This window comes from Paenibacillus terrigena DSM 21567 (assembly GCF_000374845.1).
Taxonomy (GTDB): domain Bacteria; phylum Bacillota; class Bacilli; order Paenibacillales; family Paenibacillaceae; genus Paenibacillus_K; species Paenibacillus_K terrigena.
Window position 1 is genome coordinate 1 of sequence record NZ_KB895433.1, and the last position, 56569, is coordinate 56569.

A 56569-nucleotide genomic window follows, 5' to 3' on the forward strand; every position below is an offset into this window, starting at 1 on the left:
CCTACGTGTTACTCACCCGTCCGCCGCTAAGTTATCCCCGAAGGAATAACTCCGCTCGACTTGCATGTATTAGGCACGCCGCCAGCGTTCGTCCTGAGCCAGGATCAAACTCTCCAATAAAGTGTTTGACTTGCTCATAAACTTGCTAGCGAGATCATTACTGATCTCATTTATTGCTTTAATTCACTCGTTGTTCAGTTTTCAAAGATCAATCTTTTCATGAAAGCATTCTATCGAAAACTCTCATTTTTTGTCGTCCGTTGTTTCAGCGGCGACTTTTATAATATATCACATTCAGCTATCGTTTGGCAAGCTTTTTTTTGAAGTTTTTTTCGAACGTTCATTATTTTGCTTGCCCCGACTGACCTTACGTCAAAAGCGGAACGAGAAATAATATATCACGAATTGCAATTAGGCGTCAACACTTTTTTGTATTTATTTTTTATTGTTTTTTAGGGACAGGAAATTGTCGATTGCGCACGTATCTAGATAGTTCTTTTGGTGAAGCAAAACGTGCATACATGCGGAAGACTGTCTTGTATCGATTCGCTATTGCATGACGGATTTCATATTCCAATCTGGAATCACTCAGATCAAGAAGCATTTCATCTAATTCTTTTCGTAGCACATAGTCCAGCTCTTTGCATTCCTTATCGTTGAACAACAAACCTAACATAATCTGTAGTGCCTCCTTCAAATATGCCTCGATCTTTAGCGCGTATGGTTTTTGTCATTCCTCTATTCGGAATTTAACTCCGCTTTAATGTTATGCTCATAATTTGGAAATTTTATGATCATTTCCCAAAAAGGAATTTCTGCAGCGGTAGGTCATAACTTCCATGTACGAGCATACATTTTAGTAAACAAGCAAGGACACGTCCTATATGAGGAAAGGAGACTGCCAAACGATGAATTTCTATGTGTTTAATGGCAAAAAGATTAAAAGGTATTTCTTTTTATTCGTCGCTTTAGTATTTGCAGTTGGGGTAGTATATGTAGAGAGTGATAATATTACGGTGTTCTCTGAGGGTGCCCCTTCAGCAGTCTACAATGTTCCTACAGAGAAAAAACTTATTGCCCTCACCTTCGATATCAGCTGGGGAGATAAGCGTACTGCGCCAATCTTAGATATTTTGCAGCAAAAAGGATTGCAAAAAGCAACCTTCTTCCTCTCCTCCCCTTGGAGCAAAACACATACGGATCTTGTAAAGAAAATTGCGGACTCCGGCTATGAGATCGGCAGCCATGGTCATAAGCACGTGAATTACAGCACCTTAAGTGATGAGGATATTTCAAAACAAATTAAAACAGCACACAGCATTCTCTCCGATTTAACCGGAAAATCACCAACGCTAATCCGGATGCCCAACGGTGATTTTGACAAAAGAGTGCTTCGCATTGCGGATAGCCTTAACTACAAAGTCATACAATGGGATACGGACTCCTTGGATTGGAAGAATCCTGGCGTTGATGAAATTGTTAATCGTGTCGTAACGAAAGCTCATCCTGGAGACATCGTTCTAATGCACGCAAGTGACTCCTGTAAAGAAACGCATTTAGCTCTCCCGATCATCATCGACCAGCTCCGTGCGAAAGGTTATGAGTTTGTCACTGTATCAGAGCTGCTAAATCAAACCGAAATTAAGAGCAACCCTGTACGGGATCAGAATACGGTCAACAATACAAATCTCGATCCAGCCGTCAATATGTAATTAAGTCTAAGCGCCTTCTTCCTATGCATGGGACGAGGGCGTTTTTTCTGTGTACTTCGGCGCGATTTATCCAAATACATACATAATAAATCCCTCCTATTCAGGCATACTACAATTGTAAAGTCTACGGAAGGAGAAATTCCGAATGCAAAAATTCAAACAAATACGCGGGTTAGCCATCGTCCTTATTCTCACCCTAACCCTAACCGCCTGTATGTCCGAACAGCAGACATCTTCTGCACAACCTGATTATAAAGAAATGAAAGCCATGGTCGTCGATATTCTAAAGACGGAAGAAGCCCAAAAAGCGATTCAACAATCCAGCGGATCTAGCGGCAGCACGCAAATGCAAATGTTAAGCAGCCCAGTAGGCAAAGAACAGATTCGAACAGCAGTAAAAGATACATTAACTTCCCCAGAATATAATAAGGAACTAGAGAAGATAATGAAGGATCCTAAATTTGCAGGAGAATTCGCGAGCGCGATTAACAAGGACAATAAAAAAATACACAAAGAGCTCATCAAAGATCCCGTGTACCAGCAATCGGTCGCAGATATACTCAAGTCTCCTGATCTATCCAAAATGTATCTTGATCTCACGAAAACACCAGAATTTCGGAAGCAAGTCATGACCATCGTCAAAGACTCTATGTCAAGTCCACTGTTCAAAATGCAAATCATGGAGCTCCTTACCAAAGTTGTTCAAGAAGAGCTACAGCCGAAGCAGCAAGAACAAGGGAAGAAGAAAGGCGGCGGTGGTGGCGGTGGTCAAGGCGGCGGCGAAGGTGGTGGAGGCGAAGGTGGCGGTGGTGGAAGCGGTGGGCAGTAAGCTTTTGCCTACATATAACTCAAAAGGTTGAGCATCAGCTCAACCTTTTTCATTTTTCTGTATAATTTGCTTCGCAATATCATCGTAGATCCGGCCCGTCTCTGTATTGGCACGATAAACTGAAGGCGAGAAGTCAGGCTCTGACGGATGATTATCCGGCGCTCCCAGCGGAATCTGTGCGAGCAAGTCACAATTTAAGGATTCTGCAAGTCGCGCACCGCCTCCACGCCCGAATATGTAATCCTTATGTCCGCAATCTCCACATGCATAGTAGGACATATTCTCAACTACACCTATAATCTCATGCTTCGTATGGATAGCCATTGTACCAGCTCTAGCCGCAACAAATGCCGCTGTCGCATGTGGTGTCGTTACAATAATTTCTTGGCTCTGCGGTAACATTTGGTGGACATCCAGCGCAATATCTCCGGTCCCTGGTGGCAAATCTAAGAGCATATAATCAAGTTCGCCCCAGTTCACTTCTTGGAAAAAGTTGCGCAGCATTTTGCCGAGCATCGGACCGCGCCATACAATCGGACTGTTATCTTCTACGAAGAACCCCATGGAAATAACTTTAACGCCAAATCGTTCAATTGGAATGATACGTTCATTCACAATTTCAGGTCGTTCTTCAATGCCCATCATATCGGGTACACTGAACCCATAGATATCAGCATCGATAATACCTACTCTACGTCCTTCCCGTGCAAGTGCTGCCGCAATATTCACTGTGACTGTTGATTTACCTACGCCGCCCTTGCCACTCGCGATCGCAATAAACTTGGTACTGGATTCTGGGTGCAGGAGTGGATGGCTCTCCATACCGGCTCCATGACCTTTTGGCGGCTCCTGCTGCCCTGATTGGCTTCTACTCCCTGCTGCCTCAGCTTTTTCATGCTCTGACATAACTCTGAACCGTACATGGATATCCTGTATACCTGCTTCGGTTAATTTCTCACGAATCTGACGTTCTAATTGAAATCGATGCTGCTCCTGCTCCGACGAAGTGACGACCGTTAAGGATACTTTGTTTTCTTTCGCCATAATATCCCGGACATATTGATGTTCGACGATATTATGACCTGTTATAGGGTCAACGATATCTCGTAATGCTTCAAGCACTTGTTCTTTAGCCCCCATGATGCCAGCACCTCTACTTTATGGAATGGTTAACTACTCAGCTTGATTATAGCATAAATCTTCCTAAGGTTTGCCAATCTGTTCACCTGAGATATACCGAAGTATCCCTGTGTAGATGGAAGCAGATACTCTGCGTTGATACTTCTCGTCTGCGAGCAATTGCGACTCTTGCGGATGCGATAGGAATCCCACTTCCACGAGGGCTGTTGGAATCTGCAGCGCCTTCAATAAATATACATTCGTCGTGACAATCTTGGCGACACGATCTGTATTCTCCAGATTTCGCTTCATCTCCGTCTGAATAAATTTGGCAAGCCGCTCGTTCTCTGGATTATTGGAGGTAAAGAAGGTTTGCGCTCCACTCCATCGATTCGACGGGAAGCTATTCATATGAATACTAATGAGAAGATCAACCTTCTGCTTCTCAATAATCTCCACACGACGATGCAGATCCTCAGTTTTTCGCTTACGAAGCTTGGTTGTCCCTTCTTGTGCCAGATCGTAATCACCTTCGCGCGTCAATACAACAACCGCACCGGCCTGCTGCAGGAAGTCTCTTAAATAGAGAGCGATCGTTAAATTTATATCTTTCTCGATGACACCTTGCTTGCTTACAGCTCCCCCATCAGGGCCTCCATGTCCTGCATCAATCGCAATCACTTTACCGGATAAAGGTAGTGTCCAGTAAGTCCATGTTTTCGTTGAAGGCACTTCATATGTAAAAATAACGGTTAACAGGACGAGCAAGCACGCCGCGATAATCCATTTTTTGAAATCGCGAAGTTGAATCAGGATCACAGTCTTCTTACGATGCCCACTTCTTTTCCCCATAAAAAAACCACCTCCGTTCCCATACAGACTCCTAATCATCTATATGGGACGAGGTGGACAAATATACCGTTTAAGTTGTTACTTGCTCAGCCATGCCTTCAATTAATATTTTGGCGACAACCGGTCTCGAGAATTCAGGTGGAGGACAAATGCCGTCACGCAGCAAAGCGCGTACCTTCGTCCCTGATAACGTTAAGTGATCTTCTTTGGGATGTGGACAAGTTTTGCTGGAAGCCATATTGCCACATGTCGTACAGAAGAAACTATGCTCGAAGAACAATAAAGTTATCCCCAGCTCTTCTGAAGTGAAATTGCTGAATATCTCTTGTGCTTCATACGTTCCATAGTAGTCCCCAACGCCCGCATGATCACGGCCGACAATAAAGTGTGTACATCCGAAGTTCTTGCGTACCATCGCATGGAAAATCGCTTCTCTCGGTCCTGCATAGCGCATCGCAGCTGGGAATACACCGAGGAAAGTTCGATCCTGTGGATAATAATTCTCGAGAAGGGCTACATAGCTCTTCATCCGTACATTTGCCGGAACATCATCGGACTTCGTCTCACCAACAAGTGGGTTCAAGAATAATGCATCCACAATTTCCATTGCGCTCTTCTGGATATATTCATGTGCACGATGTACAGGATTACGAGTCTGGAAGCCTACAACGGTTCTCCAGTTCTTCTCAGCGAAGATTTGACGCGTCTCAGCCGGATCGTAATAGAATTCCCGAAACTTCTCAGGTTGTGGTCGGTTGAGTACTGTGATATCCCCGCCTACATAGATATTCGAGCGCTCAAGCAGCTTCTGCACACCAGGATGCGCCGTGTCATCTGTCTTGAATACTTGCTTCGCTTCATAAGCGTGATCCACAGTATAAACACTATCAATGTGGATAATCCCATATATCACATCATTCAGCTCACCTACGAGCGCGACTTGTTCACCTGTGGATAATAATTCAGCTTGTACGGGATCCACAGATAGCGTAATCGGGATACTCCACACCGTTCCATCTGCGAGACGCATCCGGTCTACGACAGAGCGATAATTCTCTTCGTTCATAAACCCTGACAAGGGTGAAAAAGCACCTACACCGATTAGATCTAAATCCGAAATGGTCCACGTATTGATACGTATGGATTGCAAGGATGCTGCTTGAGCTAGCAAATGTTCCCGTTCTTCACCATTTACGACACGGTTGATCAATTTGCCGCCATGTGGTTGAATAGTTGTCATTAACGCTGTCCTCCTCGATTCTTAGCCCTTATTTATGCAAACCGCATTCAGTCTTCTCATTCCCTGACCAACGTCCTGCACGTGGATCTTCACCTGGCATGACTTGGCGCGTACAGTAGGAGCAGCCAATGCTCGGATAATGTTGATCATGCAAAGGATTATAGATCACATCGTTCGCACGAATGTAATTCCATACGTCTTCTGACGTCCAATGCGCTATCGGGTTAAATTTAATGAGTCCAAATTTATAATCATATTCGATTTTCTTCGCGTTCGCCCGCGTCGGTGCCTGATCACGGCGGATCCCTGTAACCCAAGCGTCATACTTGCCCAAAATCTCCGTTAACGGCTCCACTTTACGGATGTTACAGCATTCATTCGGAGCAGATTTCCACAATTCTTCGCCATACTTCTCAGCTTGCTCTACAGGTGTCAATTTCGGGAATGCACGAACAAATTCGAGGTTATAACGTTCGGCTAATCGATCTCTTGTTGCATAGGTCTCAGGGAAATGAAAATCGGTATCCAGGTAAAATATGTCCGTCTTCGGACTGATTCGCTGCAGCATATCAACAAGTACGACATCTTCCGCACCAAAACTGCAAGCAAACGTCATGTTAGGGAATGTCGTAACCGCCCATTCTATGATCGCCTCAGGACTTGCACTTTCAAGCTCGACTGCTTTCTGTTCAACCAATGCTTCTTTCTCAAATAAGTTCATACGTATACTCCCTCTTTACACTAAATTTCAATTCCGAGTAAACATCTATGAATATAATAATTATATTATAAATCTTGCCAGTTAAATGTCAATCCTTTTCCTTTGATAATACTGGGCTATTTAGCATATCTATTCGATTGTGAATAAAGTGTGCATAGACGAAATAGGAGTCATTCTCAGGATGTGGATAAAAGTCGACGAGGTGTATGGAAGATGACGAATTGTGGATAAATGCAAAAAACACCTTTCCTGCCGAAGCAAGAAAGGTGTTCGATGAATAATATTAACGTTTGGAGAATTGTGGCGCGCGACGAGCTGCTTTAAGACCGTATTTTTTACGCTCTTTCATACGAGGGTCACGAGTCAAGAATCCTGCTTTTTTAAGCGATGGACGGAACTCAGGGTCTGCTTTAAGCAATGCACGGGAGATACCGTGACGAATTGCTCCTGCTTGACCAGACATACCGCCACCATGAGCGATAACAAGAACATCGTACTTTGACAATGTTTCTGTTAGGTTCAAAGGTTGTTTTACGATCAATTTCAATGTTTCCAAACCGAAATATTCGTTGATATCACGTTTATTGATTAGGATACGTCCTTCACCCGGTACAAGGCGAACACGAGCTACCGAATGTTTACGACGACCTGTACCATAGTATTGTACTTGTGCCATGAAACTGTCCTCCTTTTTTATTAACCGCGAAGTTCGTAAACTTCTGGTTTTTGTGCTGCGTGTGGATGTTCGGAACCTGCATATACTTTCAATTTAAGCTTCATTGCGTTACCAAGACGGTTCTTAGGAAGCATGCCGTGAATAGCTTGTTCCAAAACGCGCTCTGGGAACTTTTTGATCATATCTTGAGCAGGAGTTACTTTCAAACCGCCGGAGTAAAGGGAGTGACTGTAGTAGTTCTTGTCTGTCATTTTTTTACCCGTTAGAACGATTTTCTCTGCATTGATGATAACTACAAAATCTCCTGTATCTACATGTGGAGTAAATTGTGGTTTGTGTTTACCGCGAATCAGGCTAGCAGCTTCAGTCGCAAGACGACCAAGCGTTTTACCTTCAGCGTCAATGATGTACCATTTACGCTCAACTTCATTTGGCTTCGCCATATATGTGCTACGCATTGAATAGATCCTCCTTATATTGTGGAAAAGCAAATTTCCGATTTATATTCGTTCATTATTATCGTTGTTATATCTGTTTTTTCAAAAGTAATCTTAAATGGGGCTGTGGGAAAGCCATTAAGAAAACACAAGCTTTATCTTACAATATTCAGGCCTAAAAAGCAAGCTATTTTTCCAGGTTTATGTCACTCAAATCATAACCGACTTCCCAGAGCGTCAAGCCGTGTGAAACAGCCGTAGGCCCCGCAGCTGCGCGATCCATCTGAGCGATGATTCCGGGTATATCCTCACTCTTAAATTTGCCTTGTCCAACTCGAAGCAAAGTTCCCATCATGATCCGCACCATGTGCTGAAGAAATCCATTCCCCGTCACATAGGTGTGAATGATACCTTGATCTCTTGTACCTGGAATCGCTGAACTAACATCGTGTTCCATCCACGCTTTATAAATCGTGCGAACATGACTGTCCTTCGTCGATTTACGGGAGGCAAACGAAGTGTAGTCGAACGTTCCTACCATATGCGTTAACGCTTTACGCATTTCTTCGATGTCTAGTTTCGTAGGATGATGAAATTCATAAGATCGGTTGAAGACATCAGGAAAAGCATTTGCGTTAATCGTATAGCGGTACGTCTTCCAATGCGCGCTGTAGCGCGAATGGAACGACATAGGCACTTCTTGAGCGGACCGAATAACGATATCGTTCGGGAGCCGTGTATTGAGGGCAAGACACCATCGTTCAATGGGGATTGCCGATTGCGTCTCGAAATTAATGACCTGCGCCCGTGCATGTACACCAGCGTCTGTACGGCCTGAAGAGATGATCTTCACCGTCTCGCCAGTTAGCGCTCGGATCGAGGCTTCAATATGATCTTGTATGGTATTCTCCCCCGGCTGCGTCTGGAAGCCGTGGTAGCGAGTTCCGTCATAGCTGACGACCATAAAAAGATTGCGCATGCGGATCCCCTCCCGATGATGTGATGTCTAGCTTCGAAGCATTGAGGTTTATCTAAGAAGTTATTCTTCGAAGCTTTGAACGCTACCATAGGTAGTCGTTCCCCCTCAAAGGTTTTAAGCGTTCCCGTACGTATTCAAAGCGTGTCCTGTAAACCTAAGCCGGTGCCGCAAGGCATTCGGTTTAGGTTTGCAGGACAGAACGCGATCCCCCACCCCAAGCCGCCATCGAAGCACCAGAAGTACCACGTATGAGCGACAGTTAGACGGGTGTCCAGAGGGCAGAGCCCTTTGGGGTCCACCTTCCTGAGGAGGAAGGGGGATTTAGGGGGATGGTCGAAAAAGACCTTTATGCACATAGAGGACAGGAGTCCCCAATGTGCAAAAGAAAAAAGGGCTTGTTCAGAATCCGAGGATTCTGTCCACCCTTTCTCATAAGGTCAATTAAGCGCGATCCACTAATTCTAAGTAAACCATAGGAGCTGAGTCTCCACGACGAGGCCCCAGTTTTAGAATACGCGTGTATCCACCTGGACGCTCCGAGTAACGAGTGGCTAATTCCGAGAACAATTTTTGAATTGCATCTTGCTCACCGTTAATCGTTTCGCGACGAACATAAGCTGCTACTTGACGACGCGCGTGAAGATCACCTTGCTTCGCTTTCGTAATCAGCTTTTCAGCGATCGAACGAACTTCTTTCGCTTTTGCTTCAGTCGTTTGAATGCGCTCATATAAGAACAAGTCAGTAACCAAGTCACGGAACAATGCCTTACGTGCGCTAGAGTTACGACCTAACTTTTGGTATGCCATATTTTTCCCCTCCTTGCTGCAGTTAAGATTAGTCTTCCATCCGTAAACCCAAACCTAGCTCTTCGAGTTTCTCTTGAACTTCTTCCAAAGATTTGCGTCCGAGGTTACGGACTTTCATCATATCTTCTTCCGTTTTCGTGATCAACTCTTGAACGGTATTGATACCAGCGCGTTTCAAGCAGTTATAAGAACGAACGGAAAGATCGAGTTCCTCGATAGTCATCTCTAGAACTTTCTCTTTCTTATCTTCTTCTTTTTCAACCATGATTTCCGCATCTTTCGCTTCGTCCGTCAATCCTACGAAGAGCATCAAATGCTCTGTTAAGATTTTCGCACCAAGGCTCACTGCTTCTTCAGGTCGAATACTACCGTCAGTCCACACTTCGAGGGTCAGTTTGTCATAATTCGTTACTTGCCCGACACGAGTGTTCTCAATCGTGTAGTTCACACGTGAAATTGGCGTGTAGATCGAATCCACTGGAATCACACCAATTGGTTGATCCTCAGATTTATTCTTATCTGCTTGCACATAACCGCGTCCACGATTTGCAAAGATACGCATATGCAAACGTGAACCAGGCGATAGTGTTGCAATGTGAAGATCTGGATTCAAGATTTCAACATCGCTATCAGCGCGAATGTCTCCAGCTGTAACCGGACCTTCACCTTCCGCATCAATCTCCAACACTTTTTCTTCGTCGGAATGAATTTTAAGCGATAGGCCTTTTAAGTTTAGAATGATTTCCGTTACGTCTTCAATGACGCCCGGAATCGTCGAGAACTCATGAAGCACACCATCGATTTGCACCGATGTTACTGCCGCACCTGGAAGCGATGATAGTAGAATACGACGCAAAGAGTTACCAAGCGTTGTACCATAACCACGTTCAAGCGGTTCTACAACGAATTTCCCGTAAGTCCCCTCATCACTGAGATCAACGGTTTCTATTTTCGGCTTTTCGATTTCAATCACTGAATTACCCTCCTTCAAAACGTCGTTCCGTTTGAAACCTTCTTTTCAGTCGAGTCATGTAGTATGTCTAAACAACCATTATTAGCAAGTTGTTAGTAATTTATACCACACTAAGGTCTGCCATTAGACACGACGACGTTTTGGCGGGCGGCATCCATTATGCGGGATAGGAGTAACGTCTTTGATCATGTTAACTTCAAGACCTGCTGCTTGCAAAGAGCGGATTGCCGCTTCGCGACCAGCACCTGGACCTTTAACCATAACCTCAACAGATTTCATCCCGTGTTCCATTGCTGCTTTCGCTGCAGATTCTGCTGCCATTTGCGCTGCGAATGGAGTACTTTTACGCGATCCTTTGAATCCAAGACCGCCTGAGCTCGCCCAAGAAATTGCATTTCCGTGCGGGTCAGTAATCGTTACGATCGTGTTGTTGAACGTAGAACGAATATGAGCAACGCCGGATTCAATATTTTTGCGATCACGACGTTTCGTACGTACGACTTTTTTCGGTTTAGCCATGTCTGTTATCCTCCCTTCTTATTTCTTTTTATTCGCTACAGTACGACGAGGACCTTTACGCGTACGAGCGTTAGTTTTTGTACGTTGTCCACGAACCGGAAGACCACGACGGTGACGAACACCACGGTAGCAACCAATCTCGATTAAACGTTTAATATTCAAACTGATTTCACGACGAAGGTCACCTTCAACCTTGATCGTTTTGTCGATAACCTCACGAAGTTTACTAACTTCGTCCTCTGTTAAGTCGCGAACACGAGTGTTCACATCAATGCCTGTTGTGCTTAGGATTTTCTGGGAAGTTGTTCTTCCAATACCGAAAATGTAAGTTAAGGCGATCTCAACGCGCTTATCACGTGGCAAATCCACACCAGCTATACGTGCCATTTTACGCTACACCCCCTTCTTAACCTTGTTTTTGTTTGTGCTTAGGATTTTCACAAATTACCATTACGTTCCCTTTGCGGCGAATGACTTTGCATTTTTCGCAAATTGGTTTTACAGAAGGTCTCACCTTCATGTTAATTACCTCCTAAAAGTTTCTGCAATAGAAACTGGATTACACGATATAGATCCGGGACCTATTTGCGGTACGTTATACGACCTCTGGATAAATCATAAGGTGATAACTGTATGACCACTTTGTCTCCTGTTAGGATACGAATGAAGTGCATCCGCAACTTACCAGAAACGTGGGCAAGAATTTGATGACCATTCTCCAGCTCAACTTTAAACATTGCATTCGGCAACGGTTCAATAACCGTTCCTTCTACTTCAATGACATCTTCTTTAGCCACAGTTATTCTCCTTTCTGTGCATGATTTGCGGTGGTTGCAATAAACTTGGAAATCGCAAAACGAAGTTTCCCGTTCGTTACCCGACCGCTCTCGTCTAAACTGTTAACAACTTCAGCACTTATTTCACTCAACAATTGCAAATGTATGAGGTTCTTCTTCTTAGGCTGGTCAAACTTTCGTTTGTCCCCATCAGCTAGGAGTATGAACTTGGAATCAACGATTCCGACGATAACCGCATATTGTCCAGCATCACGACCTCGTAAGATTTGAACGATCTGACCGATTTGGGGCATTTGATTGTTATTCACATTCATCACCTAGCTATCTAGTCTCGTCAAAATTTCTAAGCCATCCTCTGTAACAGCAACGGTGTGTTCAAAATGAGCACAAATATCGCCGTTCAACGTTACAACCGTCCAATTATCTTGTAACGTCTTCACATACCGTTCGCCCGCAATGACCATCGGCTCAATAGCCAAGACCATGCCAGGCTTCAACCTCGGACCGCGATCGGGAGTACCATAGTTCGGAATCTGAGGCTCTTCATGGAGATTCTCTCCAATGCCGTGTCCTACATATTCACGAACAACTGAAAAACCGGCATCTTCAATGCAGCGTTGAATCGCGTAAGAAATTGTATATAAACGAACATCCGGTTTGACAAGCGCGAGTCCAGCATACAAGGATTGTTCTGTTACCTCTAAGAGTTTCTTAGCTGTGTCAGAAATTTCACCAACCGGATAGGTCCATGCCGAATCGCCATGGTAACCACGATACTGAGCCCCGATGTCAATACTTATGATGTCGCCCTCGTTTAATTTCCGATCGCCGGGTATGCCATGAACCAACTCTTCATTGACTGAAGCGCAAATGCTTCCAGGAAAACCATTGTAGCCTTTGAAAGAAGGTGTAGCATTCTGACTGCGAATATAGTTCTCCGCGATTGCGTCTAACTCTCTAGTCGTAATGCCTGGTTGAACGGATTTTGACATCAAACGATGCGTTTCCGCAACAATCCTACCTGCTTCCTTCATGAAGCCTAACTCCACTTCAGACTTACAAATGATCATTACGTCTAACCTCTCAGTAAAGATACAATCTCCGAAGTAACTGTATCGATTTCTTTCTCCCCGTCCACTTGGCGAAGCAGCCCCTTAGCGTCATAGTAAGCTAATAATGGCGCCGTTTTGTTGATATACTCATCAAGACGCGTACCCACTTTTTCTTCCGAGTCGTCCGAACGTTGGTACAATTCGCCGGAGCATTTATCACATACGCCGGATTGTTGTGGTGGATTGAAAATGACATGGTAGGTAGCGCCGCATGATTTACAAATCCGACGCCCTGTTAAGCGCGCAAGTAGTAAATCGCGATCCACCTTTAGGTCAATGACATGATCGAGTTTACGACTCATCGACGTAAGGATATCATCCAAAGCTTCGGCTTGAGATAGTGTTCTAGGGAATCCATCAAGTAGGAATCCTTTCTCACAATCTGGCTGCGCGAGTCTTTCACGAACGATCCCAATCGTCACATCATCGGGTACAAGCAAACCTTGATCAATATATTCTTTGGCTTTAATACCAATAGGAGTACCTTGCTTCATCGCTAGACGAAATGCATCGCCCGTCGAAATGTGGGGAACACCGAATTCATTGACAACACGTTCTGCCTGCGTTCCTTTTCCTGCCCCAGGAGGCCCCATGAAAAGAATGTTCATTGAACTTCATCCTCCTCTTAACGAAGAAACAGCACAATAGGTGCCAGAGCGAATGCCGCGAACGGTCTCGCACAGGAACCTATTGACTATTTGTTAATGAAACCTTTGTAGTGGCGTTTCATTAATTGGCTTTCGATTTGCTTCATCGTATCCAAAGCAACCCCAATAACGATCAGTAGGGATGTTCCCCCGATTTGCACGGATTTAGGCAATCCGGCAAGTGCACCGAAAAATACAGGGAGAATCGAAACTGCCGCTAAGAAGATCGCACCAGATAACGTAATTCTCGACATGACTTTCGTCAAGTACGAAGAAGTTGGTTTACCTGGACGGATACCAGGAATGTATCCACCGTTCTTTTTCATCTGGTCTGCCATCTGAACGGGATTGATCTGCACGAATGTGTAGAAGAATGTAAATCCAACGATCATCAGGACATAAAGAACCATGCCGAGCGGTTTGTCATGCGAGAAGTTCTGGATAACCCAAGTTGCCCAAGGCTTATCAGCCCAGAACTGTGCAATTGTAATCGGGAACATCAAGAGTGAGGATGCGAAGATTACCGGAATAACCCCTGCGCCGTTCACTTTGAGTGGAATGTGTGTATTTTGTCCACCGTACATTTTGTTCCCTACAACACGCTTCGCATATTGTACTGGAATTTTACGTACACCCTGCTGGATAAAGATTACACCCACGATTACCGCGAGGACCACAAGCAAAATAAGAATCACTTTCGCAACACTAAAGAACGTATTTGCTGTAGCATCCGCAAATTCTGCTGTGTAGATCTCACGCATCATTTCTGGGAATCTGGATACGATACCCGCGAAAATCAGAATTGAAATCCCGTTGCCGATGCCCTTCTCTGTAATTTGCTCACCGAGCCACATGAGGAAGGATACACCTGCTGTTAATACAATTGCAATAACGAGATACGTCGTTATACTTGCATTTGGAACCATTGTGAAGTTATACAATCGGTTAAACCCGATTGCTGTACCGTATGCTTGGATAAGACCAAGTATTACGGTACCATAACGAGTAATTTGGGCGAGTTTACGTTTACCGAGCTCGCCTTCTTTAGCCCATTCTGCGAACTTCGGAATGACATCCATCGACAGAAGCTGTACGATGATGGATGCTGTGATATATGGCATAATCCCGAGAGCAAAGATAGAAAAATGGAACAATGCACCACCAGAGAATGTGTTCAGCAAGCCGAACAAGTCACTGCCCTGTTGGCCAGCCATTGTGAAAACCGATTTGTCGACACCCGGTACTGGAATAAAAGCACCGATACGGTAAACGATCAAAATCATTAGTGTAAACAAGATTCTTTTTCTAAGGTCTTCAACTCGCCATATATTGGACAGCGTTTTAAACATTAGATCACCTCGGTTTTACCGCCGGCAGCCTCGATTTTCTCTACCGCAGATTGAGAGAACTTATTTGCTTTAACAGTAAGTTTTACAGTAACCTCACCGTTTCCTAGAACCTTGATTCCGGCTTTAGGATTGTTTACAATACCGCGCTCCATAAGTACCTCTGGAGTCACTTCAGTACCTTCTGCAAAGTTGTTAAGTTCCTCGATGTTTACAATAGCAAACTCTTTACGAGTAGGGTTATTGAAACCGCGTTTCGGCAAGCGACGATATAGTGGATTTTGTCCACCTTCGAAACCTGGGCGCACGCCACCGCCAGAACGAGCGTTTTGACCTTTGTGACCGCGACCCGATGTTTTACCCGTGCCGCTCGAAGTACCGCGACCTACGCGCTTGCGTTCTTTGCGGGCACCTGGAGAAGAAACAAGTTCATGTAACTTCATCGTTCGTTGCACCTCCTTTATAGTTCTAAACATTCATGTATTTAAGCTTAAGCTTCAACTTCTTGAACAGAAACCAAATGGTTAACTTGGTTAACCATTCCACGAATCGCCGGGCTATCGTTATGAACAACAGTTTGGTTGATTTTACGCAATCCAAGGCTGTTGACCGTTTTACGTTGTGTTTCCGGACGACCAATCAAACTGCGAACGAGGGTAACTTGTAATTTAGCCAACGTGAATCCCTCCTTAACCTAACAGTTCTTCTACGGTTTTACCGCGCAATTTAGCAACATCTTCGGCACGTTTCAAGCGAGACAAGCCTTCAAGTGTTGCATTCACCATATTCATGGAGTTCGAAGAACCTAAAGATTTTGTTAAAATATCGCCTACACCAGCAAGCTCAAGAACCGCACGAACCGGTCCGCCTGCGATAACTCCAGTACCTTCAGAAGCTGGCTTCAAAAGAACATGGCCTGCTCCGAATTTGCCGTTAACAAGGTGAGGAATTGTTGTTCCTACGAATGGTACGTGGATCAGGTTTTTCTTAGCATCTTCGATACCTTTGCGGATCGCATCAGGTACTTCAGAAGCTTTACCGATACCAGCGCCAACCCAACCTTTGCCGTCGCCGACAACTACTAGCGCACTAAAGCTGAAACGGCGTCCGCCTTTTACAACTTTCGCTACGCGATTAATATTTACAACTTTTTCAGTTAGTTCTAAAGTGTTCGGATCTACACGCAAGTCGTTTACCTCCTTATAAATTGATTAGAATTCAAGACCTGCTTCGCGAGCTGCGTCAGCCAATGCTTGAACCCGTCCATGATACAAATACCCGCCACGATCGAAAACAACTTGTACGTAGCCAGCTTCTTTCGCACGTTTAGCGACTAATTCGCCAACTTTACGAGCAGCTTCGACGTTACCACCGTTTCCAATTTGACCTTGTAATTCTTTATCCATTGTGGAAGCAGCAGCTACAGTTTTTCCAGTTACATCATCGATCAATTGTGCGTACACATGTTTCGATGAACGGAAAACGCTCAAACGCGGGCGAGTTGTTGTTCCTTCAATTTTCTTACGAACACGAAGGTGTCTTTTCAAACGAGCTTTGTTTTTATCTCCTTTGGTAATCATGCCTTGTTCACTCCCTTCTGTCTGCCATATGGCCCCAAGGGCCTTTAAGCTACAAGCAAAAGATCAACAATGATCTTATTTTTTCTTACCAGCTTTACCTTCTTTACGGATAATACGTTCGCCTTCGTACTTAATACCTTTACCTTTATACGGCTCAGGTTCACGAACGGAACGGATTTTCGCAGCATAAGCACCTACGCGCTCTTTGTCGATCCCTTTAACGATAATTTTCGTGTTGGAAGGAACTTCGAACTCGATGCCTGCTTCTGGTGTAATCTCAACTGGGTGAGAGTAACCAACGTTAAGAACGACTTTATCACCGGATTTATTCGCACGGTAACCTACGCCGACAAGCTCAAGGTTTTTAGAGAAACCTTCAGTTACACCACTAACCATGTTAGAAATGACCGAACGAGTTGTACCGTGTAATGAACGATGAAGTTTATTATCAGAAGGACGAACAATCGTGATCACGTTCTCCTCAACAGATACTGTCATATCTTTGTGGACTTCACGAGTTAATGTTCCTTTAGGTCCTTTAACTGTAATGTTGCTGTTATCTAAAGTGACTGTTACGCCACTTGGTACTGTAATTGGTTTGCGACCAATACGAGACATATGTTGCACCTCCTATCTTTACGGTTGTATTACCAAACGTAGCAGACTACTTCTCCGCCGGATTTCGTTTGACGAGCTTCTTTATCTGTCATAACTCCTTTGGATGTGGAGATAATCGCAATACCCAATCCACCCAATACGCGAGGAACTTCATTGCTCTTCGTGTATACGCGTAGACCTGGCTTACTGATTCTCTTCAAACCGGAGATGACACGTTCATTGTTAGAGCCGTATTTCAAGAAAATACGGATAATCCCTTGTTTGTTATCTTCGATATATTCTGCGTCGCGGATGAAACCTTCACGCTTAAGGATTTCTGCGATTTGCTTCTTAATAGTAGAAGCAGGCATTTCAACCGTCTCATGACGCACTACGTTCGCGTTGCGAATGCGTGTTAGCATATCTGCAATCGGATCTGACATAACCATAAGTGTAAACCTCCTTCCCGTTGTAGGGTGATTACCAACTTGCTTTTTTAACGCCAGGGATCTGGCCTTTATACGCTAATTCGCGGAAACAAATCCGGCAAATTTTAAATTTCTGTAATACGGAATGTGGGCGACCACAACGCTCGCAACGTGTGTAAGCACGTACTTTATATTTCGGTGTGCGTTGTTGTTTAACTTTCATCGAAGTTTTTGCCACTTATTTTTGCACCTCCTGCAAACTTGTGTACCAAGTTATCCTCGTAAGGATTATTTTACGAAAGGCATGCCAAGTTGAGTTAACAACTCGCGGGACTCTTCGTCAGTTTTAGCTGTTGTTACGATAACGATATCCATACCGCGTACTTTATCAACTTTATCGTATTCAACCTCTGGGAAAATTAATTGCTCTTTCAAACCAAGTGTGTAGTTACCGCGACCATCAAATGCTTTGTTCGATACACCGCGGAAGTCACGTACACGAGGAAGCGTAATGTTGAACAATTTGTCTAAGAAGTAGTACATACGCTCGCCACGAAGTGTTACTTTAACACCGATTGGCATATTCTCACGAAGTTTGAATCCAGCGATGGATTTCTTCGCACGAGTAATAACCGGTTTTTGACCTGCGATTAACTGCATGTCCGCTACTGCTGCATCAAGCACTTTGGAGTTAGCAACCGCGTCGCCCACACCCATGTTGATTACAACTTTCTCGATTTTCGGTACTTGCATTACCGTCGAGTAGTTAAACTTCTGCATTAACGCTGGCGTAATTTCATTTAAGAAACGCTCTTTCATTCTTGCTGCCATGTTACATGGACCTCCTTTCTTTCAAAAGTGGATTAGTCGATAACTTCTCCGGATTTTTTCGCTACGCGAACTTTTTTACCGTTATCCAATACTTTGTATCCGATACGTGTTACGCCGCCGCTCTTAGGATCCACGTGCATGACGTTCGATACGTGAACTGGAGCTTCTTGCTCGATAATTCCGCCTTGTGGATTCGCTTGAGATGGCTTCGCATGCTTCTTGATCATGTTTACACCTTCCACAAGAACGCGGTTTTCGCGAGGATATGCTGCGATAACGCGACCTTTTTTGCCTTTATCTTTACCCGAAATAACAATAACCGTATCGTCTTTTTTCACGTGCAATTTATTGTTATGAGATTCGAGAACCTTCTTCAATCTCGGCATTTCGTTACACCTCCTGTTTCTTGCAACAAGCAAGTCGATCTGTTCATGTCCCTAATCATAGGGAATTAGATTACTTCAGGAGCCAAGGAAACGATTTTCATGAAGTCTTTGTCGCGAAGTTCGCGAGCAACAGGTCCGAAAATACGAGTTCCGCGTGGTCCTTTATCGTCCTTAACAACAACCGCAGCATTCTCGTCAAATGCGATGTAAGATCCGTCTTTACGACGTACAGAACGCTTCGTACGTACTATAACAGCTTTTACAACATCACCCTTTTTGACAACGCCGCCTGGTGTTGCTTGTTTGACAGAACATACAATTACGTCACCAATGTGGCCAACACGACGTCCTGTGCCACCTAATACACGGATACACATTAATTCTTTTGCACCAGAGTTATCAGCGACAGCTAAACGTGTAAATGGTTGAATCATTCAAATTTCCTCCTTTCGGGAAAATGAGCCGTCCTTAGATGATTACTGCTTTCTCGATAATTTCAACGAGTCTCCAGCGTTTATCTTTGGAGATTGGACGAGTTTCCATGATTTTAACGGAATCGCCAATTTTTGCTTCATTATTCTCATCATGCGCTTTAAATTTCTTCGTATATTTAATACGCTTGTGATACAAATCATGCATTTTGTATGTTTCAACAGCAACAACGATTGATTTATCCATCTTGTCACTTACCACTTTACCGATTTGCACTTTACGAGCATTACGTTCTTCGCTCATATTCTGCCTCCTTCCTGAATCCAATATGTCTGATGTTACCTATGACATATGTTTCAATTAACTAATGATCCCAAGTTCTCTTTCACGTAATACGGTTTTAGCACGAGCTATTTCTTTACGCACATCACGGATCCGAGTCGGGTTATCAAGCTGACCAGTCGCTAATTGAAAACGGAGATTAAAGAGTTCTTCTTTAAATCCGGCAATTTTTTGTTCGATCTCAGCAGTGGTTAAGTTGCGAAGTTCATTAGCTTTCATTTGCTTCACCACCCAATTCTTCTCGTTTCACAAACTTAGTTTTGCATGGCAGTTTGTGAGCCGCAAGACGCATTGCTTCACGAGCAATCTCTTCGGAAACACCAGCAAGTTCAAACATGATCTTACCAGGTTTAACTACTGCCACCCATTTTTCTACGTTACCTTTACCGGAACCCATCCGCACCTCTAGAGGCTTTTGAGTAATCGGTTTATCTGGGAAAATTTTGATCCAAACTTGACCGCCACGTTTAATGTAACGAGTCATCGCGATACGAGCTGCTTCGATTTGGCGGTTAGTAATCCATGTAGGTTCCATAGCTACCAAACCGTATTGTCCGAAGTTAAGCTCAGTGCCGCCTTTAGCGCGACCTCTCATGTTACCGCGTTGTTGCTTACGATGCTTGACACGTTTAGGTACCAACATGATTAGTTTCCTCCTTCCTCAACAGCCTTTTTCTTAGCTGCAGGAAGAACTTCACCACGATAGATCCATACTTTTACGCCGATACGGCCGTAGGTTGTATGTGCTTCAGCTGTACCATAGTCGATATCTGCACGAAGCGTATGAAGTGGAACAGTTCCTTCACTGTAGCCTTCTGAACGAGCAATCTCAGCGCCGCCAAGACGACCGCTAACTGCTGTTTTGATTCCTTTTGCGCCGGAACGCATAGTTCTTTGGATCGCTTGTTTCAATGCACGACGGAAAGAAACGCGACGCTCCAATTGTTGTGCAATGCTTTCTGCAACCAAGATTGCATCAAGATCTGCATGTTTGATTTCGTTGATGTTGATGTGTACTTTTTTGCCTTTGGAGATTTTAGCAATCTCTGTGCGAAGTACTTCAACTTCGGAGCCACCTTTACCGATAACCATACCTGGTTTCGCTGTGTGGATTGTTACATTCACACGGTTAGCCGCTCTTTCGATCTCAATGCGAGAAACGGAAGAGTCTTTCAATTTATTTTTGAGGTATTCGCGGATTCTTACGTCCTCGAGCAGAAGATCTCCGAAATCTTTGTCTGCATACCATTTGGATTCCCAATCACGAATAATACCTACACGTAATCCGACTGGATTTACCTTTTGACCCACGCCTTATCCCTCCTTATTTCTCAGATACCACCAAAGTAATGTGGCTTGTTCTCTTATTGATCCGGCTTGCACGTCCCATTGCACGAGGGCGGAAACGTTTCATCGTAGGACCTTGGTTCGCGAACACTTCAGTAACAACTAATTTATTAACGTCCATCGAATAGTTGTGTTCTGCGTTTGCAATTGCCGAGTTAAGCAACTTCTCTACTACTGGAGAAGCAGCCTTAGGCGTGTGACGAAGAATTGCGATTGCTTCGCCTGCTTCCTTACCACGGATCAAATCGATAACGAGTTGAACTTTACGGGCAGAAATACGGATATTTCTTGCATGTGCTTTCGCTTGCATTGAGTAACCTCCTCTCAAACATTTAGGCCACGCATTCTATTAGCGTTTGCCAGTTTTCTTGTCGTCATCGTGACCTTTGTACGTACGAGTTGGAGCAAATTCGCCGAGCTTGTGTCCAACCATATCTTCCGTTACGTATACTGGCACATGTTTGCGACCATCATATACTCCGAAAGTGTGTCCGATGAATTGTGGAAAAATCGTAGAACGACGGGACCAAGTTTTGATCACGGTTTTCTTACCAGACGCATCCACTTCTTCAACCTTCTTCAACATATAACCATCGATAAATGGTCCTTTTTTAAGACTGCGACCCATGTGTAAATCCTCCCTTCACCAATCCATTCGTTCCGCTATTCAAGCGGAACGTTATGAATATAAGAATGTATCGTTGTAACTATATATTCTTATATTGTTAGGCAAGCATATATTATTTCGTGCGACGACGAATGATATATTTATCAGAAGCTTTGTTTTTCTTACGCGTTTTGTAACCAAGAGTTGGTTTACCCCATGGAGACATCGGAGATTTACGTCCGATTGGAGCGCGGCCTTCACCACCACCGTGTGGGTGATCGTTCGGGTTCATTACTACCCCACGAACTTCAGGACGTTTACCTAACCAACGATTACGACCAGCTTTACCGATTTTCACGAGCTCGTGATCTCCGTTACCTACAGATCCGATTGTCGCGCGGCAAACTTTAAGCAATTTGCGAACTTCGCCGGAAGACAAACGAACAGATACATAACGCTCTTCTTTACCAAGTAGTTGTGCTTCTGTACCAGCTGCACGCACTAATTGTCCACCTTTACCAGGTTGAAGCTCGATGTTGTGGATAACTGTACCTACTGGAATGTTCTCAAGTGGAAGTGCATTACCGATTTTAATGTCAGCTGTTGGGCCAGACATTACTTCGTCTCCAACTTTCAAACCTTTAGGAGCGATGATGTAACGCTTCTCACCATCTGCATAATTGATCAACGCAATGTTGGAAGTACGGTTCGGGTCATACTCGATTGTAGCAACGCGACCTGGTATTCCATCTTTAGTACGTTTGAAGTCAAGAATACGATATTTACGTTTGTGTCCACCACCGTGGTGACGAACCGTAATTTTACCTTGATTGTTGCGGCCAGCAGTTTTGCTAAGTGGCGCTAACAACGATTTCTCCGGTACATTTGTTGTAATCTCTTCGAATGTCGATACGGACATTGCACGACGAGCCGGGGATGTTGGTTTATACTTTTTAATTGGCACGTAGTTTCCCTCCTTACTTTAGAAATGTCTTATGCTTGTTCGAAAATTTCAATCGCTTTGCTGTCCGCGCTTAACGATACGATAGCTTTCTTCCACTCCGATGTATAACCAGAGTGACGGCCATAACGTTTTGGTTTCGCAGGAACACGCATTACGTTAACTTTTTTCACTTTTACGCCGAAAATTGCTTCAATCGCTTGTTTAACCTCGGTTTTGTTCGAACGCATATCAACTTCAAATGCATATTTCATTTCAGCCATATATTCGCTCGTACGTTCCGTGATTACGGGGCGCTTGATAATATCGCGAGGATCCTTCATTACGCGAACACCTCCTCTACTTTCTGAACTGCTTCTTTCGTAATGATCAATTGATCATAAACCATTACGTCCAAAACGTTAATGCCGTCAGCTGCTACGAATTTAACACCAGGGATGTTACGAGCAGATAGAGCAACATTATCATCATAGCTAGGTGTAACAACTAAAACTTTGCGTTCAACTTTCAAGTTGTTCAAAATCGCTACGATATCTTTTGTTTTCGGTGCGTTTAGTGCTAGTTGATCCAATACGATGATTTGGTTTTCCAATACTTTGGAAGACAAAGCCGATTTGATCGCTAGACGACGAACCTTCTTAGGCAATTTAAAGGAGTAGCTGCGCGGTGTTGGTCCAAATACGATACCGCCGCCTTTCCATTGTGGCGCACGAATCGAACCTTGACGAGCACGTCCAGTTCCTTTTTGTTTCCATGGTTTACGACCACCGCCGCGAACCTCAGAACGACCTTTAACTTTGTGAGTTCCTTGACGAACTGCAGCTTGTTGAAGCAATACTGCTTCATGCAACGCATGTACGTGTGGTTGAATACCGAACACCGTGTCCGCTAATTCAATTTCTCCAACTTGAGCTCCGCTCACGTTATACAAAGATACTTTTGGCATTTCTAGTTCCTCCTTCCTTTAGCGATTACTTCTTCACCGTGGATTTTATTTTCACGAAGCTGTTTTTCGCACCTGGAATGGAACCTTTAACGAGAATTACGTTACGTTCTGCATCCACACGAACAACTTCTAATTTTTGAATTGTAACAGTCTCAGCACCCATGTGACCTGGAAGGTGTTTACCTTTTGGTACGCGGTTCGCTTGAATCGAACCCATGGAACCTGGGCCGCGGTGGTAACGAGAACCGTGAGTCATAGGACCACGACTTTGTCCCCAACGTTTGATCGTACCCGTGAAACCTTTACCTTTGGAAATACCAGTAACGTCAACAAACTCGCCTGCTGCAAACAGATCAGCTTTCAATTCCTGGCCAACTTCATATGCTGCGAAATCAACACCGCGGAATTCACGAACGTAGCGCTTAGGAGCCGTATTGGCTTTTTTAGCGTGTGCAGTTTCCGGTTTGTTAGCATTCTTCTTCTTGTCGACGAAACCAAGCTGAATCGCTTCGTATCCATCATTCTCAAGATCTTTCTTCTGAAGAACCACACAAGGACCTACTTCAATTACAGTAACAGGCAATACGTTACCTTCAGGAGTAAATACTTGAGTCATTCCTAATTTTTTACCTAAGATACCTTTCATGTTGACACCTCATTCCCTTTCTTAATTACAAAGCTTGTATTACAATTTGATTTCGATATCTACACCGGACGGTAAATCCAAGCGCATAAGAGCATCCACAGTTTGTGGAGTTGGGTTAACAATGTCGATCAAACGCTTGTGTGTGCGTTGCTCGAATTGCTCCCGAGAATCCTTATACTTGTGTACCGCACGGAGAATAGTAATGATTTGTTTCTCAGTCGGAAGCGGAATCGGTCCGGATACACCTGCACCAGAACGTTTTGCCGTTTCAACGATTTTCTCTGCGGATTGATCAAGAATTCTGTGATCATAAGCTTTCAAACGAATACGAATTTTTTGCTTTGCCATTTTAGTCCCTCCTTCTATCGCCCAATTTGGTATCGGACATACTCCGCGAAAATTCTCTAACACACTCCCCATGGCAAAGGGGCCGGGTGTGTCAGCAACCTCTCACATCATCGCAACGTCTCAGAACAACATTAGTAATTATACATAAAATCGTAGGCGAATGCAAGTAAAAATATCGAATGCAAATTTACATCCGATTTCTTCTATATATATGGTTTAATTTGAAGAAAAACAAAAGCCCACATCCGAAGACGTGGGCTTCTCAAATTCGTTAGACGAATTATTTGTTGATTGTAGCAACCGCACCTGCACCAACTGTACGTCCGCCTTCACGGATCGCAAAGCGAGTACCTTCTTCAATCGCGATTGGAGCGATCAAATCAACAGTTACAGTGATGTTATCACCAGGCATAACCATTTCAGTACCTTCTGGCAAGTTGATGATACCTGTTACGTCAGTTGTACGGAAGTAGAACTGTGGACGGTATCCAGTGAAGAATGGCTTATGACGGCCACCCTCTTCTTTAGTCAAAACGTAGATTTGAGCGGAAAAGTTAGTATGTGGTTTAACAGAACCTGTTTTAGCCAATACTTGACCACGCTCGATATCTTTGCGGTCTACACCACGTAGAAGGGCACCAATGTTGTCACCCGCTTGAGCGGAATCGAGCAACTTACGGAACATTTCTACGCCTGTAACGATGCATTTGCGAGTTTCTTCAGTGATACCAACGATTTCAACTTCGTCTTGTACTTTAACAGTACCACGCTCTACACGACCTGTAGCAACAGTACCACGACCTGTGATTGAGAACACGTCCTCAACAGGCATCAAGAATGGTTTGTCAGTTTCACGTTCTGGTTGTGGGATGTAAGTATCGACTTGTTCGAACAATTCGATGATTTTGTCAGCCCATTCGCCATCTGGGTTTTGCAACGCTTCACGCGCAGAACCACGGATGATTGGAGTGTCGTCGCCTGGGAATTCGTATTCGCTAAGAAGGTCACGAATTTCCATTTCAACTAGCTCAAGCAACTCTTCGTCTTCAACCATGTCACATTTGTTCATGAACACAACGATGTATGGAACGCCTACTTGGCGGGACAACAAGATGTGCTCACGAGTTTGTGGCATAGGACCGTCGGAAGCGGATACTACTAGGATCGCTCCGTCCATTTGTGCTGCACCAGTGATCATGTTTTTAACATAGTCGGCGTGACCTGGGCAGTCAACGTGTGCATAGTGACGGTTAGGCGTTTCATACTCAACGTGTGCTGTCGAGATTGTGATACCGCGCTCGCGCTCTTCTGGAGCTTTGTCGATTTGGTCGAATGCTACTGCAGCACCGCCATATCTTTTGGACAATACAGTTGTGATTGCAGCTGTAAGAGTTGTTTTACCATGGTCAACGTGACCGATTGTACCGATGTTAACATGCGGTTTATTACGTTCAAACTTAGCTTTTGCCATTTGAAACGATGCCTCCTTAATATATAGGAAATTATATTTTACCTCATAGGTATCAGACGAATCTTCTACCTACGCGGTTAGTAAACAAATATTAGCCTTTTTTCGATACGATCTCTTCAGCGATGCTGCGTGGTACTTCTTCATAGTGAGAAAGTTCCATTGCGAACACGCCGCGTCCTTGTGTACCGGAACGAAGAGTTGTGGAGTAACCGAACATCTCAGCAAGAGGTACCTTAGCACGGATAATTTGAGCTCCACCACGGGAATCCATACCTTCGATACGACCACGACGGGAGTTCAACATACCCATAACGTCGCCCATGTACTCTTCAGGAACTGTAACTTCAACTTTCATGATTGGCTCAAGAAGTACAGGGTTACATTTTTCTTTCGCCGCTTTAAGCGCCATGGAACCTGCAATCTTAAACGCCATCTCATTGGAGTCAACGTCATGATAAGATCCGTCAAAGACAGTAGCTTTAACATCAACAAGCGGGAATCCAGCGAGTACGCCGTTTTTCATCGCTTCTTCGATACCTGCAAGTGCTGGTGCGATGTATTCACGAGGAACCGATCCACCAACAACTTTACTTTCGAACTTGGAGCCTGCACCAGCTTCTTGCGGTTCGAACTCGACCCATACGTGACCGTATTGACCGCGACCACCAGACTGACGTACAAACTTACCTTCAACCTTAGCTGCAGTTTTGAATGTTTCACGGTAAGCAACCTGAGGTTTACCTACGTTTGTCTCTACTTTGAACTCGCGACGCATACGGTCAACGATGATATCAAGGTGAAGCTCACCCATACCTGCTAAGATTGTTTGACCAGTTTCTTCATCTGTATGTGCACGTAATGTCGGATCTTCCTCCGTCAATTTACCAAGTGCAACACCCATTTTGTCTTGGTCAGCTTTTGTTTTTGGTTCTACAGCGATTTGAATTACCGGATCAGGGAAGTTCATGGACTCCAAGATGATCGGTGCTTTCTCATCACAAAGTGTATCACCAGTACCAGTATCTTTCAAACCTACCGCAGCAGCGATATCACCCGAATAAACAACATCAATTTCTTGACGGCTATTCGCATGCATTTGAAGGATACGGCCGATACGCTCACGTTTGCCTTTTGTTGCATTCAATACGTACGAACCGGAGTTAAGAACACCAGAGTATACGCGGAAGAATGTCAATTTACCAACGTAAGGATCCGTCATGATTTTGAATGCAAGAGCAGAGAACGGCTCTTCATCCGAAGAATGACGAACTTCTTCTGTACCATCTTCAAGATGACCGTTGATCGAAGGAACGTCGATCGGAGCTGGCAAGTAGTCAATAACAGCATCCAACATCAATTGAACACCTTTATTTTTGTACGAAGAACCAGCGATTACCGGGAAGATTTTAACATCACATACACCTTTGCGAAGCGCTGCTTTTAGCTCAGGAACTGTGATTTCTTCACCTTCAAGGTATTTCATGGTTAATTCTTCGTCAAGCTCAGCAACTTTCTCGATCAATTCGTTACGTAGTTCTTCTACCTTGTCTTTGAACTCAGCAGGAACTTCAACGATATCGATATCTTTACCAAGATCGTCTTTGAACATATGAGCTACGTTCTCAACGATATCGATGATACCAATGAAGTCATTTTCTGCGCCAATTGGAAGCTGGATAGCAACCGCATTCGCTTGAAGACGATCTTTCATGGTTTGGATAACATTTAAGTAGTCCGCACCGATGATGTCCATTTTATTGACATAAGCAATACGTGGAACACCATAACGGTCAGCTTGTCTCCAAACTGTCTCGGACTGAGGCTCAACGCCTTCTTTAGCACTGAAAACACCAACTGCCCCATCTAATACGCGAAGGGAACGTTCTACTTCAACTGTGAAGTCAACGTGACCCGGAGTATCAATGATATTAACGCGGTTACCCTTCCAAGCAGCAGTAGTAGCAGCGGAAGTAATCGTAATTCCGCGCTCTTGCTCTTGCTCCATCCAGTCCATTGTCGCAGCACCTTCGTGAACTTCACCGATTTTGTGCGTACGGCCTGTATAGAACAAAATGCGCTCAGTCGTAGTAGTCTTACCAGCATCAATATGCGCCATGATCCCGATATTGCGGGTATTAGCTAAGGAGAACTCTCTTGCCATGGAACGGTCTCCCTTCAAAATCTCAATTTATAGTGGCGCGGGCACGAAAGTACCCACGCTATTATGATTCTACCAACGGTAGTGAGCGAATGCTTTGTTAGCTTCCGCCATTTTGTGAGTGTCTTCACGTTTCTTAACGGAAGCACCTGTGTTGTTGGATGCATCTAGAATTTCAGCTGCTAGACGCTCTTCCATTGTTTTCTCACCGCGATTGCGGGAGTAGTTCACGAGCCAACGTAAGCCTAAAGCTGTACGTCTCTCAGGTTTAACTTCGATCGGCACTTGATAGTTCGCACCACCAACACGACGAGCTTTAACCTCAAGAACTGGCATGATATTTTTGATTGCTGCTTCAAACACTTCCATAGGATCTTTACCTGAACGTTCTTGAATCAACTTGAACGCATCATAAAGAATTGTTTGGGCAACACCTCTTTTACCATCAAGCATGATGCGGTTGATCAAGCGAGTAACTAGCTTGCTGTTATACACCGGATCTGGCAACACGTCTCTTTTTGTAACTGGACCTTTGCGTGGCATTGTAATCCCCCTTTCCCAAATAATCAATTTAGCAATTTACTTAACGTAAATTATTTTTTAGCTTTCGGACGTTTCGTACCGTATTTCGAACGAGCTTGCATACGGTTATTCACACCTGCAGTATCTAATGCACCGCGAACGATATGGTAACGTACCCCTGGTAAGTCTTTTACCCGACCACCACGTACTAATACGACACTGTGCTCTTGCAAGTTGTGTCCGATACCTCCGATATAAGCTGTAACCTCTACACGGTTCGTCAAACGAACACGGGCATATTTACGAAGCGCGGAGTTCGGTTTTTTCGGAGTCATTGTACCTACACGAGTACAAACACCACGTTTTTGTGGAGCGCTCAAATCAGTCTCTTCACGCTTAAGTGCGTTAAACCCTTTTTGAAGTGCTGGGGATTTCGACTTAGTGATTTTCGCTTGACGTCCTTTACGAACTAGCTGGTTAATTGTTGGCATGTTGCCACCCCCTTCCCATATTTTTAACCTTCATAAACCTTCAACATAAGTCCACAGACCCAGGTGGTTCATTTAAAGACAAATGAAAAGTCTTTGCAATACTTTCGCATCACAAAAACATCGGTTTAGCTAATCATTAACAATGGCAACCATCGCTGCACCAACATCGATCCCGCAAGCCTTGCCGAGATTCTTCATCGTGTCCACGTAGGTAATCTTCACACCCTTGTCCTCACAAAGCGTAACAACTCTGGATGTAATTATCGAATCGGCATCTTGTGCAATATAAACTTCTACCGCTTGACCCAATTCTACCATTCGAATTGTTTGTTTCGTGCCAACACGGATATTCTCTTCCTGTAGTCCTTTTTCATTAGACATAAACTCATCCTCCAAAAGAACAGGTGACAATCTCTCAGGCACACTACGATATATTATCACCTAGAAATACTATTGTCAAGAAAAAAGATGCAAGAAATGCGATGTTCGCAGACTTCCAAATCATGCATTCCTTGCATCCTGTTTAATTATTCAACAGTTACGGTTTCTAACGAAGCTTCTGTTGTCTCTTCCGCTTCCGGCTCAACAAACTTCACGCTGCGGTAACGGTTCATACCTGTACCTGCAGGGATCAGTTTACCGATAATTACATTCTCTTTCAAGCCAAGCAACTTATCGACTTTACCTTTGATCGCTGCATCCGTAAGAACACGTGTTGTTTCTTGGAATGATGCTGCGGACAAGAAGGAATCTGTCTCAAGCGATGCTTTGGTAATACCTAGCAATACTGGTTTCGCTACTGCAGGCTCTTTATCCGAAAGGATTGCTTCCTTATTCGCAGCTTCATATTCATGAATATCTACGAAGGAACCTGGCAAGAGCGTCGTCTCACCCGCATCAATAATACGGATTTTACGAAGCATTTGCTTGATCATAACCTCAACGTGCTTATCGTTAATTTCTACCCCTTGGTTACGATATACGCGTTGTACTTCTTGGAGAATATAGTTCTGAACCCCACGAATACCTTTGATACGAAGCATTTCCTTCGGATCGATGGAACCGTCTGTGAGCTCATCCCCAGCTTCAATGGCCTTACCTTCATAGACGCGAATACGAGAACCATAAGTGACGGAGTAGACTTTCGTCTCTGCTTCACCTTGAACTTCGATTTCACGACGATCTTTGGTCTCGCGAATTTCTTTGACGACACCATCGATTTCGGTAATAATGGCTTGACCTTTCGGATTCCGCGCTTCGAAAAGCTCTTGGATACGCGGCAAACCTTGAGTGATATCGTCTCCTGCTACGCCCCCGGTATGGAATGTACGCATCGTAAGCTGTGTTCCCGGCTCCCCAATGGATTGGGCAGCGATGATACCAACCGCTTCCCCGATCTCAACGTGTTTACCAGTCGCCAAGTTACGTCCGTAACATTTCTTACAAATACCATGACGTGCACGGCAGCTAAGAACGGAACGAATTTGAAGTCTTTCCATGCCATCTGGTTTCATCAATGCACCCGAACTGAGCAATAATTCGGCTTTATCCGAATCGATTAGATCATTACGGTATACAATGACTTCACCTGTCTCTGGATGTTTAACAGTCTCGAAGGAGTAACGTCCTTCAATACGGTCATACAGATCCTCGATGACTTCTTTACCGTCTTGAATACGGCTAACTGTAAAGCCTTTATCCGTTCCACAATCTTCTTCACGGATGATAACATCTTGGGCTACGTCAACGAGACGACGAGTTAAGTAACCCGAATCGGCTGTACGAAGTGCTGTATCGGCCAAACCTTTACGCGCACCATGCGTTGAAATAAAGTATTCCAAGACCGTTAGGCCTTCACGGAAGTTCGATTTAATTGGCAACTCGATGATTCGACCGGATGGGTTGGCCATGAGACCACGCATACCGCCGAGCTGCGTTATCTGGGATTTGTTACCCCGTGCTTTGGAATCAACCATGAGCATGATGGAGTTATAGCGATCCATCGATTTCATGAGGATATCTGTCAGTTGATCTTTTGTTTTACTCCAGATTTCAATAACACGGTCATAACGTTCTTCTGTTGTGATCAGACCACGACGATACTGGTTCGTAACAACACGTACTTTCTCGTCAGATTCTTTCAGCAATTCTACTTTTTCTGGCGGTACGATAACGTCGGAAACGGCGATACTGATACCAGCCTTCGTCGAGTACGTAAAGCCAAGTTGCTTGATCGCATCCAGAATAACGGATGTCTTCGTTGTATGGTAAGTTTCAAAGCATCTTGCGATGATTTGACCCAAGTAGTCTTTACCTACTGCACCCGTCTGTGGTACTTCATTAAGGATATTAAGTACATTTGCACCTTTTTCATAAATGAAGTAGTGATCTGGTGTGCCATAGAACAGATTTGTCTTCGTTGGTTCATTGATGTAAGGGAAGTCAGCTGGGAAAATCTCGTTAAAGATAATCCGTCCGACAGTCGTTACGATCAACGCCTCTTGTTGCTTATCTGTAAAGGATGTTTTACTCAAAGCTTTAACCGGGATCGCTACACGTGCATGAAGGGAAGCTGTTCCACGTTGATATGCGGATACCGCTTCGTTCACATTCGCAAAGATCAGACCTGATCCCTTCGCTTCTTTATTATCCATCGTCAAGTAGAAACTACCGAGAACCATATCCTGAGACGGCGTAACAACTGGCTTACCATCTTTCGGGTTCAAGATATTACCGGATGCCAGCATCAAGATGCGTGCTTCCGCTTGCGCTTCTGCGGACAATGGAACGTGAACCGCCATTTGGTCACCGTCGAAGTCGGCGTTGTATGCCGTACATACGAGCGGATGAAGTTTAATTGCGCGACCTTCTACGAGCGTTGGCTCGAATGCCTGAATACCTAGTCTGTGAAGCGTCGGGGCACGGTTCAGAAGAACTGGATGCTCTTTGATTACCTCTTCGAGGACATCCCATACTTCCGCACTTACACGTTCCACTTTACGCTTCGCACTCTTGATATTATGCGCAAGACCTTTATTCACGAGCTCTTTCATCACAAATGGCTTGAACAATTCAAGTGCCATTTCTTTTGGAAGACCACATTGATACATTTTCAAGCTAGGACCTACGACGATAACGGAACGACCGGAATAGTCAACCCGTTTACCGAGCAAGTTCTGACGGAAACGTCCTTGTTTACCTTTTAGCATATGGCTAAGGGATTTCAATGGACGGTTACCAGGACCTGTTACTGGACGGCCGCGACGACCGTTATCGATCAAGGCATCAACAGCTTCTTGCAGCATCCGCTTCTCGTTCTGAACGATTATGTCAGGTGCGCCAAGGTCCAGAAGGCGTTTCAAACGGTTATTCCGGTTAATTACACGGCGATACAAATCATTCAAGTCGGATGTCGCAAAACGTCCGCCATCAAGCTGTACCATCGGGCGAAGTTCCGGTGGAATAACCGGCAATACATCAAGAATCATCCAATCCGGGAAGTTCCCAGAGTTACGGAATGCCTCGATCACTTCAAGACGTTTGATCGCACGATTACGACGTTGGCCTTGCGCTGTACGAAGCTCTTCCTTCAGGAATTCTAATTCTTTGTTCACATCGATGTCTTGAAGCAATTTTTTAACGGCTTCAGCACCCATGCCCGCTTGGAATCCGTAGCCGTATTTCTCACGATAGCTGCGGTACTCTTTCTCAGAGAGAAGTTGCTTCTTCTCAAGCGGTGTATCTCCTGGATCCGTTACAACATAAGATGCGAAATAGATAATTTCCTCGAGCGAACGAGGGGACATATCTAACGCTAAGCCCATGCGGCTAGGAATCCCTTTGAAATACCAGATGTGGGAGACAGGGGCAGCAAGCTCAATATGCCCCATACGCTCACGACGCACTTTCGCGCGTGTTACTTCAACACCACAACGGTCACAAACGACGCCTTTATAGCGAACCCGTTTATATTTACCGCAATGACACTCCCAGTCTTTCGTCGGGCCGAAAATTTTCTCACAAAACAGCCCTTCTTTTTCCGGCTTCAAGGTACGATAGTTAATCGTTTCCGGCTTTTTTACTTCTCCGCGGGACCAGGACCGAATTTTTTCTGGTGATGCTAATCCAATCTTCATAAACTCAAAATTGTTTACGTCCAACAAGGAGCAACCCTCCTTAACCCTGTACTATTTGGCCTAGCTGTATACCATGAATTACTCAACGCCAGCCTCTGAACCTTCAAGGTTCAAGTTTAGCTTATCGCTCGTCACATCGTCTTCATCATCGATTTCTTTCATTTCGATCTCTTCTTCATTCTCAGATAGGATCTTCACATCCATACCTAAGCTTTGAAGCTCTTTGATCAATACTTTGAACGATTCAGGAACACCTGGTTCTGGAACATTCTCACCTTTTACAATGGATTCATACGTCTTCACACGGCCGACGATATCGTCAGACTTAACGGTAAGTATCTCTTGCAATGTGTAAGCAGCACCATAAGCCTCAAGCGCCCAAACCTCCATCTCCCCGAAACGCTGTCCACCGAACTGTGCTTTACCACCGAGCGGTTGCTGCGTAACAAGTGAGTATGGTCCAGTAGAACGAGCATGGATTTTATCGTCAACCATGTGCGCCAATTTGATCATATACATGACACCGACTGTAACTTCACGTTCGAAGCAATCCCCTGTACGACCGTCGTACAAGATCGTCTTACCGTTACGTTGCATACCGGCTTCTTCCATGGAATCGAATACGTCATTCTCATTCGCACCGTCAAATACTGGCGTTGCACAATGGATACCAAGCGCTTTCGCTGCCATACCCAAGTGAACCTCAAGCACCTGACCGATGTTCATACGCGATGGAACCCCTAGTGGGTTAAGTACAACCTCTACTGGTGTACCATCTGGCAAGAACGGCATATCCTCTTCTGGAAGAATACGCGCGATAACCCCTTTGTTACCGTGACGTCCCGCCATTTTATCCCCTTCAGAGATCTTACGTTTCTGAGCGATGTATGCACGTACGAGTTGGTTCACGCCTGGTGGCAATTCATCGCCATTCTCACGCGTAAATACTTTAACGTCAACAACGATACCATCGGTACCATGCGGTACGCGAAGGGATGTATCACGAACTTCACGAGCTTTCTCACCAAAGATTGCATGTAACAAACGTTCTTCTGCAGTAAGCTCCGTAACCCCTTTAGGTGTTACTTTACCGACAAGAATATCGCCTGCACCAATCTCAGCACCGACACGGATAATACCACGCTCATCCAAGTTCTTAAGCGCTTCTTCCCCAACGTTCGGGATATCGCGTGTGATTTCTTCCGGTCCAAGCTTCGTATCACGAGCTTCGGATTCGTATTCCTCGATATGGATCGATGTGTACACATCTTCCTTAACGAGTTTCTCATTCAAGAGAATCGCATCTTCGTAGTTGTAACCTTCCCAAGTCATGAAGGCAACGACCACGTTACGTCCAAGTGCCAATTCACCCTGCTCTGTCGAAGGACCGTCTGCAAGGATATCGCCTTTCTTGACGACATCGCCTTTGCGAGCCAATGGACGTTGGTTAATGCAAGTCCCTTGGTTAGAACGCATGAATTTGTGCAATTTATGCTTAATCAAGTCACCTTTAACTTCTTTGCCATCGATCACTTCAACACGTCGTACTTGAATCTCGTTCGCAGATACGCGTTCTACGATTCCATCGTGTTTGGATACGATACATACCCCCGAATCCTTCGCAGACTTATGCTCCATGCCTGTACCAATAAGCGGAGCTTTTGGAATAAGCAATGGAACGGCCTGCCGCTGCATGTTCGATCCCATAAGCGCACGGTTGGAGTCATCATTCTCAAGGAACGGGATAAGCGCCGTCGCTACGGACACAACCTGTTTAGGCGATACGTCCATATAGTCAACGCGCTCAATCGGCATCGTCAAGATGTTATCAGACTGTTTGTTATAACGAACGATTACACTCTCTTCAGCAAATGTATTATCTTCGTTCAATTTCGCATTCGCTTGTGCAACTACGTAATTGTACTCTTCATCTGCTGTTAAGTAAGAGATCTGTTCTGTTACTTTACCTGTCTTCGGATCTACCCAACGATATGGCGCTTCAATGAAGCCATATTCGTTAATGCGAGCAAATGTCGACAAGGAGTTGATCAAACCAATGTTTGGTCCCTCTGGCGTCTCGATCGGACACATACGACCATAATGCGATGGATGTACGTCACGAACTTCGAAACCAGCGCGTTCCCGTGTCAAACCACCCGGTCCGAGTGCAGATAGACGACGTTTGTGCGTCAATTCTGCAAGTGGATTCGTTTGGTCCATAAACTGGGACAACTGAGAGCTACCGAAGAACTCTTTAATCGATGCAATAACGGGACGAATATTGATAAGCGCCTGCGGCGTGATCACATTCGCATCCTGGATAGACATTCTCTCACGAACAACACGCTCCATACGGGAAAGACCAATACGGAACTGGTTCTGAAGCAATTCACCAACAGAACGTAGACGACGGTTACCCAAGTGGTCGATATCATCCGTGTCGCCAATACCATGCAACAAGTTAATGAAATAGTTGATGGATGCAACGATGTCAGCAGGCGTAATGTTCTTCACCGACTTATCAATGATTGCGTTCGAGATGACCTTAATCACTCGGGACTCATCATCTGGCGAGAATACATTCACGCTTTGCAGAGGAATACTATCTGCATCAAGCACACCATTAGCGACATGGTATGTCTTGTAATTCACGTTTTCTTCTAAGTGAGGAATCAATTCATCCAGCAAACGACGGTCAATCATTTGACCCGATTCTGCAAGAATCTCACCTGTTGTCGGATTAATTAATGTCTCCGCCAAACGTTGGTTGAATAGACGATTCTTAATATGAAGCTTCTTATTAATTTTGTAACGACCAACATTCGCCAGATCATAGCGCTTCGGATCGAAGAAACGCGCAACCAGTAAGCTCTTCGCATTATCAAGCGTAGGCGGCTCACCTGGACGCAATCTTTCGTAGATCTCAATTAACGCCTTCTCTGTGGAGTCGGTGTTATCTTTGTCGAGTGTGTTACGAATATATTCATCATTACCGAGCAAATCCAGAATCTCAGCATCTGTACCAAAGCCTAAAGCTCTGAGTAAAACAGTTACTGGAATCTTCCGTGTGCGGTCAATACGAACATAGATGATGTCTTTCGCATCCGTCTCAAGTTCGAGCCAAGCGCCACGGTTAGGAATGACTGTCGCCGTATATGTTTTCTTCGCGTTCTTATCCACTTTAGTGCTAAAATAGACGCTAGGAGAGCGAACCAACTGGCTGACAATTACCCGTTCTGCACCGTTAATAATAAACGTACCGGTCTCCGTCATTAGCGGAAAATCGCCCATGAAAACTTCTTGTTCCTTCACTTCACCGGTTTCTTTGTTAATCAGCCGTACTTTGACACGTAATGGAGCTGCATAAGTTACATCGCGCTCCTTCGAATCGTCTACGGAATATTTCGGTTCACCCAGATTGTAATCGATAAATTCCAAAACCAAGTTACCTGTAAAATCCTGAATTGGCGAAATATCTTGGAACATTTCACGCAATCCTTCATCCAAAAACCATTGGTATGATTTTTGTTGGATTTCAATCAGGTTCGGAATCTCGAGCACCTCGTTAATGCGTGCATAACTCCTCCGAGTGCGTCGACCATACTGAACAAGTTGTCCTGCCAACTTTAACTCACCCCTCATGTCTACTCACTAAAAATTTCATTGCGAATCCATCCCATTATCCTTTATAATCCTGCCATACAGCATTTTCATGCTAGCAGTTACAAAAGCCCATGAAAAAGATTCAAAAGGACAAATAAAGAAAAGCCCTTATCGAATGTACTTTTCGAAAAAAGAGCGTATTTCGCATTGTTCCTTTCGTCTCTGATGCATTTCCTTCATATCCAGTAGATTTACCCAAAATGTAAACATTATACGTCAAATCCCAAATTTCTATGCATTTAGCACCGAAAAATTTTGCTTGACATTTTAACGCGGTAAAGACATTTAGGTCATCCTAATACTGACATTTTATAATAATAACATACCTGAAAAGTCAAGTCAAGATTTCTATCCTTTCTAATACCAGGGTTATACTCTTTTTGTAGACTTAAAAATACGGTAACCCTTATCCTTGCCTACCTCTTCAACCTCATCCTCACCGAAGAGTTCTTCCAGCCTCGCTCTCGCCGATGGTGCACCTTGTTTCTTCTGAATCACAATCCATAGTTGCCCATCTGCATTCAAATGATCATAAGCTTCCGTAAAAATACGGTGAACCGTCTCTTTTCCTGCACGAATCGGCGGATTCGTAAGAATCACATCGAATGTCTTACCTACTACCTTCTCAAACAGATCACTCTGCTCAATCGTCACGTTATGTATCCCATTCGCTCTGGCATTCTCTTTCGCGAGCTCAACCGCCCTCTCATTCACATCAAGCATAGTTACATGCCCTTGCGGCGCCATAAGTGCGGCCGAGAAACCAATCGGACCATATCCACAGCCTACGTCGAGAACCTTCGCTTGTTCGGGGATCTCCATCATATCAATTAGAACCTTACTTCCGTAATCCACCCCGCCCTTTGAAAATACACCTGCATCTGTCACAAAGCGAAGTTTCTTACCGCGTAAAGTTTCTTCAATCGTATTGCGTTGGTGAGCCACAGAGGGCTTGTTCGAGTAATAATGCTCTGACATTATCCGTCCTCCTGTTCTTATCCTGTTTTGTATTATACAATAAACGCCCCCTAACTCAAATCGCACTTGTCTTTAATCTTTTCATTTTGAAATAAACGTCGTACAACACAAGTTTATTGCCCCTTTTTCCGCGCCAGAAGTCGAAGCGTGACCGTAGGGCGAAAGCGCCCAATAGCATATCAGTAACTTCTCTCCACATCTCTAGCTCATTCGACAAACTTTCGGGTGTCCAGAGGGTGAGCCCTCGGAATCCCCCTTACAAAGGGGGACTTAGGGGGATGACATCAAAGAGGTACAAGGATCCTTCCTATCTACGCAAAAGAAGCCTCCCTGTTGCCAGGAAGGCTTCTTCTTATCTAAACCGAAATTACTTAACTTCGATTGCTGCGCCAGCTTCTTCAAGCTTAGCTTTAACTGCTTCTGCTTCTTCTTTGGCAACTTTTTCTTTAAGTGGTTTTGGTGCGTTGTCAACAAGATCTTTAGCTTCTTTCAAGCCAAGGCCTGTAACTTCACGAACAACTTTGATTACGTTGATTTTGGAAGCGCCAGCGCTTGTCAAAATTACGTCGAATTCAGTTTGTTCAGCAGCTTCAGCAGCGCCGCCACCAGCCATAACTGCTACAGGAGCTGCAGCTGTTACGCCGAATTCTTCTTCGATTGCTTTAACAAGATCGTTCAATTCCAAAACGTTCATACCTTTAATTGCTTCTAAGATTTGTTCTTTACTCATGGTAGAACCTCCAATTATTATTATAGTTTTAGGATGCAAGCTGCATCATTGGTTTAAGCAGTTTCTTCTTGTTTCTCAGCAACAGCTTTAACTGCAAGTGCGAAGTTACGCACAGGAGCTTGAAGGACGCTAAGCAACATGGAGAGCAAGCCTTCGCGGGAAGGAAGTTCAGCAAGAGCTTTGATCGCTTCTACGCCAACAACTTGACCTTCTACAACGCCACCTTTAATTTTAAGAGCGTCGTTTTTCTTTGCGAAATTGTTAAGAATTTTCGCAGGAGCAACAGCATCTTCTGTACTGAAAGCGATCGCTGTAGGACCTGTTAATACTTCATCCAATTCCGACAAATTAGCTTCAGCAGTCGCACGACGTACCAAAGAGTTCTTCAAAACTTGGAATTCAATACCAGCTTCACGAAGTTGTTTACGAAGCTCAGTTACTTGAGCAACGTTCAATCCGCGGTAATCTGCAACAACCGTGCTCGCACTCTCGCGAAGTTTTGCAGTTACAACTTCAACAGCTTCTTGTTTAGCTTGGATAACTTTTGCGTTTGCCAATCTGTACACCTCCTATATTAAATCTACACGAAGCATTAAAAAAGCCTCCGTAGAAACTACGAAGGCATGATGACTGTAACTGAATTTGCATAGCAATTTCACTACAAGACTTTATCATAACACCTCGGTAGGAAATTAAGCTTAGTAGCACCTACTGTCTACGGTCAACATATTCAACTTCAAACAACTTTTATAGATTATCATGGCACATTCCAAAAGTCAATGCCACTTCATCATTTCCCATCACTTACCGTGACTGGAAAGATCTTATCTGTAAGAAGCTGTGTTTACGCGAGCGCCAGGACCCATAGTCGAAGATACAGAGATGTTCTTCAAGTATACGCCTTTTGCTGCAGCCGGTTTCGCACGATTCAATGCATCGATCAACGATTTCAAGTTCTCGTTTAATTTTTCAGCATCGAAAGATACTTTACCGATTGGAGCGTGAATTTGACCCGCTTTATCAAGACGGTACTCAATTTTACCCGCTTTGATCTCTTGGACCGCTTGGGTAACGTTGAAAGTAACAGTTCCTGCTTTCGGGTTTGGCATTAGGCCTTTACCACCAAGTAGACGACCCAATTTACCAACTTCACTCATCATGTCAGGTGTAGCTACGCAGACATCAAAGTCAAACCAGCCTTGTTGAATTTTGTTGATCATGTCAGCATCACCAACGAAATCCGCGCCAGCAGCTTCTGCCTCTTTCGCTTTGTCACCTTTAGCAAATACAAGAACGCGTTTTGTTTTACCTGTTCCGTGAGGAAGGACAACAACACCGCGAACTGCTTGGTCTTGTTTACGTGGGTCTACACCCAAACGAACAGCAACTTCAACAGACTCGTCGAATTTTGCAGTCGCAGTCTTTTTAACAAGCTCGATCGCTTCTAAAGACTCGTAAGTTGCTTCGCTATCAATAAGCTTAGCAGCTTCTAGGTATTTTTTACCGTGTTTAGCCATTTGTTTCTCCTCCTTTGTGGTTTTAGCGGAAAATCCTCCCACTTACTCGCCAACGAAGTTGGTCGAGACGTGCCTGCGAAGCAGGTCACGATACACGCTTGCGAAGCAAGTCGTGAAACGCCTACAATGTAGGACTTATGCTTACAGATCCCTTGGGATTAGTCAGCGATTGTGATTCCCATACTGCGAGCAGTACCTTCAACCATACGCATTGCAGCTTCAACAGATGCAGCGTTCAAGTCAGGCATTTTTTGTTCAGCAATTTCGCGAACAGTCGCACGTTTAACCGTAGCAACTTTCTTCTTGTTCGGTTCGCCAGATCCTTTTTCGATCTTAGCAGCAACGCGAAGCAATACTGCAGCCGGTGGAGTTTTAGTGATAAATGTAAAGGAACGATCCTCAAAAACAGTGATTTCAACAGGAATAATTAGACCTGCTTGATCTGCTGTACGAGCATTGAACTCTTTACAGAAAGCCATAATGTTAACACCTGCTTGACCCAAAGCTGGACCAATTGGTGGTGCTGGATTTGCTTTCCCTGCAGGAACTTGCAGTTTCACCATTTTAATTACCTTTTTAGCCATGTGAAAAACCTCCTTGCTCTAGAATGTGGTAGACGGGATGATTCCCTCCCACAAGAAACCAGATATTAAATCTTCTCCACTTGAGTGTAATCCAGCTCCAATGGGGTTTCTCGCCCAAACATATTGACGTGAACTTTCAACTTGCTCTTCTCGGTAATAATCTCTTCTACCGATCCAACAAAATTCGCAAAAGGTCCTACTTTGATACGCACGGATTCCTTCAAATCGAATTCGATTTTCGGTTTCGGCTCTTCCATACCCATGTGCTTCAGAATTTGTTCCACTTCTTCAGGCAACAATGGTGTAGGTTTGGAACCGGATCCGGTAGAACCTACGAATCCAGTAACTCCTGGCGTATTGCGAACAACATACCAAGAATCATCTGTCTGGATCATTTCGACCAAGACATACCCGGGGTAAACTTTACGCATGACGATCTTTTTCTTACCGTCTTTGTTCACCACTTCTTCTTCCATAGGAACAAGAACACGGAAAATCTTGTCTGTCATGTCCATTGATTCGACGCGCTTCTCTAAATTGGCTTTCACCTTGTTCTCATACCCAGAGTAGGTATGAACGACGTACCATCTTTTCTCCATATCTAGTCACCCGGGACCCTTCTTAAATTATCGCTTCGACCAACGAAGAAATTCCGATGTCCAGAACCCAGAAGTAAAAAGTAATAACGATGATTGTGAATAGTACAACAACCGTATAGCTCGTCAACTCTTTACGACTTGGCCAGCGAACCTTTTTAAGCTCAGCCCAACTTTCTGAGATGTAGGAAAACATAGAACCAAAGCTGCGTTTTACACTACCTACGAAAGACACGACGACACCTCCAAAAAACTATCTTGTTTCGCGATGAGAAGTCTGCTCGTTGCAATACTTGCAAAATTTCTTCATCTCCATGCGGTCGGGGTGATTTCGCTTGTTTTTGCTGGTCGTGTAGTTTCTTTGCTTACAATTCGTACAAGCCAACGTTATAATTACCCGCATGATGTGCACCTCCCGAAGACATTCTATAAGTAGATATGTCTAAATTCATCCTAAAAAAACGTACGCATATTTAGGGCTACCTAAAACACTTTATCATACAGGTGAACCCATGTCAACGAAGGGCAGAGCTTCTCTCGATTAATTACAGTATGGGTCAGCCCCAGGAAAGATAAACCTCTATATCGATCTTATTGATATATCAACGAGTATATATCTTTTGTATATAGATTATCGCACTCTATTTTCCAATAAATACATGATTTCCATCTCACTTGTCCCACAAATAAAAAAAGACTCTCCCGAGTCTCCTTCCGTCTACAATCCCAAATCACGATCTTCTAAATAACGTTCCAACTTGCGCTTTACTCGCTGCAATGCATTATCAATCGACTTCACATGCCGCTTGAGATCCACTGCTATCTCTTGATAAGAACGACCATCCAAGTACAGCATTAATACTTTACGCTCCAGATCACTCAAGATCTCAGACATCTTATCTTCCAGCCCCACGAATTCTTCTTGATTAATAATCAATTCTTCCGGGTCCGATACTCTAGAACCACAAATGACATCCATCAATGTGCGATCAGAATCTTCATCGTAGATGGGTTTGTCGAGTGAAACATAAGAATTAAGTGGTATATGCTTCTGCCGCGTCGCCGTCTTGATTGCCGTAATAATCTGCCTCGTGATGCAGAGCTCAGCAAACGCTTTGAACGAGGAGAACTTGTCCCCTTTAAAATCACGAATCGATTTATATAAACCTATCATACCTTCTTGGATAATATCTTCTCTATCAGCACCAATTAGAAAATAAGAGCGGGCTTTGGCGCGCACAAAATTACGGTACTTGTTAATCAAGTACTCTAGTGCATCACTGTCGCCTTCGCGGACGGCATCAACGATATCTTCGTCTGCTCTGATGTCATAATCGAACATTTTTAAATCTTTGAGGTCGACACTCACCAAATATCCCTCCGCCCAGCAACGTCAGCACGAAACTCTCATTAAAGTATAGACTCCAGTATATATTATGTAACCTATACCGTCAACCAAGGTCATCCAAATTCTATTACACTTAGTAAAATATCACTTTTATAACCAATTATTTCATCATTTTACTAATTAAAGAATGTCATTTCCCTCGCCGCATTTGTTCCAACTTCGAAAGAATATCTGCACTCATCTTGCTCTCTAATGGATTTCTCTTGTTGCTTGGTTGGTCTCGTTCAATAAACGTCTTAACTTCGCGTTTGCTATGCTCAATTTCGATCAATAGCTCTCTTGCAGACACTCTTAAAGCACCCTGGCCAAAAGCGACATGCTGCTCCACAGAATCCGAAGTGGCAACATAAATCTGTCTCCGTCGATGCGTCAGTTCATGCACGAAGCGTTCTATACATTCATCGGCTGTTTCTTTCTCTTTTGTGAAATGAACGGAAATTTGATTCTGAGCGAATACTCCGCCAAGTCCAGGAACGCGGTAAGCATCAAAGACAACGATCACACGTCTTCCCGAAAAAGCTTGATAGTCTGCCAATCGATTCAACAGATGATCCCTTGCTTCTTGCAGACTGATACGCGACAAAGTGACCAGCTCCGGCCAGGAGCCGATCATATTGTAACCGTCGACGAGCATCACATCCCGCAAGTCCGGTGTTCGCTTCTTCCCCATGGTCTAGCCTTGCTGCTTGCGCTGTCTCACAACCTCGTACATGAACACACCTGCGGCAACGGAAGCATTCAAGGAATTAATCTGTCCAGCCATAGGCAATTTGATGAGAAAATCGCATTTATCCTTTAACAGACGCCCCATTCCTTTGCTTTCATTCCCAATGATGACCGCAATCGGCATATTGAAATGATTCGCATCGAATAGCTCTGCCTGTGCCTCGACATCCGTTCCGATAACCCAGACGCCATCCTTCTTCAACTGATCAATGGTCTGTGCAAGATTCGTCACCCGCGCAACAGGTACGTACTCCACTGCACCTGCAGAAGTCTTGGATACTGTTGCAGTTAGTCCGACAGAGCGGCGTTTCGGAATGATAACACCGTGTACTCCCGTGCAATCGGCCGTACGCAAGATAGACCCGAGGTTATGCGGATCTTCGATCTCATCCAAGATGAGAATAAAAGGCATTTCTCCCCGCTCCTGCGCAGCTGCCAGAATATCCTCAACCTCTACATATTCATAAGCTGCTACTTGTGCAACAACACCTTGATGCTGCACGTCCGGTACCATTTGATCCAATTTACGTTTGTCCGCATTTTGGACGACAATTTTTGCATTTTTCGCTTCAGCTAGGATCGGCAGCGTAAGATGCTTCTGCGCGTTATCTGCGATCCATATTTTATTGATTGTGCGACCGGAACGAAGCGCCTCCATAACTGAATGCTTCCCGGCAATAAACTCTTCCATTGTGATAGCCTCCCGAGCTTTTATGTCTTTGGATTCTCTTGCTGTGACTGTTCAATCGCGAGTCCAATTAAATATTGCAGCCGATCCATTTGTTTGTTGTAATACAAAAATCCAACGAGACATTCAAACGCCGTCGCATGCCGGTACTCCAGAACATCCGCGTTCTTCGGAACACTACCTGACTTTGCATTACGTCCCTGACGCACAACATCTTGTTCTTCTTCCGTTAACACCGGCATCCATAACCCAAGAAATTTGCACTGTGCTTTGGCAGACACATACTGCGTTGCCTGCCGGTGCAAATGATGCGGCCGCTGATTCGGCTGGGAAATTAAATATTGCCGAATCGCGACCTCATAGATCGCATCGCCGATGTAAGCGAGTACGATTGGATTCATCAACTGCGGTTTCTTCGCTGGCGGATAACTGAACCAATACTCCGCTTCTTTCTCTTCATTCGAATTCATGCTTCACCTGCTCTCATTTACGGCGCCAACGCATCCCTTGCGGGGTATCTTCCAGCACGATGTTCTGCTCGGCTAGGAGGTCACGAATTTCATCCGCACGCGCCCAATTTTTTGATTTACGCGCGTCAACCCGCTCCGCAATCAGATTCTCGATCTCTTCATCCAGTAGTTCTTCCGACTTGTTCTCAACTAGGCCCAATACGTCATTGAAATGATCGAACAGCCCCGCAATCGCTTGTAATTCGCCAGCTTTCACGATAGCCCGTTGTAAAACCAGATTCGTCTCGCTCACAAGGTCAAACCACGCTGTAATCGCATCCGCTGTATTGAAGTCATCATCCATTTTGGCATGGAATTGCTCACGGATGTGGCTAAGACGCTCGGTAAGCTCCTCGCTTGCCTCCCCCGGATCAACAGCGGACCGTAGGCGGTGCTGTAAATTCGCATATGCATTCTCAATACGCGATACACTGTTCTCTGCTTGTGCCATCACTTCTTCCGTGAAATTGAGCGGATTCCGATAGTGGCCTGACAGCATGAAGTACCGCAGTACAGGCGCTTTATATTTCTTACGAAGCTCGACGACCGAAATGCCGTTACCGAGTGATTTGGACATTTTTTCATTATCGATATTGATATAGCCGTTATGCATCCAGTAGTTCGCGAGTGACTTGCCGGTTACGGATTCCGACTGTGCAATCTCACACTCATGATGCGGGAACTGCAAATCTTGACCGCCGCCATGGATATCCAGAGTATCCCCCAAATAGCGTTTTACCATTGCTGAACACTCGATATGCCAGCCTGGACGTCCGTTGCCCCATGGGCTGTTCCAATAGATCTCGCCTGGTTTGGCGCCTTTCCAAAGGACGAAGTCCTCAGCATTCTCTTTACGCTCATCAACCTCAATCCGGATCCCGAACTGCAACTCTTCAATATTCTGGTGAGACAGCTTGCCATAGTCCTTGAACTTCTGCGTACGGAAATAGACATCGCCTTGGCTTGCATAAGCAAAATCCTGATCGACGAGCTTTTGGATGAACTCCACAATCTCTACAATATTCTCCGTTACGCGCGGGTTCATCGTTGCCGGGCGAACACCAAGGCCTTCAATATCTTCATTGAATGCTTGGATATAACGCTCTGCCACTTCTGGCACAGTCGTTCCCAGCTGTTCTGCTTTACGAATTAATTTATCATCCACATCCGTAAAATTCGTTACATAATTCACTTCATAGCCAATCGTTTCTAAATAACGGCGAACAACATCGAAGAAAATAACCGGACGCGCATTCCCGACATGAATGTAATCATATACCGTAGGACCGCATGTGTACATACGGACCTTCCCCGCTTCAAGCGGTTCAAAAAGCTCCTTCGTTCGATTCATCGTGTTGTAGATGTGCAACGCCATGTTTTACACGCCCTCTTTCGTTTGTTGTTGTTCCTGTACGATGCTGAGTTCCTTCTTCAGTCGATCGATTTGTTCTTGCATCTGTCTGAATTGATCAATAATCGGGTCCGATACTTGATTATGGCTTAAGCGATCGAGCCGCTTCCCATCCTGCTTCACGATACGTCCAGGAATCCCGACAACCGTGCTGTTCGGCGGCACTTCATTAAGCACGACCGAATTGGCACCGATCATCGCATTGTCTCCTACACGAAAAGATCCGAGGACTTTCGCTCCTGACGCGATAACCACATTATTGCCGATCGTTGGATGACGTTTACCTTTTTCTTTCCCCGTTCCCCCAAGTGTAACGCCTTGATAGATCACCACATTGTTGCCGATCTCACATGTCTCTCCAATGACGACCCCCATACCATGGTCAATAAACAGCCGATCTCCGAGTGTAGCACCGGGATGAATCTCGATCCCTGTAAAAAATCGACTCGTCTGCGAAATGACGCGCGCAACACTATACCACCGGTGTCTAAATAACCAATTCGCCAATCGATGCGCCCAAATGGCATGCAACCCTGAGTAAGTAAAGACCACTTCAAACTTGCTTCTTGCCGCCGGGTCGTTCTCAAACACCGTCTGAATATCCGACCTCATTCTCTGAAACATGCTGATCCCCTTCTATCCCCTCAAAATAGAAAACGCCCCTACAGCAATGAATCATTGCTGCAGAGACGTACAAACGCGGTCCCACTCTGCTTAAGCACTAAGATGATGCTACACGATCATCTTAAGTGCTTCACTTTAGCGTCCTTAACGCGGACGACACGATATCCCCTACCCTGCACAGCAGATCGGAAATACAGCTCCCAGGTGCATGTTCAGCTCATTAAGGATTAGGCAACTTCCAGCCATGGCTGCCCTCTCTGAAATCCTTGCCTTACAGCTTACTTCTCCTGTTCTTCGCTTTTAGAGGTTTTTATCAAATTGAAATGATGTTGATTGTAATTATATCCAACACATGTCACTCTGACAAGAGACGAAAATCTGTTAATTGAGGGATCTCGTCTTATGCCAAAAATGCACGAAGTCTTGCAACGACTTTATTTTGTCCGAGAAGCGCAATCGTCTCGTTGAGATCGCGACCATGTGTCTGTCCCGTTAACGCCACACGAATCGGCATGAACAATTGTTTGCCTTTCGTGCCCGTTTCTTTCTGCACTTCCTTGATCGCAGTCTTAAGCGAATCTGCCGTGAACTCCGTTAAAGCTTCCGCTTTGCCAAGGAATGCCGTAAGTACAGCTGGCACTTGCTCTTCCGCAAGAACTGCTGCTCCTTCTTCATCCATTTGAATCTCATCTTGGAAGAATAACGCAGACAGTTCAACGATATCGGAAGCAGCGCGCATTTGCTCTTGGTATAACGCAACGAGCGAATTCGCCCAAGCTTGTTCTGCCTCGGACAACGACGCCGGCAACAATCCTGCTTTTTGCAGATGAGGTATTGCTATCGCAGCGATGCGCGCTGGCTCTGCATTCTTAATATAGTGATTATTTAACCAGCTTAATTTGTTCGTATCGAACACCGCTGGACTCTTCGACAAGCGACCTGCATCAAAGATTTCAATAAATTGCTCACGCTCGAAGATCTCATCTTCGCCTTTAGGCGACCAGCCGAGCAGTGCGATGAAGTTAAATAACGCTTCCGGCAAGTAACCCAATTGATCATATTGTTCGATAAATTGAATGATTGATTCATCACGCTTACTTAATTTCTTATGATGCTCATTCACAATTAATGTCATATGACCAAATATCGGCGGTTCCCAGCCAAGTGCATCATAGATCATCAACTGGCGAGGCGTATTGGAGACATGATCCTCTCCGCGTAATACATGCGAAATTTTCATCAGATAATCATCGATAACAACAGCGAAATTGTATGTTGCAATTCCATCTTTCTTCACAATTACGAAATCACCGGACACATCGGATTCGAATGAAATCGAACCTTTGACCATATCATCGAAGCTAATGGTTCTACCTTCAGGTACACGGAAGCGAATGCTCGGTACACGGCCCTCTGCTTCGAACGCAGCGCGTTGCTCATCCGTTAAATCCCGATGACGACCTGAATAACGCGGCATTTCTCCGCGAGCTGTCTGCTCTTCACGCTCTTGCTCCAGCTCTTCTTCCGTACAATAACATTTATATGCAAATCCACCATCGATCAGCTGCTGGGCATATTGATTATAAATATCAAGACGTTCCGTCTGACGGTATGGACCGTACTCTCCGCCAACATCAATACTCTCATCCCAAGTGATTCCAAGCCATTTTAGGTAGGTTAACTGGCTTTCTTCCCCACCCTCAATATTCCGTTTGAGATCCGTATCTTCAATACGAATAATGAATTTTCCATTATGATGACGTGCGAACAAATAGTTGAATAGCGCCGTTCTTGCATTACCGATATGTAAATGTCCCGTCGGGCTTGGCGCATAACGTACACGAACTTCTTGTGTCATAGGACTCTAGCTCCTTTTCCATGCGGAGAATTGCGACTGATCGCCTTTAAATACCCTTAATCATAGCACATTCTGAATGAGGCAGACAACCGACTGGGCTGCAATTCCTTCGCCGCGCCCCGTAAAGCCAAGCTGTTCTGTCGTCGTTGCCTTCACATTAATTTTCGTTACATCGGCTTCCAGCATCTGAGCAATCCGTTCCTGCATTTGCGGGATATAAGGAAGCATCTTCGGCTTCTGCGCAATAATCGTGCAGTCTAGATTACCCAGCCCATACCCAGCATCTTTGGCCATCACCCAGATTTCCTCCAGCAGCTTCACGCTATCGGCATCCTTGAACCGTTCATCTGTATCCGGAAAATGCTTGCCAATATCCCCAAGACCGAGTGCGCCAAGAATGGCATCACTAATGGCATGAAGCAGCACATCCGCATCTGAGTGCCCTAGAAGCCCTTTCTCATAAGGAATCGTAATCCCCCCGATAATGCACGGTCTTCCCTCTACCAGTTGATGTACATCAAAGCCTTGTCCAACTCGAATCATTGCTGTTCCTCCCTCATTTGCTGTAACCAGAACTCTGCCGATACCAGATCGTCTGGCGTCGTAATTTTGATATTCGTATAATCCCCTTTAACGACATACACGGGCAATCCTAGTCGCTCGACCAACATAGAATCATCGGTCCCGACGAACTGCTCCCGCTGCGCCTCTTCATGCGCTCTAACCACATCCGCATAGCGAAAAGCCTGTGGGGTCTGGATAGCCCACAAGCTGCGGCGGTCTGGCGTATGTTCGATTCGACCTGCTTCATTCACCTGTTTGATCGTATCCTTCACCGATACAGCAAGGACGGCTGCCCCATGACGCACTGCTGCTTCATAACAAGCGCGAACCCGCTCCTCCGTCACAAAAGGACGGACCCCATCATGGATAAAGACCCAATCGGCATTCAGAGCGAGCAGCCCTTGATAGACCGAAAATTGACGTTCCGCTCCACCTGCGACGATTTTTGTTATTTTCTGAAGACCATAGGTCTTAATCCACGCTGTACAACGTTCAACATCCTGCGCGCCGACGACGAGTACGATCTCATCGATCAGTGTCATCTGTTCGAATTGCAGCAACGTATGGACAAGAATCGGTTTCCCTTCCAGCAGCAAATATTGCTTGCTCTCCGGTGTCCCCATCCTTGATCCTTTGCCTGCGGCGACGATGACTGCGCCAACCCGATTGTTCATGTATATCCCTGCCTTGCTATCTCACATAGTTTGATCTATCTACAGATTCGACATATGCGATCAACAACCCTTTTTTAACATGTTAGACTTTATAATTATCCGAGGCCCCCCGCAAAGTATCTGAATCAGTTTCGAAGCCACATCGTCACTTTGTGTGGAATATTATTGGGCTTTTTCCAACAATTTCGGCTTTGCGAAGATCATCCGGCCTGCAGAAGTCTGTAGCACACTTGTCACGAGCACTTCCATCGTCGTCCCGATATACTCTCGTCCACCCTCGACAACGATCATCGTGCCATCATCTAAGTAAGCTACGCCTTGACCGTGCTCCTTACCATCTTTGATCACTTGAACGATAATTTCTTCACCAGGCAATACAACCGGCTTCACAGCGTTAGCCAAATCATTAATATTAAGTACGGATACCCCTTGCAGCTCACACACTTTGTTCAAATTGAAATCATTCGTAACCACTTTACCCTGGAGAACTTTGGCCAGCTTCACAAGCTTGCTATCCACCTCGGAGATTTCATCAAAATCGCCTTCGTAGATCAGCACTTTCACTTCAAGCTCTTTCTGAATTTTGTTCAGAATATCCAGCCCTCTGCGCCCCCGATTCCGCTTCAACAGGTCCGACGAATCCGCGATATGCTGAAGTTCCTCGAGTACGAATTCTGGAATAACAATGGTGCCCTCGATAAAGCCTGTCTTGCAAATGTCTGCAATCCGTCCGTCAATAATGACGCTGGTATCCAGAATCTTATGTTCCTCATTCCCACGATCAGGCCGACTTTCTCCACTGCCTCTTCCTCGGGTGATAATTGCTACAAGTTCTTCTCTCCGTTGCAGTCCTAGCCATAACCCTGCAGCACCACAGGCCAATGTCAGAACAATGCCCATTACATTACCAAGCGATTCTACGATCGGCTCTAACAGGTAAGCCACACCTAATCCACCAACAAGTCCAAGAAATGCAGCAAATACGTGTTCAAAAGGAAGGCTTGTTACCTTATCAAGTCCAGTCCGAACCCGGCTCAAGACCGAATCCCCACCTAGTGAAAATAAGACCAAAAATACCGTCATACTGATACCCATAAATAACACAGTTCCAACCAGTGCACTTGCATCACCGAACAACGATTGCAGCCAATCTGTCGTCTGAATTCCTGCGAGTGAGTACACCACAAATCCAACCCAAGCCCCTAACAGCAACCATAGGGTTTGTATTCCTTTTTTTAACATAAGATTCACCTCCTTTACAATTATGGTCCAAATTCATCCAAGCTAATCTTTGCAGATAGAACTTTTTTCATTGATAACTGGTAATTCATTCACTTATAATTGAGTTAAATTCGGATTCGACATTTAAGATTGTAATCAAGAATACTAATAAATCGAGGTGTATACACATGAGTGAGTCGACTTTACAAGCGTTTCAGGAGCAGGTCTCCGAATTGTTACTACGTCACCGCAGTCTCTTGGATGTTCTCTCGAAATATGGCCAGTCCAACGCATCGGTTAATCGTTCTGTCGTGAAAGCGGTTACGGAATGCGGATGTATCGAACTGAATGCAAGCAAGCAATCTTATCCGGAGGAAATAACGCAGACCAATCATCAGCTTTCAAGCCATTTGAACGGCCAACTCTGCGAGAATTGCAGAGAAGTGGTTACCGCCGAACTCGGTAGGAACTTATTCTACATGTCGGCATTATGTAACTTGCTTGATGTGAAAATGAATGATGTTGTGCAAAGTGAATCGAAGAAATGCTCCACACTTGGCTTTTTCAACTTATCGTAGTCCCATCAAACTGATATAAAAAATAAAAAAGCATTTATTTCAGATCTCCTTGGAGAACGAAATAAATGCTTTTTATTTGAGTAAATCAGCTATTTAGTTGATCAGAACGCGAAGCCTCTTCTGCCTTGGAGGCTGCACGCTTGTTTTTACGTCGCTTGGTGAATACCAACTCAACGTTTTTTTTTAAGCCATACAACGCATAGAATGCGAGCGGGATAAGAATCAATTTCGGCGTCTGTGCCGGGAACCTAAGGGCAAGAAATAAAGCTATAATAATAACGATCGGAGCGATCCAGAGTGCCTTCTTAGGGATTCCAACCTTCTTGAAGTTCGGATATTTCACACGGCTAACCATCAGATACGACAGCAATAACGAACTAATCACAAGATAAGGTGTAGCAAGATCTGCATGGAACAACGCTAATGTACAGAGAACGCCACCCGCTGCCGGAATCGGAAGCCCAATGAAATAGCCTGGCGTACCCGATATAACGTTAAACCTTGCAAGACGTAGTGCACCACAAATCGGAAATATTGCCGTTACCGACCATGCGAGCAACGGGTTCAAATGCGTAAACGCAGTCACATACATAATAAAAGCTGGAGCTACACCAAAAGATATTACATCAGACAGGGAATCAAGCTCTTTCCCGAAATCACTCTGCACATTTAGCGCACGAGCGAAATGGCCATCAAGCCCATCCATTAGCATAGCAATAATCACCATAATAGCGGCGTAATCATTCTCACCGTTAAAGACTAATATGATGGAAATAATTCCGAGAACCAAGTTACTAATCGTAAACAAGTTCGGAATCGATTTTGTTATCATAGACTCACCTCATATTTACTATGCCCCAGTGTCATTCATTGATTGTATGACAATTTATATTTGTCTGTCAATAAACACCTGTTCTTGGATACGCTTAAGACCTTCCTTAATCGTACGGGCACGCACTTCACCAATTCCATCCACTTCATCCAATTCTTCGATCGTCGCCATGGTTACATGCGGCAGCTGGTAGAACCGCTGAACCAAGTTGTTTATGATGACATTCGGCAAGCGCGGGATTTTACTCAGGACGCGATAGCCACGTGGCGCAACCGATTCTTCCGTCATCAAGTTCGAAGATTGGTACCCTAATAATCGAATAATAAAATGTGCATCAAGCAGTTCATCCGAGCTGCACTTCTTAAGACATACGAAGATTTCCTTCAGCTTCTCCTCGGATATATCCTTCGCATAGTCTTTGATCAACAGCCTTGCGTCTTCCTCGGTATTACCCACCAATTCTTCCATCTGCATACTAATCAAACGGCCCTCATTACCTAACTCATGAATGTATCGTTTGATCTCCTGCTTGATTCGAAGCGCCATTTCGAACCGCTGTACGACATGCACAACTTCCTGCAATGTAACCAGCTCTTCAAATTCAGAGGCTGTCAGGTTCGTCAGCGCTTGATTCAGCACCACTTTGTACCGCTCCAACGTCTGGATCGCTTGATTCGCTTTCGTTAAGATGACGCCAATTTCTTTGAGGGAATAACGTAAGTTCCCTTGATATAGGGTAATCACATTACGCCGTTGGGATATGGACACGACGAGCTTTCCCGTCTGCTTAGCCACCCGCTCCGCTGTACGATGTCTAATCCCTGTCTCAATGGAGGAAATCGATGAATCCGGGATAAGCTGCGTATTGGCATAGAGGATTCTTTTTAAGTCTTCACTTAAAATGATCGCACCATCCATCTTCGCAAGCTCGTACAGATAGTTCGGCGAGAAATCACAGTTAATGGAGAATCCTCCATCTACGACTTCCATCACTTCCGGACTGTATCCAACAACGATTAATCCCCCGGTTTTCGCGCGAAGGACATTCTCCAGCCCATCCCGAAACGGTGTCCCTGGCGCTACCAATCGAAGAAGATCATTTACATTATCTTGTTGAACCGTTTCTTTCATTCTCTATTATGCCCCCTAACCTAATGCAGCTCTTAGCGCTTCCGCTACGGTGTTAACACCGATAATTTCGATCCCCTTGGGCGCTTTCCACCCCTTTATACTTTTCTCAGGCATAATCACACGCTTGAAGCCAAGCTTGTGTGCCTCTTTGACCCGCTGTTCCACACGTGATACGGCTCGCACTTCCCCAGTTAGTCCAATTTCACCGAAAAATACATCGTACGGCTGTGTTGGTGCATCCTTAAAACTTGACGCAATACTCACGGCAATCGCAAGGTCAACCGCAGGCTCATCGAGCTTAACGCCACCCGCAACATTCAAATAAGCGTCCTGATTCTGCAAGAACATGCCCATTCGTTTCTCCAGCACCGCAATAATAAGCGACATCCGCTGGTGATCGACACCTGTCGACATTCGCCGTGGCGACGGGAAATTCGTCGAAGCTACCAAAGCTTGGAGTTCAACAAGAACTGGACGAGTTCCTTCCACACTAGCTACAACAGTCGATCCCGCGACCCCGAGAGGCCGTTCTGATAAGAACAACTCCGATGGGTTGGATACTTCCTCAAGCCCTGTTTCTTGCATCTCGAAAATGCCAATTTCATTGGTCGAACCGAATCGGTTCTTCACCGCACGCAGCAATCGGTATGTATGATGCCGCTCCCCTTCGAAATACAATACACAATCCACCATATGTTCCAATAAACGCGGCCCTGCGATCGCTCCTTCCTTGGTGACATGCCCCACGAGCACGGTCGCAATTCCCTTGACCTTAGCAATACGCATAAAATGCGCTGTACATTCACGAACTTGCGAGACACTACCAGGTGCCGAAGCTACAGAGGGTTGGTATACTGTCTGAATCGAGTCTATGACGAGGAAATCAGGCTGGATCTCATCGATAGCTTCCTCTATCTGCTCGAGATTCGTCTCACATAACACGAATAGAGACTCAGACAATGCATTTAATCGATCGGCACGCAGTCTTGTCTGGCGAACCGATTCCTCGCCCGATACATAGAGCACCTTGAGCCCCGCTATTGTAAGCGCATGTGACGTCTGCAGCAGCAGCGTGGATTTCCCAATACCGGGATCACCGCCTACTAGAATTAATGAACCGGGAACAAATCCGCCGCCCAGAACACGATTAAGCTCAGCGATGTGTGTCTGAATGCGAGGTTCTTTACCACTCTCTATATGTATGATGGATTGGGGTTTTTCTTTCGTATGAAAAATGGGCGATTGCATCCCTTGCGTCTTGACTACTGTCTGGGTCTCTTCGACCATGGTATTCCAGCTCATGCAACCAGGACATTTGCCGAACCATTTCGCTGTCTCGTGACCGCATTCGGTACAATAAAATTTTGTTTTGACTTTCGCCATTTCGCTCTCCTAACTAACATTCATCTTTGGCGAAAAATGACTGTTTTCGCAAATTTCGTACTTCTTTCAATTTTACCATTTTTAATCATGAGAGAAAAGGAAAACCCGAAACCTTATAGGTTCCGGGTTCAATATACGTTGAATACGTACGAAAAAGGTTATTTTAATGATGCAGAACGACCAAATTGCCTTCCTGCTCATCAATGGTTAAGCTGTCACCCTTCGAAATTTTACCCATTAAGAGCTCTTCCGAGAGACGATCTTCAATATGTTTCTGAATCGCACGACGCAACGGACGCGCACCGTAAGCGGGATCAAACCCTTCCTTCGCGAGGAAAGCTTTCGCTTTGTCCGTCAACGTGAAGTCGACTTCTTGTTCCTTCAGTCGATGACGAAGATCTTCCGCCATGAGAGACACGATCTGTGCAATATTCTCTTCACTGAGCGAATGGAAAACAATGATCTCATCAATCCGGTTCAAGAACTCTGGACGGAAGCTCTTCTTCAGCTCGCCCATCACTTTATCCTTCATGTTGTTATAATCTTTGCCGGAGTCATTCGATGCGGTGAAGCCAAGGGTAGAATTACGCTTGATTGCCTCTGCACCGACGTTCGAAGTCAGAATGATCAACGTATTACGGAAATCTACGACACGGCCTTTAGAATCTGTAAGACGTCCATCCTCCAGTACCTGAAGCAAGATGTTAAACACTTCAGGGTGCGCTTTCTCGATTTCATCGAGCAACACAACCGAATATGGCTTGCGTCTAACTTTCTCCGTTAATTGACCGCCCTCTTCATAACCAACATATCCTGGAGGCGCTCCGACCAGACGTGATGTCGAATGTTTCTCCATATACTCGGACATATCGATCCGAATGACTGCATTCTCATCACCGAATAGGGACTCCGCTAGGGCACGTGCTAATTCTGTTTTACCGACCCCAGTAGGACCTAAGAAGATGAATGAGCCAATTGGACGTTTCGGATCCTTCAGACCTGCACGTGCACGACGTACCGCACGGCTGACAGCCTTAACCGCTTCTTCTTGACCGATGACACGCTCATGAAGAATGGATTCCATCTTGAGCAAACGCTCGGTCTCTTCTTCAGCCAACTTACGAACCGGAATTCCCGTCCAGCTCGCTACGATCTGCGCAATATCATCTGGCGTAACTTCCGAATCGGTGCGTCCTTGCTTCTCTTTCCACTGATTCTTCGTCAGATCCAGCTCTTCCCGCATCTTCTGTTCTGTATCGCGAAGTGCCGCTGCTTTCTCGAACTCTTGGCTCTGTACAGCTGCATCTTTTTCTTTGCGAATATCTTCAAGACGATTCTCGAGCTGCTTCAAATTCGGCGGTACCGTATACGAATTCAGCCTTACCTTCGAACCTGCTTCATCGATCAAATCGATCGCTTTGTCCGGTAAGAACCGATCCGTGATGTAACGGTCTGACAATTTCACCGCTGCTTCAATGGCTTCATCTGTAATTTTCACCCGGTGGTGGGCTTCGTAACGGTCACGCAGTCCATGCAAGATTTGGATCGCTTCCTCTGGGGAAGGCTGATCTACCGTAATCGGCTGGAATCGACGTTCTAGTGCAGCATCTTTCTCAATGTACTTGCGGTATTCATCGAGTGTCGTCGCACCAATACATTGCAACTCACCCCGTGCTAGAGAAGGTTTGAGAATATTCGATGCGTCAATAGCGCCTTCTGCTCCGCCTGCACCGATTAAGGTATGAAGTTCATCTATGAATAGAATGATATTCCCCGCTTGGCGAATTTCGTCCATGATCTTCTTCAGACGATCTTCGAATTCCCCGCGATATTTGGTCCCGGCTACGACGGAGCCCATATCCAAGGTCATAACACGCTTATCTCGCAGCGTCTCAGGAA

General features: G+C 44.9%; 71 protein-coding genes, 1 rRNA gene and 2 other annotated features (1 of these 74 cut by a window edge). Of the genes, 3 read left to right on the forward strand and 69 right to left on the reverse strand.

Going from position 1 to position 56569, the window contains the following annotated elements:
• Positions 1-120 (reverse strand): 16S ribosomal RNA (locus C558_RS0128355); the annotation flags it as partial.
• Between the two features lie 322 nt (positions 121-442).
• Positions 443-676 (reverse strand): hypothetical protein, encoded by a 234-nt coding sequence (locus tag C558_RS0128360; RefSeq protein WP_018759677.1) that lies wholly within the window; start codon positions 674-676, stop codon positions 443-445.
• 232 nt (positions 677-908) lie between these two features.
• On the opposite strand from C558_RS0128360, the gene pdaB reads away from it, so the two are divergent.
• Both pdaB and gerD read left to right on the forward strand, forming a co-directional pair.
• Entirely contained in the window at positions 909-1712 is an 804-nt protein-coding gene (gene pdaB, locus C558_RS0128365; RefSeq protein ID WP_018759678.1) for a polysaccharide deacetylase family sporulation protein PdaB, read from the forward strand.
• A 145-nt stretch (positions 1713-1857) separates the two neighbouring features.
• On the forward strand, positions 1858-2541 hold the full coding sequence (gerD, locus tag C558_RS0128370; RefSeq protein ID WP_018759679.1) for a spore germination lipoprotein GerD: 684 nt from the start codon (positions 1858-1860) through the stop codon (positions 2539-2541).
• A 39-nt stretch (positions 2542-2580) separates the two neighbouring features.
• Here the strand turns inward: gerD and C558_RS0128375 are convergent, their stop codons facing one another.
• From C558_RS0128375 to C558_RS0128680, 63 genes are all read right to left on the reverse strand, one after another.
• Positions 2581-3681, reverse strand: coding sequence for an Mrp/NBP35 family ATP-binding protein (locus C558_RS0128375; protein WP_018759680.1), 1101 nt, complete (start codon positions 3679-3681; stop codon positions 2581-2583).
• Positions 3682-3744: 63 nt separating this feature from the next.
• Complete coding sequence (gene cwlD, locus C558_RS0128380; protein ID WP_018759681.1) at positions 3745-4512, reverse strand: N-acetylmuramoyl-L-alanine amidase CwlD; 768 nt, start codon at positions 4510-4512, stop codon at positions 3745-3747.
• Between the two features lie 70 nt (positions 4513-4582).
• The gene (gene sat / locus C558_RS0128385; RefSeq protein ID WP_018759682.1) at positions 4583-5752 is read right to left on the reverse strand and encodes a sulfate adenylyltransferase; all 1170 of its coding nucleotides are present in this window, start codon (positions 5750-5752) and stop codon (positions 4583-4585) included.
• A gap of 28 nt (positions 5753-5780) precedes the next feature.
• Positions 5781-6473, reverse strand: coding sequence for a phosphoadenylyl-sulfate reductase (locus C558_RS0128390; protein ID WP_018759683.1), 693 nt, complete (start codon positions 6471-6473; stop codon positions 5781-5783).
• A 283-nt stretch (positions 6474-6756) separates the two neighbouring features.
• A complete protein-coding gene (gene rpsI / locus C558_RS0128395; protein WP_018759684.1) occupies positions 6757-7149 on the reverse strand; it encodes a 30S ribosomal protein S9 in 393 nt (130 codons plus the stop codon).
• A gap of 20 nt (positions 7150-7169) precedes the next feature.
• Positions 7170-7607 carry a 50S ribosomal protein L13 gene (gene rplM, locus C558_RS0128400; RefSeq protein ID WP_018759685.1) on the reverse strand — a complete coding sequence of 146 codons (438 nt, stop codon included), beginning with the start codon at positions 7605-7607 and terminating at the stop codon, positions 7170-7172.
• Between the two features lie 166 nt (positions 7608-7773).
• Positions 7774-8565, reverse strand: coding sequence for a tRNA pseudouridine(38-40) synthase TruA (gene truA / locus C558_RS0128405; protein WP_018759686.1), 792 nt, complete (start codon positions 8563-8565; stop codon positions 7774-7776).
• A gap of 441 nt (positions 8566-9006) precedes the next feature.
• Positions 9007-9372: a 50S ribosomal protein L17 gene (rplQ, locus tag C558_RS0128410; RefSeq protein WP_018759687.1), complete on the reverse strand. Its 366-nt coding sequence runs from the start codon at positions 9370-9372 to the stop codon at positions 9007-9009.
• 28 nt (positions 9373-9400) lie between these two features.
• Entirely contained in the window at positions 9401-10345 is a 945-nt protein-coding gene (locus tag C558_RS0128415; protein ID WP_018759688.1) for a DNA-directed RNA polymerase subunit alpha, read from the reverse strand.
• Positions 10346-10468: 123 nt separating this feature from the next.
• On the reverse strand, positions 10469-10864 hold the full coding sequence (gene rpsK, locus C558_RS0128420; RefSeq protein ID WP_018753969.1) for a 30S ribosomal protein S11: 396 nt from the start codon (positions 10862-10864) through the stop codon (positions 10469-10471).
• Positions 10865-10882: 18 nt separating this feature from the next.
• Positions 10883-11251 carry a 30S ribosomal protein S13 gene (gene rpsM, locus C558_RS0128425; protein ID WP_018759689.1) on the reverse strand — a complete coding sequence of 123 codons (369 nt, stop codon included), beginning with the start codon at positions 11249-11251 and terminating at the stop codon, positions 10883-10885.
• Between the two features lie 19 nt (positions 11252-11270).
• Positions 11271-11384 (reverse strand): 50S ribosomal protein L36, encoded by a 114-nt coding sequence (gene rpmJ, locus C558_RS0128430; protein WP_003333770.1) that lies wholly within the window; start codon positions 11382-11384, stop codon positions 11271-11273.
• Positions 11385-11445: 61 nt separating this feature from the next.
• Positions 11446-11661, reverse strand: a complete 216-nt coding sequence (gene infA / locus C558_RS0128435; RefSeq protein WP_015847200.1) for a translation initiation factor IF-1 — start codon at positions 11659-11661, stop codon at positions 11446-11448.
• A 2-nt stretch (positions 11662-11663) separates the two neighbouring features.
• Entirely contained in the window at positions 11664-11975 is a 312-nt protein-coding gene (locus tag C558_RS0128440; protein ID WP_040676098.1) for a KOW domain-containing RNA-binding protein, read from the reverse strand.
• A 3-nt stretch (positions 11976-11978) separates the two neighbouring features.
• Positions 11979-12731 (reverse strand): type I methionyl aminopeptidase, encoded by a 753-nt coding sequence (gene map / locus C558_RS0128445; protein ID WP_018759691.1) that lies wholly within the window; start codon positions 12729-12731, stop codon positions 11979-11981.
• 5 nt (positions 12732-12736) lie between these two features.
• Entirely contained in the window at positions 12737-13381 is a 645-nt protein-coding gene (locus tag C558_RS0128450; RefSeq protein WP_018759692.1) for an adenylate kinase, read from the reverse strand.
• A gap of 86 nt (positions 13382-13467) precedes the next feature.
• On the reverse strand, positions 13468-14769 hold the full coding sequence (secY, locus tag C558_RS0128455) for a preprotein translocase subunit SecY (RefSeq protein WP_018759693.1): 1302 nt from the start codon (positions 14767-14769) through the stop codon (positions 13468-13470).
• A complete protein-coding gene (rplO, locus tag C558_RS0128460; protein WP_018759694.1) occupies positions 14769-15209 on the reverse strand; it encodes a 50S ribosomal protein L15 in 441 nt (146 codons plus the stop codon). Before rplO ends, secY begins: the two co-directional genes overlap by 1 nt.
• A gap of 47 nt (positions 15210-15256) precedes the next feature.
• The gene (rpmD, locus tag C558_RS0128465) at positions 15257-15442 is read right to left on the reverse strand and encodes a 50S ribosomal protein L30 (protein WP_018759695.1); all 186 of its coding nucleotides are present in this window, start codon (positions 15440-15442) and stop codon (positions 15257-15259) included.
• Positions 15443-15455: 13 nt separating this feature from the next.
• Positions 15456-15953, reverse strand: coding sequence for a 30S ribosomal protein S5 (rpsE, locus tag C558_RS0128470; RefSeq protein ID WP_018759696.1), 498 nt, complete (start codon positions 15951-15953; stop codon positions 15456-15458).
• A gap of 24 nt (positions 15954-15977) precedes the next feature.
• Complete coding sequence (gene rplR / locus C558_RS0128475) at positions 15978-16346, reverse strand: 50S ribosomal protein L18 (protein ID WP_018759697.1); 369 nt, start codon at positions 16344-16346, stop codon at positions 15978-15980.
• Positions 16347-16421: 75 nt separating this feature from the next.
• The gene (gene rplF / locus C558_RS0128480) at positions 16422-16964 is read right to left on the reverse strand and encodes a 50S ribosomal protein L6 (RefSeq protein WP_018759698.1); all 543 of its coding nucleotides are present in this window, start codon (positions 16962-16964) and stop codon (positions 16422-16424) included.
• Positions 16965-16993: 29 nt separating this feature from the next.
• Positions 16994-17392, reverse strand: a complete 399-nt coding sequence (gene rpsH, locus C558_RS0128485; RefSeq protein ID WP_018759699.1) for a 30S ribosomal protein S8 — start codon at positions 17390-17392, stop codon at positions 16994-16996.
• 31 nt (positions 17393-17423) lie between these two features.
• On the reverse strand, positions 17424-17609 hold the full coding sequence (locus C558_RS33505; RefSeq protein WP_074961883.1) for a type Z 30S ribosomal protein S14: 186 nt from the start codon (positions 17607-17609) through the stop codon (positions 17424-17426).
• 50 nt (positions 17610-17659) lie between these two features.
• Positions 17660-18202: a 50S ribosomal protein L5 gene (gene rplE / locus C558_RS0128490; RefSeq protein WP_018759700.1), complete on the reverse strand. Its 543-nt coding sequence runs from the start codon at positions 18200-18202 to the stop codon at positions 17660-17662.
• Positions 18203-18234: 32 nt separating this feature from the next.
• Entirely contained in the window at positions 18235-18588 is a 354-nt protein-coding gene (gene rplX, locus C558_RS0128495) for a 50S ribosomal protein L24 (RefSeq protein WP_018759701.1), read from the reverse strand.
• 65 nt (positions 18589-18653) lie between these two features.
• Positions 18654-19022 (reverse strand): 50S ribosomal protein L14, encoded by a 369-nt coding sequence (gene rplN, locus C558_RS0128500; protein ID WP_018759702.1) that lies wholly within the window; start codon positions 19020-19022, stop codon positions 18654-18656.
• A gap of 34 nt (positions 19023-19056) precedes the next feature.
• On the reverse strand, positions 19057-19323 hold the full coding sequence (rpsQ, locus tag C558_RS0128505) for a 30S ribosomal protein S17 (protein ID WP_018759703.1): 267 nt from the start codon (positions 19321-19323) through the stop codon (positions 19057-19059).
• Between the two features lie 57 nt (positions 19324-19380).
• Entirely contained in the window at positions 19381-19581 is a 201-nt protein-coding gene (rpmC, locus tag C558_RS0128510) for a 50S ribosomal protein L29 (protein WP_018759704.1), read from the reverse strand.
• Entirely contained in the window at positions 19571-20005 is a 435-nt protein-coding gene (rplP, locus tag C558_RS0128515) for a 50S ribosomal protein L16 (RefSeq protein WP_018759705.1), read from the reverse strand. Before rplP ends, rpmC begins: the two co-directional genes overlap by 11 nt.
• 2 nt (positions 20006-20007) lie before the next feature.
• Entirely contained in the window at positions 20008-20673 is a 666-nt protein-coding gene (gene rpsC / locus C558_RS0128520; protein WP_018759706.1) for a 30S ribosomal protein S3, read from the reverse strand.
• 13 nt (positions 20674-20686) lie between these two features.
• Positions 20687-21019, reverse strand: coding sequence for a 50S ribosomal protein L22 (gene rplV, locus C558_RS0128525; RefSeq protein ID WP_018759707.1), 333 nt, complete (start codon positions 21017-21019; stop codon positions 20687-20689).
• Positions 21020-21058: 39 nt separating this feature from the next.
• Positions 21059-21337 (reverse strand): 30S ribosomal protein S19, encoded by a 279-nt coding sequence (rpsS, locus tag C558_RS0128530; protein ID WP_018759708.1) that lies wholly within the window; start codon positions 21335-21337, stop codon positions 21059-21061.
• A 112-nt stretch (positions 21338-21449) separates the two neighbouring features.
• Positions 21450-22280, reverse strand: coding sequence for a 50S ribosomal protein L2 (gene rplB / locus C558_RS0128535; RefSeq protein ID WP_018759709.1), 831 nt, complete (start codon positions 22278-22280; stop codon positions 21450-21452).
• 29 nt (positions 22281-22309) lie between these two features.
• Entirely contained in the window at positions 22310-22600 is a 291-nt protein-coding gene (rplW, locus tag C558_RS0128540) for a 50S ribosomal protein L23 (protein WP_018759710.1), read from the reverse strand.
• Positions 22600-23223, reverse strand: a complete 624-nt coding sequence (gene rplD, locus C558_RS0128545) for a 50S ribosomal protein L4 (RefSeq protein WP_018759711.1) — start codon at positions 23221-23223, stop codon at positions 22600-22602. Before rplD ends, rplW begins: the two co-directional genes overlap by 1 nt.
• Positions 23224-23248: 25 nt before the next feature.
• The gene (gene rplC / locus C558_RS0128550; RefSeq protein WP_018759712.1) at positions 23249-23869 is read right to left on the reverse strand and encodes a 50S ribosomal protein L3; all 621 of its coding nucleotides are present in this window, start codon (positions 23867-23869) and stop codon (positions 23249-23251) included.
• Between the two features lie 39 nt (positions 23870-23908).
• The gene (rpsJ, locus tag C558_RS0128555; RefSeq protein WP_017692074.1) at positions 23909-24217 is read right to left on the reverse strand and encodes a 30S ribosomal protein S10; all 309 of its coding nucleotides are present in this window, start codon (positions 24215-24217) and stop codon (positions 23909-23911) included.
• Between the two features lie 280 nt (positions 24218-24497).
• Complete coding sequence (gene tuf / locus C558_RS0128560; RefSeq protein WP_018759713.1) at positions 24498-25688, reverse strand: elongation factor Tu; 1191 nt, start codon at positions 25686-25688, stop codon at positions 24498-24500.
• Positions 25689-25779: 91 nt separating this feature from the next.
• Positions 25780-27849: an elongation factor G gene (gene fusA / locus C558_RS0128565; RefSeq protein WP_018759714.1), complete on the reverse strand. Its 2070-nt coding sequence runs from the start codon at positions 27847-27849 to the stop codon at positions 25780-25782.
• 69 nt (positions 27850-27918) lie between these two features.
• A complete protein-coding gene (gene rpsG, locus C558_RS0128570) occupies positions 27919-28389 on the reverse strand; it encodes a 30S ribosomal protein S7 (protein ID WP_018759715.1) in 471 nt (156 codons plus the stop codon).
• A 50-nt stretch (positions 28390-28439) separates the two neighbouring features.
• Positions 28440-28859: a 30S ribosomal protein S12 gene (gene rpsL / locus C558_RS0128575; protein WP_018759716.1), complete on the reverse strand. Its 420-nt coding sequence runs from the start codon at positions 28857-28859 to the stop codon at positions 28440-28442.
• 129 nt (positions 28860-28988) lie between these two features.
• Entirely contained in the window at positions 28989-29240 is a 252-nt protein-coding gene (locus C558_RS0128580; RefSeq protein WP_018759717.1) for a ribosomal L7Ae/L30e/S12e/Gadd45 family protein, read from the reverse strand.
• 146 nt (positions 29241-29386) lie between these two features.
• A complete protein-coding gene (rpoC, locus tag C558_RS0128585; protein ID WP_018759718.1) occupies positions 29387-33022 on the reverse strand; it encodes a DNA-directed RNA polymerase subunit beta' in 3636 nt (1211 codons plus the stop codon).
• 51 nt (positions 33023-33073) lie between these two features.
• Entirely contained in the window at positions 33074-36619 is a 3546-nt protein-coding gene (gene rpoB / locus C558_RS0128590) for a DNA-directed RNA polymerase subunit beta (RefSeq protein WP_018759719.1), read from the reverse strand.
• A 408-nt stretch (positions 36620-37027) separates the two neighbouring features.
• Positions 37028-37636 (reverse strand): class I SAM-dependent methyltransferase, encoded by a 609-nt coding sequence (locus tag C558_RS0128595; protein ID WP_018759720.1) that lies wholly within the window; start codon positions 37634-37636, stop codon positions 37028-37030.
• A gap of 367 nt (positions 37637-38003) precedes the next feature.
• Positions 38004-38366: a 50S ribosomal protein L7/L12 gene (rplL, locus tag C558_RS0128605; protein WP_018759722.1), complete on the reverse strand. Its 363-nt coding sequence runs from the start codon at positions 38364-38366 to the stop codon at positions 38004-38006.
• A gap of 53 nt (positions 38367-38419) precedes the next feature.
• Positions 38420-38923: a 50S ribosomal protein L10 gene (gene rplJ / locus C558_RS0128610; RefSeq protein ID WP_018759723.1), complete on the reverse strand. Its 504-nt coding sequence runs from the start codon at positions 38921-38923 to the stop codon at positions 38420-38422.
• A gap of 28 nt (positions 38924-38951) precedes the next feature.
• Positions 38952-39105: a sequence feature (ribosomal protein L10 leader region), on the reverse strand.
• An 85-nt stretch (positions 39106-39190) separates the two neighbouring features.
• Positions 39191-39883 carry a 50S ribosomal protein L1 gene (rplA, locus tag C558_RS0128615; protein ID WP_018759724.1) on the reverse strand — a complete coding sequence of 231 codons (693 nt, stop codon included), beginning with the start codon at positions 39881-39883 and terminating at the stop codon, positions 39191-39193.
• 158 nt (positions 39884-40041) lie between these two features.
• The gene (gene rplK / locus C558_RS0128620) at positions 40042-40467 is read right to left on the reverse strand and encodes a 50S ribosomal protein L11 (protein ID WP_018759725.1); all 426 of its coding nucleotides are present in this window, start codon (positions 40465-40467) and stop codon (positions 40042-40044) included.
• 65 nt (positions 40468-40532) lie between these two features.
• Positions 40533-41066, reverse strand: a complete 534-nt coding sequence (gene nusG / locus C558_RS0128625) for a transcription termination/antitermination protein NusG (RefSeq protein WP_018759726.1) — start codon at positions 41064-41066, stop codon at positions 40533-40535.
• Positions 41067-41088: 22 nt separating this feature from the next.
• On the reverse strand, positions 41089-41259 hold the full coding sequence (gene secE / locus C558_RS0128630) for a preprotein translocase subunit SecE (RefSeq protein WP_051106939.1): 171 nt from the start codon (positions 41257-41259) through the stop codon (positions 41089-41091).
• Positions 41260-41316: 57 nt separating this feature from the next.
• On the reverse strand, positions 41317-41466 hold the full coding sequence (gene rpmG / locus C558_RS33510) for a 50S ribosomal protein L33 (RefSeq protein ID WP_078502963.1): 150 nt from the start codon (positions 41464-41466) through the stop codon (positions 41317-41319).
• A 315-nt stretch (positions 41467-41781) separates the two neighbouring features.
• Positions 41782-42432, reverse strand: a complete 651-nt coding sequence (gene sigH / locus C558_RS0128635; RefSeq protein WP_018759728.1) for an RNA polymerase sporulation sigma factor SigH — start codon at positions 42430-42432, stop codon at positions 41782-41784.
• A 169-nt stretch (positions 42433-42601) separates the two neighbouring features.
• Complete coding sequence (locus C558_RS0128640) at positions 42602-43141, reverse strand: NYN domain-containing protein (protein WP_018759729.1); 540 nt, start codon at positions 43139-43141, stop codon at positions 42602-42604.
• A 3-nt stretch (positions 43142-43144) separates the two neighbouring features.
• A complete protein-coding gene (rlmB, locus tag C558_RS0128645) occupies positions 43145-43888 on the reverse strand; it encodes a 23S rRNA (guanosine(2251)-2'-O)-methyltransferase RlmB (protein ID WP_018759730.1) in 744 nt (247 codons plus the stop codon).
• Positions 43889-43908: 20 nt separating this feature from the next.
• Positions 43909-44355 (reverse strand): Mini-ribonuclease 3, encoded by a 447-nt coding sequence (locus C558_RS0128650; protein WP_018759731.1) that lies wholly within the window; start codon positions 44353-44355, stop codon positions 43909-43911.
• Between the two features lie 13 nt (positions 44356-44368).
• Complete coding sequence (gene cysS, locus C558_RS0128655) at positions 44369-45769, reverse strand: cysteine--tRNA ligase (RefSeq protein ID WP_018759732.1); 1401 nt, start codon at positions 45767-45769, stop codon at positions 44369-44371.
• Between the two features lie 3 nt (positions 45770-45772).
• Positions 45773-46429 carry a serine O-acetyltransferase gene (cysE, locus tag C558_RS0128660; protein ID WP_018759733.1) on the reverse strand — a complete coding sequence of 219 codons (657 nt, stop codon included), beginning with the start codon at positions 46427-46429 and terminating at the stop codon, positions 45773-45775.
• A gap of 58 nt (positions 46430-46487) precedes the next feature.
• Positions 46488-46733, reverse strand: a binding site (T-box leader).
• Between the two features lie 96 nt (positions 46734-46829).
• On the reverse strand, positions 46830-48287 hold the full coding sequence (gene gltX, locus C558_RS0128665) for a glutamate--tRNA ligase (RefSeq protein ID WP_018759734.1): 1458 nt from the start codon (positions 48285-48287) through the stop codon (positions 46830-46832).
• 60 nt (positions 48288-48347) lie between these two features.
• The gene (gene ispF / locus C558_RS0128670; protein ID WP_018759735.1) at positions 48348-48830 is read right to left on the reverse strand and encodes a 2-C-methyl-D-erythritol 2,4-cyclodiphosphate synthase; all 483 of its coding nucleotides are present in this window, start codon (positions 48828-48830) and stop codon (positions 48348-48350) included.
• Entirely contained in the window at positions 48827-49525 is a 699-nt protein-coding gene (gene ispD, locus C558_RS0128675; protein ID WP_018759736.1) for a 2-C-methyl-D-erythritol 4-phosphate cytidylyltransferase, read from the reverse strand. The genes ispF and ispD overlap by 4 nt, the downstream gene beginning before the upstream one ends.
• Positions 49526-49687: 162 nt before the next feature.
• Positions 49688-50767 (reverse strand): PIN/TRAM domain-containing protein, encoded by a 1080-nt coding sequence (locus C558_RS0128680; RefSeq protein WP_018759737.1) that lies wholly within the window; start codon positions 50765-50767, stop codon positions 49688-49690.
• Between the two features lie 167 nt (positions 50768-50934).
• Here C558_RS0128680 and C558_RS0128685 point away from each other — a divergent pair, with 167 nt between their 5' ends.
• A complete protein-coding gene (locus C558_RS0128685; RefSeq protein WP_018759738.1) occupies positions 50935-51324 on the forward strand; it encodes a nucleoside triphosphate pyrophosphohydrolase family protein in 390 nt (129 codons plus the stop codon).
• 85 nt (positions 51325-51409) lie between these two features.
• Here the strand turns inward: C558_RS0128685 and pssA are convergent, their stop codons facing one another.
• The 4 genes from pssA to clpC form a co-directional block, all read right to left on the reverse strand.
• Entirely contained in the window at positions 51410-52156 is a 747-nt protein-coding gene (gene pssA, locus C558_RS0128690; RefSeq protein WP_018759739.1) for a CDP-diacylglycerol--serine O-phosphatidyltransferase, read from the reverse strand.
• Between the two features lie 54 nt (positions 52157-52210).
• Positions 52211-53287 carry a DNA integrity scanning diadenylate cyclase DisA gene (gene disA / locus C558_RS0128695; protein ID WP_018759740.1) on the reverse strand — a complete coding sequence of 359 codons (1077 nt, stop codon included), beginning with the start codon at positions 53285-53287 and terminating at the stop codon, positions 52211-52213.
• Between the two features lie 15 nt (positions 53288-53302).
• Entirely contained in the window at positions 53303-54670 is a 1368-nt protein-coding gene (gene radA, locus C558_RS0128700; protein ID WP_018759741.1) for a DNA repair protein RadA, read from the reverse strand.
• 163 nt (positions 54671-54833) lie between these two features.
• Positions 54834-56569: the 3' portion of an ATP-dependent protease ATP-binding subunit ClpC gene (gene clpC, locus C558_RS0128705; RefSeq protein WP_018759742.1), read on the reverse strand. Its footprint extends 688 nt past the window's final position; 1736 of the gene's 2424 nt are visible here — the last part of the coding sequence; the start codon falls outside the window, past its right edge — the gene reads right to left on this strand; the stop codon is at positions 54834-54836.

Bases quoted from the DNA above. Each gene is read 5' to 3' on its own strand.
- disA (WP_018759740.1), bottom strand. From the start codon at position 53,287: ATGAAAGAAACGGTTCAACAAGATAATGTAAATGATCTTCTTCGATTG.
- C558_RS0128640 (WP_018759729.1), bottom strand. From the start codon at position 43,141: ATGGGGAAGAAGCGAACACCGGACTTGCGGGATGTGATGCTCGTCGAC.
- C558_RS0128580 (WP_018759717.1), bottom strand. From the start codon at position 29,240: ATGTCTAATGAAAAAGGACTACAGGAAGAGAATATCCGTGTTGGCACG.
- rpsQ (WP_018759703.1), bottom strand. From the start codon at position 19,323: ATGAGCGAAGAACGTAATGCTCGTAAAGTGCAAATCGGTAAAGTGGTA.
- rpmC (WP_018759704.1), bottom strand. From the start codon at position 19,581: ATGAAAGCTAATGAACTTCGCAACTTAACCACTGCTGAGATCGAACAA.
- C558_RS0128595 (WP_018759720.1), bottom strand. From the start codon at position 37,636: ATGTCAGAGCATTATTACTCGAACAAGCCCTCTGTGGCTCACCAACGC.
- radA (WP_018759741.1), bottom strand. From the start codon at position 54,670: ATGGCGAAAGTCAAAACAAAATTTTATTGTACCGAATGCGGTCACGAG.
- secE (WP_051106939.1), bottom strand. From the start codon at position 41,259: ATGTTTTCCTACATCTCAGAAAGTTGGGCTGAGCTTAAAAAGGTTCGC.
- cysE (WP_018759733.1), bottom strand. From the start codon at position 46,429: ATGTTTCAGAGAATGAGGTCGGATATTCAGACGGTGTTTGAGAACGAC.
- rplE (WP_018759700.1), bottom strand. From the start codon at position 18,202: ATGGCAGCAAGAATGAAAGAGCGTTTCTTAAATGAAATTACGCCAGCG.
- rplP (WP_018759705.1), bottom strand. From the start codon at position 20,005: ATGTTGGTACCTAAACGTGTCAAGCATCGTAAGCAACAACGCGGTAAC.
- rplO (WP_018759694.1), bottom strand. From the start codon at position 15,209: ATGAAGTTACATGAACTTGTTTCTTCTCCAGGTGCCCGCAAAGAACGC.
- ispF (WP_018759735.1), bottom strand. From the start codon at position 48,830: ATGATTCGAGTTGGACAAGGCTTTGATGTACATCAACTGGTAGAGGGA.
- pdaB (WP_018759678.1), top strand. From the start codon at position 909: ATGAATTTCTATGTGTTTAATGGCAAAAAGATTAAAAGGTATTTCTTT.
- rplD (WP_018759711.1), bottom strand. From the start codon at position 23,223: ATGCCAAAAGTATCTTTGTATAACGTGAGCGGAGCTCAAGTTGGAGAA.
- sat (WP_018759682.1), bottom strand. From the start codon at position 5,752: ATGACAACTATTCAACCACATGGCGGCAAATTGATCAACCGTGTCGTA.
- rlmB (WP_018759730.1), bottom strand. From the start codon at position 43,888: ATGGAAGAGTTTATTGCCGGGAAGCATTCAGTTATGGAGGCGCTTCGT.
- C558_RS0128375 (WP_018759680.1), bottom strand. From the start codon at position 3,681: ATGGGGGCTAAAGAACAAGTGCTTGAAGCATTACGAGATATCGTTGAC.
- truA (WP_018759686.1), bottom strand. From the start codon at position 8,565: ATGCGCAATCTTTTTATGGTCGTCAGCTATGACGGAACTCGCTACCAC.
- rpsH (WP_018759699.1), bottom strand. From the start codon at position 17,392: ATGGTTATGTCAGATCCGATTGCAGATATGCTAACACGCATTCGCAAC.
- cwlD (WP_018759681.1), bottom strand. From the start codon at position 4,512: ATGGGGAAAAGAAGTGGGCATCGTAAGAAGACTGTGATCCTGATTCAA.
- C558_RS0128685 (WP_018759738.1), top strand. From the start codon at position 50,935: ATGAGTGAGTCGACTTTACAAGCGTTTCAGGAGCAGGTCTCCGAATTG.
- rplA (WP_018759724.1), bottom strand. From the start codon at position 39,883: ATGGCTAAACACGGTAAAAAATACCTAGAAGCTGCTAAGCTTATTGAT.
- rpmJ (WP_003333770.1), bottom strand. From the start codon at position 11,384: ATGAAGGTGAGACCTTCTGTAAAACCAATTTGCGAAAAATGCAAAGTC.
- rpsG (WP_018759715.1), bottom strand. From the start codon at position 28,389: ATGCCACGCAAAGGTCCAGTTACAAAAAGAGACGTGTTGCCAGATCCG.
- ispD (WP_018759736.1), bottom strand. From the start codon at position 49,525: ATGAACAATCGGGTTGGCGCAGTCATCGTCGCCGCAGGCAAAGGATCA.
- rplL (WP_018759722.1), bottom strand. From the start codon at position 38,366: ATGAGTAAAGAACAAATCTTAGAAGCAATTAAAGGTATGAACGTTTTG.
- rpsJ (WP_017692074.1), bottom strand. From the start codon at position 24,217: ATGGCAAAGCAAAAAATTCGTATTCGTTTGAAAGCTTATGATCACAGA.
- fusA (WP_018759714.1), bottom strand. From the start codon at position 27,849: ATGGCAAGAGAGTTCTCCTTAGCTAATACCCGCAATATCGGGATCATG.
- rpsS (WP_018759708.1), bottom strand. From the start codon at position 21,337: ATGGGTCGCAGTCTTAAAAAAGGACCATTTATCGATGGTTATATGTTG.
- rplR (WP_018759697.1), bottom strand. From the start codon at position 16,346: ATGATTACCAAAGGAGATAAAAACAAAGCTCGTTTGAAAAGACACCTT.
- secY (WP_018759693.1), bottom strand. From the start codon at position 14,769: ATGTTTAAAACGCTGTCCAATATATGGCGAGTTGAAGACCTTAGAAAA.
- rplC (WP_018759712.1), bottom strand. From the start codon at position 23,869: ATGAAAGGTATCTTAGGTAAAAAATTAGGAATGACTCAAGTATTTACT.
- C558_RS0128680 (WP_018759737.1), bottom strand. From the start codon at position 50,767: ATGTTAAAAAAAGGAATACAAACCCTATGGTTGCTGTTAGGGGCTTGG.
- gerD (WP_018759679.1), top strand. From the start codon at position 1,858: ATGCAAAAATTCAAACAAATACGCGGGTTAGCCATCGTCCTTATTCTC.
- C558_RS0128390 (WP_018759683.1), bottom strand. From the start codon at position 6,473: ATGAACTTATTTGAGAAAGAAGCATTGGTTGAACAGAAAGCAGTCGAG.
- tuf (WP_018759713.1), bottom strand. From the start codon at position 25,688: ATGGCAAAAGCTAAGTTTGAACGTAATAAACCGCATGTTAACATCGGT.
- rplF (WP_018759698.1), bottom strand. From the start codon at position 16,964: ATGTCTCGTATTGGTCGCAAACCAATTACAGTACCAAGTGGCGTAACA.
- rplK (WP_018759725.1), bottom strand. From the start codon at position 40,467: ATGGCTAAAAAGGTAATTAAAATGGTGAAACTGCAAGTTCCTGCAGGG.
- nusG (WP_018759726.1), bottom strand. From the start codon at position 41,066: ATGGAGAAAAGATGGTACGTCGTTCATACCTACTCTGGGTATGAGAAC.
- C558_RS0128450 (WP_018759692.1), bottom strand. From the start codon at position 13,381: ATGAACATTCTTTTCATGGGGCCTCCTGGGGCAGGAAAAGGAACGCAG.
- C558_RS0128360 (WP_018759677.1), bottom strand. From the start codon at position 676: ATGTTAGGTTTGTTGTTCAACGATAAGGAATGCAAAGAGCTGGACTAT.
- rpsK (WP_018753969.1), bottom strand. From the start codon at position 10,864: ATGGCTAAACCGAAAAAAGTCGTACGTACGAAACGTCGTGATCGCAAA.
- rplN (WP_018759702.1), bottom strand. From the start codon at position 19,022: ATGATTCAACCATTTACACGTTTAGCTGTCGCTGATAACTCTGGTGCA.
- rpsL (WP_018759716.1), bottom strand. From the start codon at position 28,859: ATGCCAACAATTAACCAGCTAGTTCGTAAAGGACGTCAAGCGAAAATC.
- rpsI (WP_018759684.1), bottom strand. From the start codon at position 7,149: ATGGCACAAGTACAATACTATGGTACAGGTCGTCGTAAACATTCGGTA.
- map (WP_018759691.1), bottom strand. From the start codon at position 12,731: ATGATCATTTGTAAGTCTGAAGTGGAGTTAGGCTTCATGAAGGAAGCA.
- rplV (WP_018759707.1), bottom strand. From the start codon at position 21,019: ATGCAAGCGAAAGCACATGCAAGAAATATCCGTATTTCTGCCCGTAAA.
- pssA (WP_018759739.1), bottom strand. From the start codon at position 52,156: ATGATAACAAAATCGATTCCGAACTTGTTTACGATTAGTAACTTGGTT.
- C558_RS0128650 (WP_018759731.1), bottom strand. From the start codon at position 44,355: ATGAATTCGAATGAAGAGAAAGAAGCGGAGTATTGGTTCAGTTATCCG.
- rplW (WP_018759710.1), bottom strand. From the start codon at position 22,600: ATGAAGGATCCTCGCGATATTATCAAGCGCCCCGTAATCACGGAACGT.
- gltX (WP_018759734.1), bottom strand. From the start codon at position 48,287: ATGACACAAGAAGTTCGTGTACGTTATGCGCCAAGCCCGACGGGACAT.
- rpmG (WP_078502963.1), bottom strand. From the start codon at position 41,466: ATGCGGGTAATTATAACGTTGGCTTGTACGAATTGTAAGCAAAGAAAC.
- rplM (WP_018759685.1), bottom strand. From the start codon at position 7,607: ATGCGTAGCACATATATGGCGAAGCCAAATGAAGTTGAGCGTAAATGG.
- rpsM (WP_018759689.1), bottom strand. From the start codon at position 11,251: ATGGCACGTATAGCTGGTGTGGATTTGCCACGTGATAAGCGCGTTGAG.
- rplX (WP_018759701.1), bottom strand. From the start codon at position 18,588: ATGCCGAGATTGAAGAAGGTTCTCGAATCTCATAACAATAAATTGCAC.
- rplQ (WP_018759687.1), bottom strand. From the start codon at position 9,372: ATGGCATACCAAAAGTTAGGTCGTAACTCTAGCGCACGTAAGGCATTG.
- cysS (WP_018759732.1), bottom strand. From the start codon at position 45,769: ATGGCGTTGCACATCTACAACACGATGAATCGAACGAAGGAGCTTTTT.
- C558_RS0128440 (WP_040676098.1), bottom strand. From the start codon at position 11,975: ATGAATGTGAATAACAATCAAATGCCCCAAATCGGTCAGATCGTTCAA.